The following is a 57,671-nucleotide window of genomic DNA, read 5'->3' as shown; positions in this document are numbered from 1 at the left end:
GGGCCTCAGGAGTCACTGTGAAGCCTGCCGACGACAATCCCGCATCAGTATGTGCCTTCGACCAGCTCGGCGTGGTCGGCCGCATGCTGTTGACCACTGACGGCACGGTGACCACCATGCTCGAAGAGCTCGCGGGTGAACGCGTGAACGCTGTCGCCATGAACCATCGCGGGGCAGCACCGCGACACGTGCTCGACGCCTTGATGGGAGACGGTGCGTGCGGCGCCGTGCTGACCCGGTCCACCCAGCTCGTCAGCGCCACGACCGGAACCGTCCTCGTGTACGCCCGTGCCGTCCTCGCACCGGGTGCCCTGCCCGCCGTGGACCGTGATCTCTACGCCACCAGCGAGCCGATCGGCAGGCTTCTGCGACGCCATCGGGTGGAGACCTTCCGCGAACTGCGCACTGGGCGCCCGCTGTTCGACGGGGAGATTCCGGACCCACTGGACGAATGCGCGAGCGCCGCACCGGAACACGAAGAGCCCAGGCACGTCACCGGAGCCGTCCGCACGTATCGGATCCACGCCGGCGGTCGCCCGGCCATCTTCGTGGGAGAGGTGTTCACCGCGGCGTGTCTCGGTCTTGGCCACGCGCCGGAAGACGCGCTCACCAGGTGATCGCGATGCCTTCCGGTGACAGTGTCCGTCAACCGCAATCCCCCGATCTCTCCAGGCAGGATTCGAGTCAAATGATTCTGTACCGAACCGGATGCCCCCGGTGATCACTCAGATACGCCACCGTCCCGAAGTGGCCTTCTTCGCCTTTCTCACCCGGGTGAAACCCGCTCTGGGGGCCTCTTGGTGGGCGCTGGTCGTGGCGCGGGGAGTTCTGCCCGCCGTGTTCACCGTTCTCACCGGCGTGCTGGTCGGAGCGGTGCAGGATGGACGGTCACTCGTGGTGCCCCTGCTCTCGGCGGGGTCGACGTTCGTGGTGATCCAAATGCTGGCTCCCGTTCACGCACAGGTATGCAGCAACTTGGGTGACCGTCTCTCGGACCGCCTGCACTCGGTGCTGGCTCGCGCCTCGACCAGCCCTCCTGGCCTTGCCCACCTCGAATCACGAGAACTGACCGATCGTCTCGCCTTGGCCAAGGACTTCGACCTCGGAATCTCCGGCCCGCCCATGACGATCGCCATCGGCCTGATATCAGGAGGGGTGGTGGAGGCAGCAGCCGGACTGACGCAGTCCGCCATTCTCCTCGGCTACACCTGGTGGGCAGCCCCGTTGATCGCGGGTGCTTGGCTTTCCACGCACTGGCTGTTGCGCGAGAGCAGTTCCTGGGACCGGGACCAGCCCGAGGTGCTCGCCGCGCAACGCGGCGCCGATTACGCCTATCGCCTTGCCGTGGACGCACCGGCGGCCAAGGAACTGCGGATCTTCGGGCTGAGCGAGTGGACCGTGGCGCGGTTTGCTGCTGAGCGGCGCAAACTGGTCGAACTGCGCTGGCAGGCAACTCGGTTGCGCCGTCGGCCCCTTCGGTGGGCGGTGCTCGTCCTGCTCGTCGCCAACGGCCTGCTGTTCTGGTCGCTGGCCACGCACGCGTCCTCCGGTGGTCTGTCGGTCGGTGAGGCGGCCATGTTCGCGCAGGCCGCGCTCGGAGCCTCGGCGGTGGCCTTCGGCGGGATCAACTGGGCTCTGCCGCCCACCGCCGAATCTGTCGCCATTGCTCTGTCTCTGGATGACTCGATGCGGAAGGTTGGCGAACTGCCCTCGGGCGCAGTGCCGGCTGACGGCCTTCCCGCGCGCCGTATCAGGTTCCGTGACGTCAGTTTCCGGTATCCCGAGGGTCACCAGCAGGTGCTCGACGGGATCGACCTGACCATCGAGTCCGGCACCTCGCTCGCCATCGTCGGTGTGAACGGAGCGGGAAAGACGACCCTGGCGAAGCTCCTGTGTCGCCTCTACGACCCCACCGGCGGGACGATCGAAGTGGACGGCATCGACCTGCGGGAGTTCGACCTGGGGTCCTGGCGTCACCGCGTCACAGCGGTCTTCCAGGAGTTTCTGCGCTATCACTTGCCGCTGCGTGACAACGTCGCGCCGAACGGCGCACCCGACCACGTCATCGAAGCGGCGCTGCACGATGCCGGAGCGGCAGGCCTCGCCTCGCTCGACACCGTTCTCTCAAGTGCCTACGAGGGCGGCACCGATCTGTCCGGTGGGCAGTGGCAGCGCGTGGCCATCGCCCGTGCCGTGGCGGCAGTCCGGACCGGCGCCGGGCTAGTCATTCTCGACGAGCCCACCGCGCAACTGGACGTCCGGGGAGAGGCCGCGGCCTTCCAAAGGATTCTGGAGTCGACTCGTGGGGTGACGACCATCCTGATCTCGCACCGGTTCTCCACCGTCCGTCACGCAGATCGGATCTGTGTGCTCGAACACGGCCGGATCGTCGAGCTCGGAACGCATACGGAGCTCATGGCCGCCGGTGACCGCTACCACGAGCTCTACACACTGCAGGCTTCGCGGTTCTCCGAGGAACCGGACGACGCCGATCCGGACGAGCCCGTCCCGGCGGCACCTCCCGCCGCCCACAGCGCGGGCGCACGCGATGCTGAGGGGGACGTGGCATGAACGGCGAGCAGCTCATGCCGCTGCCCGGCAGCCTGACCTCACTGCAGCGTTCTCTGCGGATGGGCTGGCGCACCAGTCCCGGCCTCATCCTCGTCGCCTTCCTCACGACGCTCGCCGGCGCGATACCGGACGCGTTGTTCGCGTGGGGCCTTGCCGAGTTCGCCGGAGCGGTGATCGACGGCAACCACGGCAAGATCGCCTTCGATTCGGCGTTGCTCGCGGCGATGGCGGCCTGCAACTGGGTTCTTCGGACGGTCGGCAGCCGGATCAACCGGCGTTTCGCCGACCGGGCATCGGTCGACATCGAGTCGCACATAGCCGAGCTGCAGGCGAGCGTTTCGACAATCGAGCACCATGAGCGGCCGGACCAGCTCGACCGGATATCCGTGCTGAGAGAGCACGCTCCGGCCCTGAGCGACTTGTATCAACAGCTGTTCAATCTGCTCGGGGCAATCGTCCGGCTGGTCGTCACGCTCGGGCTGCTGCTCTCGGTGAACGCGTTCCTCGTCGTGCTCGGGCTGTTCGCCGTTCCGGCGGTGCTGGTCTCGGGTCGGCGTGCCACCGCGGAGAAGCGTGTGGAGGAAGCCGGGACGCCTCATGTCCGACTGGCCAGGCACCTGTTCCTGCTGGCCACGTCGGCGGTCAGCGGGAAGGAACTGCGCGTCGCGGAAACCGGCGTACGTGTGGGCGACCTGCGGCACGAGGCCTGGTGGCGGTATTACCGCCCGCTGGCTCGGGCGCGCTGGATCAGCGCGCTGTGGCAGGCCGCCGCCCAGGCATGCTTCGGCGCTGCCTTCGTCGGGGCCGTGGCCTACGTGGCGACGCACGGCAACAATCGAGCGGGGGCCGTACTTCTCGTCCTCACAGCAAGCAGTCGGCTGTCCGCCTATCTGGGGCAGACCATCGGCCAGATGCACTTCTTCCGCACGATCTGGCTCGACTGCTCGCGCAAGTTGGCCTGGCTTGAGGACTACGCCGAGGCACGCACCACGGACGTGAACGGGCCTGCACCTCTGCGTCTGCACGAGGGCATTCGTCTCGACGCGCTGAGTTTCCGCTACCCCGGGACCGAGGAGCTCGTCCTCGACGACGTCAGCCTCCTGCTTCCCGCCGGGGCCGTCGTAGCGGTGGTGGGTGAGAACGGCTCGGGGAAGTCCACACTGGTGAAACTGCTGTGCGGGCTGTACAGGCCGACCTCCGGCCGCGTCACACTCGATGACCGTGACCTGGCCGGCATCCATGCCTCCTCCTGGCGGCGCCGGGTGACGGGAGCCTTCCAGGACTTCTTCTCGTTCGAGTTCCGGGTGAGCCGTTCGGTCGGCATCGGCGACCTGTCGCGCTCGGACGACGAGGAAGCCGTCCAGACGGCCCTGGCGAAGGCCGGAGCCGCTGAGTTCACGCAAAAGCTGTCCGACGGCGTCGAGACCCAGTTGGGGGCCGCTTGGCCCGACGGAGCCGATCTCTCACACGGGCAATGGCAGCGCATTGCACTGGCCCGGGGGTTCATGCGGGTGAGCCCTCTGCTGACCGTGCTGGACGAACCGACCTCTGCGGTGGACGCCGAAACGGAGCACGCGCTTTTCATCCGCTACGCCGACCTCGCGCGGGCGGGCGCCGAGACGGGCACGGGCGGGGTCACGCTTCTAGTGTCGCATCGCTTCTCAACCGTCCGGATGGCTGACCTGATCATCGTGCTGCACGACGCACGTGCCGTGGAATACGGCACGCACCACCAGTTGATGGGCCTCGGTGGGCACTACGCGCAGCTCTACAAGATCCAGGCCGATGCGTACCGGGCGGGCTTCACGGAGCCCGTTGAGGCGACTTCGGACGGTCCGGACGAGGTTGTCCATTCACCGACCAATGGCTGAGCGGACCGCTATGGCCTTTCGAAGCGGAGGAGCAACATGTCGCAACTCACGGGGACCACGGCCTTGGTGACCGGGGGCGCGCGCGGCATCGGCCGCGGGATAGTCGAGCGCCTCGCCGCAGACGGAGCCTTTGTCGTCTTCGGCTATCTGAATCGCGAGGATGCCGCAGCCGAGACAGTCGCCCGGGTCCGACAGCGAAACGGTCGTGCGCTGGCCGTGCGGGCCGACCTGACCCGGCCGGTCGAGATTGAGCACTTGTTCGTCGAGGCGGAGAAAGCCGGATCGGGCCTGAACCACTTCGTCAACAACGCGGGCACCATGCTCCGCTCGAAGATCGCAGAGACGACGGAGGAGCAGTTCGACGCGATCATGTCCCTCAACGTCAAAGCCGCCTTCTTCGCGCATCAGCAGGCAGCCCGCAGGCTCCTGGACGGCGGGCGGATCGTGAACATCTCTTCCACTGCCACGGTGCTGGCCCAGCCGAACCAAGCCGCCTACTCCATGAGCAAGGCAGCGCTGGATCAGCTGACCCGGGTCGCGGCCAAGGAACTCGCCGGACGCGGCATCACGGTCAACACGGTGGCCCCCGGTGCGGTCGAGACGGACGAACTGCGCGCGGACATTCAGCCGGCGGCGCTGGAACGCTGGCGGCGGGCCAGCGCGTTCGGCCGGCTGGGACAGCCTGATGACATCGCAGACGTAGTGGGTTTCCTGTTGTCCGAGGACGCGCGCTGGATCACCGGCCAGAACATTCGCGCGGCAGGGGGGGCCGCCTGACAGAGGCTCCCCCTCCTCGCTTGCCTCTGGTCCCTCTCCACGCTTTACCGGGAGTGACCCACCAACGACCTTAAGGATCCCGATGGTGCCACCAGACCCGCTGAGTTCCTCTGACGGCCCTTCACCTGATGTCATACGGTACGTCCGCGGCGTCGTAGCGATGGTGACCGGCCAGGAGGCGAGTGCCCTTCCCGACGCGCTGGATCAGCTGGGACTGGACTCACTGAGCCGGATGAACGTCACCGTTCAATTCGAACAGGATCTCGGTCCCGTACATCCCACCCTGTTGTTCGAGCACCGGACCATCACCGAGGTGGCGGAAGCCCTCGTCAACCTGCACCCCACCACCCTCGCCCACCGGCTGGGCCCGTCCTCCGTACCGCCGGAGCCCGCGCCGCCGGATCGCAGGCAGCATTCCGTTTCGGATACGGCGGCCGGGTTCTGCGCGGCCACCGGGTCGTCGACGGAGTACTCGGACGAGGACATCGCAGTGATCGGCGTCGATGGCCGGTACCCAGGTTCGCCGGACATGGACGCCTTCTGGGAGACGCTGCGCTCAGGAGCGGATCGAGTCACCGAAATCCCGTCGGATCGATGGGACTGGCGCCGGTATCACGATCCACGTCGAGGACAGGCTCAGAAGAGCTACGGGAGATGGGGCGGGTTTCTGGACGATGTCGCCGGATTCGACGCGCACTTCTTCAACATCCTGCCCAGCGATGCCGAAGAGATGGATCCCCAGGAGCGCATTCTCCTGGAGACCGTGTGGAACCTGCTGGAGGAAACGGGATACCTGGGCCCGTCCCGTCACGAGAGGTCGACCGGCGTATTCATGGGGAGCATGTACGACACCTACGGCCGCATGGGCGCGACCGGGTGGGCCAGGGGGCGACTCGTCGGACCCGATGCGCAGCCCTGGCTGCTCGCCAACCGGATCTCCTACCAGTTTGACTTCCAGGGGCCGAGCTACGCGGTCAATTCCGCGTGTTCCTCCTCCCTCACCGCGGTCCATCTCGCGTGCGAGAGCCTCCGTCGCGGAGAGGCCCGCATGGCCATCGCGGGCGGGGCGAACCTGATCCTGCATCCGTCACACGTGGTCGGCCTGGCAGCGATGAACATGCTCGCCGCCGATGGACGCTGCAAGGTCTTCGATGCGCGCGCGGACGGCTTCGTTCCCGGCGAGGGCGTGGGCGTGGTGCTGCTCAAAACGCTGCGGTCGGCCGTGGCCGACCAGGATCGGATCTGGGGAGTGATCAGAGCAAGTGCCGTGAACACGGCGGGACGCACGTCCGGCTTCACCGTGCCGAATCCCGCGGCACAGGCCGATGTACTGGCCGAAGCAGTGCGACGGGCAGGCGTCTCGCCGGACACCATCAGCTACATCGAGGCGCATGGAACGGGTACGGAGCTGGGCGACCCCATCGAAATGGCGGGTATCAACGCCGCGTTCAACGACGCGGTATCGGGCGCCGCCGGGAGCACCAGTCCGGCGCGCTGCGCCGTAGGGTCCGTCAAGGCGAACATCGGTCACCTCGAAGGAGCATCCGGAATCGCCGGACTGACCAAAGTTCTGCTGCAGCTGCAGCACGGCCAGATCGCTCCCTGCGTCAACCTGGACGAGATCAACCCGAAGATCGACACGGGATCCGGGCGCTTCTTCTTCCCTCTTGAACTCACGGACTGGACTCCCCGGCCCGGTGTACCCCGGCGTGCGGGGGTCAGCGCGTTCGGAGCGGGCGGATCCAACGTGCATCTGATCGTCGAGGAGTACCCGGGCGGGCGGACCGCCCCGTCGCAGGAGGACGCGGAGAGCCATGGGGTCGAGGTGTTCCTGCTGTCAGCGAAGACCGAGCCTCAACTTCGCGCCTTGGCGGAGCTGACTGCCGAACTGCTGGAGTCGGGACCGGCACCGTCGTTGCGCTCGCTCGCCCATACCTCCCAGACCCGTCGCAAGGAGATGCCTACGCGGCTCGCCGTGCCGGCCCGGAGCGTGGAAGACCTGGCCGTCGCGCTCCGCGCCTTCGTCAGCGGGAGCACCTCGCCGGAGATCCACCACGGCGTCGTGGGACCGGACGGTGCGGACGGGCTCGCGTTGGCGGGAGAGGAGGGCGCCGCGTTCCTGGAGGCTCTCTGTGTGAACAGGCGTCTGACGCCCCTGGCCCGGCTGTGGGTTCAAGGCGCCGGCATCGACTGGTCACGGCTCTGGCCCGGGCCGACGCCCGTCCCCGTACGACTTCCGCCCTACCCTTTCACCCGGAAACGCTATTGGGTGCCGGCCGAGGATCAGCTCGCCCCGGCCACACCTGCGCCGACCGAACCACGACGGCCCCGGGGAACCGATCCGGAAGCCACGTCGGCAGCCAGCCATCCCGCTCCCGCCTCACCGCTGCCCCCGGATGCTTCCTCCTTGCACCACGCCATCAAGCGTGAACTGCGCCTCATCGCATCGGCCTACCTCTTGGTTGACGAGTCCGAGGTGGACACGGAAGCCGAGTTGATGGACCTCGGGTTCGATTCGATCTCCCTGGTGAGTTTGATCGGGCAGGTGTGCGACACCTACGGGGTGGACCTCGACGCCTTCATCGTCTTCGACCATCCATCACTCGGGGCGCTGGCTCGCCATTTGGAGGCCGAGCACCACGCGGCGACAGCCACACATCACAGAGGAAGCACATCGTGACGGTCCCAGAAACAGCCCCGACCACCAAGTCGCTCCCGGTCATGCTGCTCTGCGGCGGCCTGGGGCTGAGACAGCGCACCAATACGGACGACACGCCCAAGCCGTTGCGGGCGCTCCCGGACGGCAGAGCCCTGCTGCTCCACGTGCTCGACTACTACCAGGCCTCCGGTCGCGACGAGTTCGTTCTCTGCGTCGGTTACGGGGCAGACGCCATTCGGCAGGTCCTACTGGCCGATTACGGCGTACGCCCGCAGGACGTCGAGACGGGAGCGAATTGGCACCGGTTCACCACGGACCGCGCCCGGATCACTCTGGTCGACAGCGGGCCGCATGCGGAGAAGTCCAAGCGCATGCTCGATGCCCGGCCACACATCGGTGGCAGGCCCTTCTTCCTGGGATACGCGGACGTGCTCTCCGACTTCGACCTGGGCGCCCTTGTCACTCTGTACGAGGGGACGGACGCGACCGTCGTACTCGCTGCCACCCGGGTCCGATCGCGCTACGGAGAACTGACCGCCGGCGCGGACGACTTGGTGACCTCCTTCGCGGAGAAACCATTGCGCCCCGAACTGGTGTCGGCCGGCTACTTCCTGTGCGCGCCCGAACTCCTGGCGGAACTGGCCGACTCGGAGGTGCCGCCCGAGTTCGAAGACGATGTCCTGCCGAAGCTGGTGGCGCGAAGCCGCGTTCGGGCCGTGGTTCATCAGGGCCTGTGGCTGCCCTTTGACACATACAAGGATTTCACCGAGGCGGAGAGCCTCATAGCCAGGGAGGGACGCCCATGGCTGACCGCGGTCTGAGCCAGTACTGGGAAGGCCGACGAGTCATGATCACCGGCTACAGCGGGTTCATCGGCTCCTGGCTGGCGCTGACGCTGCGCCGGTTCGGCGCCGAAGTCGACGGGCTGGCCCTCAACGCGGACGCGGCCACCAAGCAGCGCCACGACTGGCTCACTGCGCACGGCGTCACGGGTCACGTCGGCAACATCGTGGACTACGACGCCGTATCCCAGGCCCTGGCCGGTGCCCCCTATGACGCAGTCTTCCACCTGGCCGCCCAACCCCTGGTGCGCGCCGGGCTGGAGGACCCGCACGGGACTCTCACCACCAATGTCACCGGATCCATCAACATTCTCGAAGCGGCTCGTCAACACCGGCCGGCAGTCCTCGTCCACGTCACGTCGGACAAGTGCTATCGCAACCACGGATGGCCCTGGCCGTACCGGGAGACCGATGAGATCGGCGGCGGCTGCCCTTACAGCGTCTCCAAGGCCGCGGCGGAGATCATCTTCGAAGGCTACGCAGACCTCTTCGAAGAAGCCGGCCCACGTGCCGCCACCGTGCGCTTCGGGAATGTCATCGGCGGTGGTGATCACGCCGACCGTCGGCTTGTACCGGACACCCTCGCAGCACTGACCGCCAATGCGCCCATCGAGCTGCGCAACGCTGCGGCGGTGCGCCCCTGGCAGCACGTCCTCGATGTGGTGCACGGCATGCTGCTCCTCGCCCAGGCGCTTTCCACGGGTGCCGTGGCGCCCGCCAGAGTGCTCAACTTCGCTCCTCCCGGTGACGGCGCGACCTCGCGAGAGCTGGCATCAGCGCTCGCCACGCACTGGGCGGCAACCGACCAGAGCGATGCGGTATCGGTGGCCGCCCTTGTACGGGCCCAGCCCGATCCCGGCTTCGCCGAAGAGGAGGTGCTTCGTCTGGACGGCCGCAGAGCAGCCTCCGAACTCAGCTGGCGTCATCGCCTCGGACTCAATGAGGCCGCGGCGGAAATCGTCGCATGGCATCGCATGCTCCTGGACGGGCTGTCCGCCGACGCGGCCACAACGACACAGATCGCCCGGTACTTCGACCTTGAGCACCAGGTCTCATCCAACCTCGCCGAGGAATGTCAGACATGAACGGCACACGCAGCATTTTCATACTGTCGCGGGAGTACCCGCCCAGCACGGTGGGCGGCACCAGCACGGTCGCCCGTAACCTGGCCATCGGCATGACCGCCAACGAATGGCGCGTGCATGTCGTGACGGCCCACGTCGGTTCCGAAGACGTCCGGGAGCACATCGACGGGATCTCCGTCCTCAGAGTCGGGACCGGTCTCGTCTACAACCAGGGGACCGGGCTCCGCGATCAGAGTCTGCGTGCTCATCGAAAGATTCACGCTGCTGCCGAACGTCTGGCCCAAGAGGTGGGTGTTCCCGACCTTCTGGCGATCCCCGACATCTTCTGCTATCCAGAGGCAGCCAGGCTCGCGCAGAAATATTCGCTGCCCCTGATGAATGTTCTGCTTCAGGACTTCCGGGCGATCACACCCTATGACCGCGGCAGCCACCAGGTGACCAACGGCGTCACCGCCGACCGTGAGCACCTGCTCCGCATCGAGGAGAAGGCACTGCGCGGCAGTGACCACACGGTCTTCATCAGCGAGGCCCTGCGTGACGCCATCGGATCCTATTACCCGGACCTCAGGGCCCCGAGCCAAGTGGTGCACTTGGGTATCGACAGCTCCGAAATCGCCGCGGTCGAAGACGACCTGGGGCGGATCGATCGGCGCACACGTCTGCAAGCGGTTGTCGGGCCTGGGGTTCCCCTCCTGGTGGCCTGCGGCCGATTGGTGCCGGTGAAGGGTTTCTCCGTACTGCTGGAGGCCCTGGCCCGTCTGGGGCCGGTGCAGCGACCCCACGCGTCGCCGGCACAGCCGCATCTGGCATTGATCGGCGTCGGCCCCGAAGAAGCGCACTTGCGACGTCGGGCCGCGAAACTCGGGCTGGAGCGACACGTCACGTTCCTCGGCGACATCCCCCGTCACGAAGCCCTTGGCTGGATGTCGGTCGCGGATGTGGCGGTTGTTCCAAGTCTGTGGGAATCGTTCTGCTACGTGTGCGCCGAGATGATGGCTCTCGGTCGGCCTGTCGTGGCCAGTCATGTTGATTCCCTGCGCGAACTCATACCTGACGACTCATTCGGCTACCGGGTGCCGGTAGTCGGCCCATCCGGAAGTCGACATATAGGTCCGGATGCCCTGGCGGGGTGCCTCCGCGCGGCCCTCGAGCATCCAGTGGAGGCGACCGCACGCGGGATGCGAGCCCGAGATCGGATCATGGAGAACTTCACGAACGAGCGCTTCGGGCAGAGGATCTCCACTATCGGAATCCAACTGATCGAAGCTCGTGCAGGCAGAATCCCGTCGGACTCCTGACGCTCCACGCAGCGCAGTCGCGCGGAGCGATCCTCTGCGCGCCGCGCCACCAGTTTCGAGATATTTTCAACTCCGACAATATTTCCCGACTTGCGCGCATTCCTCTATTTTCAGATGAGCGGAGAGCACGAGTGACCAAGAGTAACGTCTACCTCGCCCAAGTCAACAACAACTTCGGCGACATGGCATTCCTGCCGTATTCGGTTGGCATGCTTCAGGCCTACTGCATGACGCAGCCCGACATAACCGAGGCATTCAACTTCATGCCATTCGTATTCCTGCGCGAGAATGTGCAGAGGGTAGCCCGGCAGATGGACCATCCGGACGTGATCGGCCTATCCTGTTACATATGGAACTGGGAGTACAACCGGGAGCTCGCCCGTGCGGTCCGCGAAATGTATCCGGATTGCCTCATCGTGATGGGGGGCCCGCAGGTCCCGGTGAACTCAACAAGCTTTTTCCAGGAGAACCCGACAGTGGACATCCTGGTGCATCACGAGGGCGAGCAGGCCTTCGCAGAAATCTTGCGGGCACGGATGACCGATGGAAACTACTTCGACATTTCCGGGTTGAGCGTTCGGGGCGAGGACAGGAAATCCATACAGACAGCCGAGCGTGGACGAGTCGTCGACCTCGATGGGCTGCCATCCCCCTATCTCAACGGAATTTTTGATTATCTTCTGACCCTTCCCTACCGATGGAGCGTCAGCCAGGAAACGAATCGGGGATGCCCATACTCGTGCGCCTTCTGCGACTGGGGATCTGCAGTATTCACGAAGTTGCGACAATTTTCCACCGAGCGACTCCTCGCCGAGATCGAGTGGTTCGGTCGAGCCGAAATCGACACCATCTACAACTGTGACGCCAACTTTGGGATCTTGGGGAGGGATTCTGAACTGGCTACGAATCTGGCAAGCGCGCGGAAACAGTACGGCTACCCTGCACAGTTTCGAACGGCGTACGCCAAGAAGAGCAACGAAACCGTCTTCACCATCGCCAGCACTCTGCATGACGCAGGGCTTGAGCGGGGCGTTACGCTCAGCATGCAGAGCATGAGTGACAACACGCTGTTGGCCATCAACCGACGCAATATCAAACAGGACAATCTCGGAGAATTGATCCGCCGCTACCGCGAGCACCAAATTCCCACTTACACTGAGATCATCCTGGGCCTGCCGGGTGAGACGGCGCAGAGTTTCCGAAGCGGCGTGGGCAGGCTTCTCGAACTGGGACAGCACGAGGCCCTGCTCATCTATCTGTGCGAGGTACTGCCGAACTCTGAACTGGGCAACGCCGGCTACCGGGAATCCCACGGCGTTCGCAGCGTTCACATGCCACTCCTCCTGGCCTATGTCACTCCCAACGAAGACGATGTGACCGAGTTCGTCGATGTAGTCGTCGAAACGGCGGCCATGTCCGTGGACGAGTGGCGGGACTCACTCGTATTTTCCTGGTTCGTTCAATGCTTTCACTGCCTGAACGTGACGCAGAGCATTGCCGTATTTCTGAACGCGTATCGCGGTCTTCCCTACGAAGTCTTCTACGAAGAATTGATCCGGTTTGCCTCGACAGGAGATTCAACAATACTTCGGGATATCCGACGGGAGGCCCAAGAGATAGCTCGTGGCGGCGTCAACGGCCAAGCAATGGGGCGGATCGCGCCGGACTTCGGCGACATCGTGTGGAATCCAGAGGAGGCATTCTTTCTGCGCCTGATCCGCTCGAAGACCGTTGTCTACTCGGAGATCGAAAACTTCCTCGCGCAACTCAACGCCAACCACGGCCTGGATCTGTCTGAAGAGTTGCAGAGTGACCTCATCACGTTTCAGCTGGCCAGTCTCGTCGCACCTTCCGAGTCGGCGGACGTCGTCGTAAATCTAGGCCACCGGCTGACGGACTTCTTCGCTCACGCGTACCGTGGTGAGACTCCGTCACTCAAAAGCGAAAACCATGACATGGTCCTCACGTCGGGCCGCGAATACTCCGGGCTGGAGAACTACGCTCTGGACGCAGTTCGTTACGGTCGCAAGAACAACGGGCTTCGCCGCTCAACCAAGGCCTAGCGGTGAGGCAGGCACCGGCGTGCGCGGTACAACAACTGAACAAACGACCTGCCCCGAGACCCCTCGTGGTCCAGCATCATTCTGAGCAAAATCAAGCGGCCACTCGGGCTGTCATGCCAACGGGAATTCCCTGGCCACGGTGGAAAGCAAGCGGAAAGTTCATCTCGTACGTGGAGTTAAGCCGCCAGAGTACATTGCGCGGCGAATGCGACAGAGGCCAATCCTCGACTCTCAGTATCCCCCACTGCTGAAGGTTATGCAGAAAGAAGGGATCTGCGGCAATCCAACTGGAATCGATCTCCACTTCAAACCAGACGTGCAGGATGGGATACGGCACCCCGATGAATATTCCCGATGCCGGCCGAGCAACAAAGCCTGCTTCCGTGGCAAGGCGGACGAGGTGACGGCTGGCCGACCTGCAATCCGCCAGTTTCGTCTCGCGGAGAAATCCAGGGTCTCCGGCCAGATTCTCCGTAAGCTTGTGAAATCGGAGCTCCTGGGCGCACCCGACGACAGGGTCGAAAGCTGCTCCGAAATCGTAGGATCGATCGGACAGGTGCGCCTCAAGGAGTATCTTTCCATCCTTGGGCGCCCCCTTCGTCGTGAGCGCATGATCTGCCATCCGGGAGCTCAGCTTGAAGTCGCAGGAGCCTTCGTGACCTGGCTCCGGGCACTTGCAATCCATACCGACCTCACGAATATTCGTCGCGAAGTGTCGGGAGCTCCTCAAGGATCTGCTCCACAGGCGCATACCCGCCCACTGCGAAGAGGGGAGACGCAGATCGAGTCCAATGTTCTGCAAGTCAAGTGCGTCGAAGAGGAGATCGGGACCAGTGCCGATACAGGGAAGCCCGACATCCAGCAGATTTTCCATGGTTTCTGCATCGATGCCGTACAAGCGTGTTGCTTCATCGATTCCAGTGGAAAAGGAACGGTGCTCGTCGGGCACGAGAAGCACCTTGTCCACTACAGAACCGACATGACGCTGGAACATGTGTCACCTCGACGCACGCGATATCGATCGGAGTGTCAATACTCCCAGGTCGGCAACGCGGACACAAGTCTCTCCCTTCTTCCTCCTCGAACAATGTGACCGGCATCCACGTGGCTGCGGGGGCGGCCTGCCCGTCAGCCGCAAAAAGAGCCGTCACCGGTCGACGATTCGGCACAGAACTCTCTAAAGTCGCAGCCAGGCAGCGCGTAATCACCGGGCACGGCCGCACATGCCCCGATCACATGCAGGGAAAAATCATATAGGTTTCGCACGGTTCGCGAACCGATGCGTCGTTTTCTCAGTGCGGATGCGATTTCCGCGGAATGGAGTGCCGGGACATGTCACACCAGGGTGATCGAGATCGCGTACCGGTCCAATTCGTCGGAAGACGTTCCATGAGCGGCCCGCTCACCTGGGCCCAACAGGGCACCTTCGACGAGATCAGCCGATATCTTCCGGGTAATCAACCGTGGATGTTCATCCTCCGGAGAATCCCAATTCCCAGCAATCCGTCGCGCGATGAAGTGCTTGCACTGATCGGTAAGTGGATCGGTCGGCACGAGGCTCTGCACACGCGTATCCACGCGGACGAGGATGGCAATACAACCCAGGAAGTAGCCCAGTCAGGGACACTCGAAGTGGAGGTGGTGAATCATCCGGGAAAAGCCTCGGCGGAAGTGGCTGAATCAGAAGTCCAGCAATTGCGTAACACCTTTGTCCACAGCGCGACCGATCTGCCAGTGCGGGTAACTGTTGTATCGATCGACAACGCACCGACAGACGTCATCGCATGCATCTCGCATGTGCTGGTGGATAACGCCGGTGCGAACGTAGCCGGCGCAGACCTCGCTGCAATGCTCGCCTCTCATGCGGATAACGGAGAGATGCCGGATCCGCTTCCTGCGCGAGAGCCCATGGACCAGGCGCTGCACGAGAGAACCACTGCCGGTCAACGGATCAATGCAAACTCGCTCGCGCACGTGAGCACGCACCTTTCGGCCGGAATGCGAGGTGTGCCGATGGAAACTCCCCATGAGTCCCCGCGTTATCGGGCCGCATTTCTGCGTTCCGACGCCATCGCCCGTTCGGCCCGAATTCTCGGACGACGCTATTCGACATCATCATCGGTTGTCTTCCTGGCTGCGATGGCCGCGCTGCTGAACGCCGTCACGGGATCGAAGCAACACACCGTCGGCCTGGTATGTCACAACCGTTTCCATCCAGAGCTCCGATCGACCGTCGGGAATCTCGCGCAGCGCGCCGTCACCACCCTGGACGCAGACTTCGAAACCATGTCTCACGTCATCGCAGCGACCAGCAAAGTCGTGCTGCGTCCTTACGCTCGTGCCCAGTACGACACGCGGCAGGTCGCCGAACTGCTCAACAACCACGACCCGAGTCTCGGTATCCCCTACCGCTTCAACGACACCTGGAGTGGTTCGGTCGAACACGACGAGCCCGACTCGGCGCGGGAGACGGATGGCGAGTCCTGCACGACCTTCGCACGGACGACCTTCCGGTGGAGTGAGTGTTATGACAAGGACGACCTTGACATGGTCATGTACCTCAACGTGGAGGGACGACCGGAGTCAGTCCAGCTGAGAGTGCTGGTCGACACCTACCGGATCCCTGACGAGGCTGTTGAACCGTTTCTCCGGGGGTTCGAACGCCTGATGACCAAACTGGTGCGATGCGAAGTCCCGCTGTCCGGCGTCGCGGGGTTGATGACGTCGAGAACGCAGTCAACCAGTCGCTGAGCCGTGCGCGGGCCCGGGTTCCATACGTCATCACTTCAACGAGTTTGCGGCGTCCGGTCTGTCGCAGTGCCACGGGGGAGCCATGGCGTTCCGGCGACAGGCCACTTTCTGATCGGCCACGGGCCGCGCCCGCAGCACCATGGCCCGCCCGTCGCCGCCTCCCGCGTACGGACGGAGCGCGCCGACCGGCAGGCTCCGGCGCGGGACGGCCCGGCCTGCCCGACCTGGCCCTATCGGTCACTCCCCCGGCCCTGGGTCACTCGGCCCGGCTCCCGTCACGACCTGACCCTCGGTCTCGACGGCCGAGGTCCGGGCAGAGGCAGAGGCGGTTCACCGGCCGGCACCTCACGCTCGCCGACGCCCTACTCGGTCACATCACCTGAGCTGTGCCAGCAGGGCAATCCGGCGGCGCGATCGAGGTGATCTCCGCCAACCAGGTCGACAGTGCCTGGGCGCGGTCTCCTCGCCTCCGACGTCCGCTACCGCTTCGTCATCGACACCGCCACTCTCGCCTGATCCACGGACCCGGACCCGCCGCGAAGCGCTGTGCCATCGGCTCAGCGCTTCGCGGTTTTCCGCGCCGTACGGCTCAGGCCTGCCGGGTGGACCGGGATAGGCTCGGGGCACCGTACCCCTCCTCCGAGAAGGCAGGCGCACCATGGCGGTGGACGCTCTCGACACCCGTATCCTGCGGCTCCTCATCGAGCAGCCGCGTACCAGCGCGCGGGAGCACGCCCGCATCCTGGGCGTGGCCCGGGGCACGCTCCAGGCCCGGATGGACCGGCTGGAGCGGGACGGCGTGATCACCGGTACCGGCCCCGTCCTCTCCCCCGCCGCGCTGGGCCATCCCGTGCTCGCCTTCGTCCACCTGGAGGTGACCCAGGGGCACCTGGACGAGGTGGGGGACGCGCTGGCGGAGGTTCCGGAGATCATCGAGGCGTTCTCGACCACCGGCGGCGGAGATCTGCTGACCCGGGTCGTGGCGCGCGACAACGGACATCTGGAAGACGTGATCCAGCGGCTCATCCAGCTGCCCGGCGTGGTGCGGACGCGGACCGAGGTGGCGCTGCGCGAGCGGGTGCCGCACCGGGTGCTGCCGCTGGTGGAGGCGCTGGGCCGGACGGCCGCGGTACGCGGTTGAGCGTCCGCCCAGGCGTGCGCGGCCCCGGACCGCCCGGCGGCGCGGCTGCCGTTGGGCCGCCCGCGCGCGGCGAACGTACGCCGCGCGCCGGTGACTTGCCGCCGGACATGCCAGCAGGGTGTCGTGTCCGGGACGCCGGGCCGTCGCCCCGGTGCCCGGAGAGGTACCGGAACTGACCGGCCGTAACATCGGGTCCACCGGACAGATATCCTGATCATCGCCGCGAGCCCCGCCCCGTCCCGCTCCTCGTGAGCACGACCCGTGCGTCGCCCCGGCTGACGCAACGGGCCACAATTCGAGATAGGTGTACAGGTGCTGGTAGCTGATCGGTACCGGTTGGTGTCCCCCATCGGTCGTGGTGGCATGGGCGAGGTGTGGCGGGCGACGGACGAGGTCCTCGGCCGCGCCGTCGCCGTCAAGCTGCTGCTGGGGGACCGGGCCGACTCCTCTTCCACCGCACGTTTCCGGCTGGAGGCGCAGACGGCCGCCCGGCTGAGCCACCCTCACCTGGTGGCGGTCTTCGACTTCGGTACCTGGGAGGACCGCCTCTATCTCGTGATGGAGCTGGTCGAGGGGCGCAGTCTCGGCGACCTGCTTTCGGCACAGGAGAGCGTCCACCCCGAGCAGGTGGCGCGGATCGCGGGCGACGCCGCGGCCGGGCTCGCCGCCGCCCATCGGCAGGGTGTGGTGCACCGCGACATCAAGCCGGGCAACCTCATGCTGGACGCCGAAGGATCCGTGAAGATCGGCGACTTCGGGATAGCCCAGTTCGTCGACGACCCGTCGACGGCCCTCACGACGGCCGGCCAGATCGTGGGGACGAGCCTGTATCTGGCACCGGAGCGGGCGCTCGGCCGGACGGCGGGCGCCGACTCCGACATGTACTCGCTGGGCTGCGTCATCTACCACCTGCTGCTGGGCCGCCCGCCGTTCCGCTCGGACACCGCCGCGGCCACGCTGTACCAGCATGTCGACACTCCGCCCGTGCCGCTGCGGGACCAGGGCGTCGACATCTCGCCGGCCTTCGACGCGTACCTGCTGAGCCTGCTCGCCAAGAAGCCCGAGGAGCGGCCGACCGCACAGGAGGCGGCCGACTGGTTCCGTACGGCGGCGTGGCGCGGGAGCCACGAGCCGCCGAGGGCCGCAGGCGGATCGCGTTCCGCCGCGTCGGCGGTCGCCGCCACCGACGCGGGCGGTCCGGGGCACCGGACCGGGGCGTCCGGGGGACGGCGACGGGCCGCGCCGCCGGTGACCCGGGCGGCACCCCGGACGGGGACCCGCTCGGGCAGCCGGGCGGCGGGCCGGGGTGCGGCGAGATCCGGCGGTCGCAGGCTCGCAGCGAGCGAGGCCATCCGGCGGCGCCCCCGGGTGGCCAGCGCGGTGGCCGGCTCGATCGCGTTCGTGGTGGCCGTCTATCTGGGCACGGTGATCTTCGCGCCCGACTCCGGTTCCGCCGTGCCCCCGGGGCCCGGCGCCTCGCAGGGCGTCACCCCGCAGGGCGAAGGCTCCCCCGCCCCCACCGCGTCCGACGCCCGTCGTGGCGGGCAGCAGGACTCCGGCGGCGAGGACGGGCAGGGCGACGGAGACGGGCAGGACGGCAGGGACGGGGACGACGACTGAGCGTCGTCCCCGTTCCGCACCGCTGCGCGTGGACTACCAGCGGTCGTGCACGCTCGCGCGGATGCGGCGGTCGTAGAGGTCGCGCACGGCGTCCAGGGTCGGCTGCGGCAGCGGGGCGAGCGCGGCTGCGGCGGCGTTGGCGCGGGCCTGGTCCACGGAGCGCGCTCCGGGGATGACGGTGGTGACGCCGGGCTGCTGGATGATCCAGCGCAGCGCGGTCTGGGCGGGGGTGGCACCCTCGGGGGCGAAGCCGGAGAACTCGGCGGCGGCCTCGATCCCCGTCGTGTAGTCGATGCCCGAGAAGGTCTCGCCCTGGTCGAACGCCTCGCCGTGGCGGTTGAACGTCCGGTGGTCCTCGGGGGCGAAGACGGTGTCGGCCGTGTACCGGCCGGAGAGCAGGCCGGAGGCGAGCGGAACCCGGGCGACGATGCCCACACCGGCGGCGAGGGCGGCCGGCAGGACCTTCTCCAGCGGCTTCAGCCGGAACGGGTTCAGGATGATCTGCACGCTCGCCACGCCGGGGCGGGCGATGGCGGTGAGCGCCTCCTCGCAGGTCTCGACGCTGACCCCGTAGGCGGCGATCCGCTGCTCGGCGACGAGGGTGTCGAGCGCGTCGAAGACGGCGTCGGTCGCGTAGACGCTGGTGGGCGGGCAGTGGAGCTGGACCAGGTCCAGGGTGTCGACGCCCAGATTGGCGCGCGACCGGTCGTTCCAGGCGCGGAAGTTGTCCAGTACGTAGTTCTCCGGGACCTGGGCCTCGCGGCGCCCCATCTTGGTGGCGACGAAGACGCCGGCGTCGGGCCGGTCCTTGAGATAGCGGCCGATGAGCTGTTCGCTGCGGCCGTCGCCGTAGACGTCCGCGGTGTCGAAGAAGGTGACGCCCGATTCGACGGCCGCGTCGAGCACGCCGAAGGCCTCCTTCTCGCCCACCTCGCCCCAGTCCGCTCCGAGCTGCCATGTTCCCTGTCCGACGACCGATACGTCACGGCCGGTCCTGCCGAGAGTGCGCTGTTCCATGGAGATCATGTTATTGCGCCGCCCCGCACGCCCGGTCCGGCACCGGGGTTACCGCCCGCCATGCGGCCGTGCGGGCGGGGCCGCACAGTGGAGGGAGGAGCGGAACGGCCCGCCTCGGGGACGACGGAGGGAGCCCGGCATGCAGGACGAATCCGTACCCCCGCTGCCACGCTTCGTCGTGCAGATCCACGCGGCACGGCGCATGCACTTCGACTTCCGGCTGGAGGTGGACGGCGTACTGCGCTCCTGGGCGGTCCCGCAGGGCCCCTCGGACAACCCCAGTGACCGGCGGCTGGCGGTCCCCACCGAGGACCACGCGCTGGAGTACCGCGAGTTCGAAGGGGTGATCCCGCCGGGAGAGTACGGCAGCGGGACCGTCATCGTCTGGGACCAGGGCACCTACGTACCGCTCGGCCACGACGAGCACGGGGTCCGGGTGCCGTTCGCGGAGTCCCTGGAGCGCGGCCACGCCACGTTCCGGCTCGTCGGCGAGAAACTGCGGGGCGAGTTCGCGCTGATCAGGTTCCGTACGGGCGAGGAGCCGGGCGGGCACGGCCAGGAGGCGTGGCTGCTGATCAAGGCCAAGGACGAGCAGGCGGTACGGGACCGTCCGGGCACCCCCGACCCGTACCACGCGCGCTCCGCCCGGACCGGGCGCACCCTGCACCAGGTCTCGGCCGCCGAGGACCGCCGGGACTCCGCCCGGGGATGACGCGGCCGGGTCCGCCCCGGCCGCCGATACCCCGGCCGCCGGTCCGGGGCCGTCCGGGCCGGGGCGTCGGCGGACCGGTCGGCGCGCTTCTCCTCATCGCCCGGCCGGCAGCCGTCGGCCCGGTACGTCTCACAGCGGCCACACCCGCGGCACCACCGTCAGCGCCACCACCAGGAACCACAGGACGACGGGCAGGCCGAAGCGCCAGTAGTCGCCGAAGCGGTAGCCCCCGGGTTCGTACACCATGAGGTTGGCCGCCGTGGCCACCGGTGTCAGCATCGCGGCGGCGGCGGCCACCGCGACCACCATCAGGACGGGAAGGACGGAGACCCCCACGTCACGGGCGGCGACGGTCGCGATCGGGATGACGATCAGCGCGGTGGCGGTGTTGCTGACGAACTGTCCGAGCACGACCGTGACGAGGAAGAGACCGGTCAGCAGGGCGTACTGGCTGCTGCCCGCGAGGTCCACGATGAGGCGGGCGACGGAGTCGGCGGCGCCCGACTTCATGATCGCGGTGGAGAGCGGGAACATCGCCCCGACCATCACCACGGTCGGCCAGGAGACGCCCCCGTACGCCTCGTGCACCGAGACGACCTTGAGGAGGATCATCGCCACGGCGGCGATCAGGGCGGCGACGGCCGGGGAGACCAGCCCGGAGGCGAGCAGCACCACCATCGCGGTCATCACGGCGAGAGCCCGCCGTCCGGCGGGTCCCACGGGGGTGTTCTGGCGTCGGACGGCCGCCGGGGAGTCGACCAGCAGCAGATCGTCGGAGTAGACCGACGCGGTACCGCTGAGCGCGGGCCAGGACCCGTGCAGCAGAAGGGTGTCGCCCGCGCGCAGCGTGACGGTGCCGGGGTCCGCGTTCTGTCCGTCCCGGTGCACGGCGAGCACCACGATGTCCCGGGCCTCCGTCAGCAGGCCGGGGAAGACCCGCGCGCCGACCAGTGACGAGCGCGGGGAGATCAGCACCTCCGCCAGCCCCACCTCCCGGTTGACGAGCGCACCGGCCCGCTGCTCGCCCAGCCGTGCCCGCAGCGGGACCAGACCGTGGAGCTCCGCGAAGGCGTTCAGCTCCTCGGGCGTTCCCCGCACCACGACCTGGTCCCCGGGGGCGAGCTCGTCGGTTCTGCGCAGCTCGTGGTCGTCCGAGTCCCCGCGCAGCGCCCCGAGCACGACGAGCCCGCCGTCCCCGGATTCGAGCGAGGGGTACGTCGAGCCGACGCACGGTGCCCCCGGGGGCACCGCGAGACCGCCGAGGTTGTCGCCGAGTCCGTAGTGCGCGACGAGGGTGAGGGTGTGGTTGCTCAGGTCCGGCGGCAGTGCGGCCGGGCTGCGGGAGGGCAGCAGCCGGTCGCCGAGGAAGACGGCCGCCGCGACCGTCCCCGCGACCAGTGGGACGCCCACCCAGAGGAAGGAGAAGAAGCCGAAGCCCCGGCCGGTCACCTCCTTCGCCGCGTCGGAGACCAGCACGTTGATCGGGGTGCCGGTCAGTACCAGCATCGACCCGGCGTGCGCGGCGAACGCCAGCGGCATCACCAGTTTGGACGGTGGCATGCCCACCCGGACCGCCAGCATCACCACCACCGGCAGCAGCGCGGCGACCGCCCCGTTCATCGTGATGAGCGCCGACAGCGCGGCGACGGAGACCAGGGTCAGCGCGACGAGCCGCCAGCGGCTCTTCCCGGTGCGGGCCGCGAGGATCTGGCCCGCCCTGGCCGTCACCCCGGTCACTTCGAGGCCCGCGCTGACCACGAACAGCGCCGCCACGAAACCCACCACCGGATCTCCGAAGCCGGAGAAGACCTGGGCGGGCGTCAGCACCCCGATGCCCAGGAGGGCCAGCGCGGAGCCGAGGGCGACCGCCTCGACGGGCAGGCGGTTGAGCGAGAACAGCACGATCACGGCCGCCAGTACCAGCAGCACCAGGGAGGAATCACTCATCGGCGAATGAACCAGTTGAAATCGGTCACCAGGCGAACGTACTGCACAAGGTTCCCCCCTCGCACCGACCGGCGGCACACGATCCGGTGCGCGCGGCGCGGGCGGGCGTCCGGGGCGCGGGGCGGGGGCCGGGTGACGTCCGGCCGATTCGAGGCCGGTCCCGGCGCCCGGCACGGCCCGTGACGCCCCGACCGGCCGGGCACCACTCCGCCGCCCACTCCGGCGAAGGGCGAAGCAGCCCGTCTGAGAGCGGCGTTCGGGGGTACTGGAGGTCGTGTCCCGCCCGGCTGCGGCGGGATTCCGCGGACGCGGCCCCCGACGGCCGCCCCCTTCCGAGAGGAACCCTTCCATGCTCGCCATCGTCGCAGCGGTCCTGTTCTTCATCTCCTTCCTGATCAACGCCGCGGACATCACCACGAACGATGTCTTCTCGTCCGGCAACGTCATGCTGCTCGGCCTGCTCGCCCTCGCCCTGCACGTGGCGGGGATAGGCGCCGGCTGGTCCGCCCGCCGGCGTTGAGGGGCACCCGGCCGGCCCGGGCGCTCCGGCACCTTGGCGACCCCGCGCCCCGGTCGGCGCGGGGTCCGGTGGGCCGACCGGCACCTCACTTCGGGACCAGTCCAGTGGCACCGCGCCGTCACGGGAGTGGAGGGGGGCCGGGCGGGGGCAGGCGTAGGCCGTGTCCGGCCATTCCCACGATCAGGAGCGACATGTCCCCCAAAACCCCCACCCCCCGGTACACCGTCCCCGGCCTCTCCACCAAGGAGGGGGCCGCGGTGATCGACGCGCTGAAGCTGCGTCTGCACGCGCTCAACGACCTGGCCCTCACCCTCAAGCACATCCACTGGAACGTGGTGGGCCCGCACTTCATCGCGGTCCACGAGATGCTCGACCCGCAGACCGTCGCCGTACGCGAGATGGCGGACTCGGCGGCCGAGCGCATCTCGGCCCTCGGCGGTGAGCCGCAGGGCACACCGGGCGTCCTCGTGGCCGAGCGCACCTGGGACGACTACAGCATCGGCCGGGCCGACGCGATCGCCCACCTCCGCGCCCTGGACCTCGTCTACACCGGCGTCATCGAGAGCCACCGGAAGGCGGTGGAACGGGTGGGTGCCGTCGACCCGGTCACCGAGGACCTCCTGATCGAGCATCTGCGCGGGCTGGAGCAGTTCCAGTGGTTCGTCCGCGCCCACCTGGAGACCAGCTCCGGCGCCCTCAGCACCGGCGGCGCGTCCACCGAGAAGCAGGCGGCCCGCGGCACCGCCGCGACCAAGCGCGCCTCGGCGCGCAAGACGGCGAACGCCAAGCGCACCACGAAGTAGGCCGAACAGCACGACACGGGCCGGACTCCCGCCCGGCCGGGGCACGCACCCGGCCGGGCACGGGCGCGTCGGTCCCGGCCGTCCCGCCGCTCCAGCCGCTCCCGCCCCCGGGGTGCGACCGGCGGCCACGGCGAACGATCAACCCCCGGCTCTCCCTCCGCCCGCCGGGCCGCCCCGTCCGGGCCGCCCGGTCGGGGCCGGCGCCCGGTCACGACGGCGCCGTGAACGCGGACGGGGCCCGCCTCCGTAAGGGAGGCGGGCCCCGCACCGGGCGGAACCGGTCAGTTGTCGTTCAGGTACTGGGCCCAGAGGAAGCCCGCCTCGACCGCGGCGGACTCGCGCTCCTCCGAGGCGTACGTGATTCCGTACGGGCCACCGAGGTTGAGGAACTGAGCGTTCTCGCGAGAGGCCTCGGCCTGGAAGTAGCCCGCGGCGACCTCGACGGACTCGCCGCCCTTGTCGTTGTCGTGAGCTGCGGCGGGACCTGCGGCCATCAGCCCGGCAGCGGCGACGGTGGCCACCGTGATCGCGATACGGCGAAGCATGTGTACTCCCTTTGTGGGTCGTAACGAGTGGTGCTTTCACCGCATAATCACCCTTTTCGAACACGCCCGAAAGCCGTGGGGGAGGGTATGCACCTGAACGGATGGCGGCCTTGATCCACATGCGCGCACACCGCCCCTGATCGGCCCATCACCTCCCGGTTCGCCTGCTCCGCAAGGAAGTTGAAGGGCCGACCACCCACATGCATCAAGCACATTGCATGTATTATGCATAGTGCCGCATCGCACCACTCCGTCGCTCCCCCCACCCCCGCGAGGAGTCCCGCCATGGACGACCCCGGTCCTCGCGACGATCGCGGGTCCGCCCTGCCGCCGGGTTCCGCCCGGGGGGGCGCGTCGGCGCCGGAGCGCGGAGAGGACGCCCTGCGGAGCCCGGCAGAAGGCGCGGGGGGCCGACGAGAGACCCGTCGGCCCTCCCCTCCCACCGGTCCGGGCGGCAGCCGCCCGGACCAGCGGCGACGCGCGTAATCCGCCCACCGGAGTCGTACCGGCGCCCGGTGGAAGCAGCTCGGCACCGGCCGGGGCGCGGCGTCCTGCCGACAACCGTCCGAACAACGCAAGGAGAACGCATGCCCTCCCCCCACTCCCCCGCGACGCCCTCGTCCGGCCCCTCCTCCAGCCCCTCCGACGCGAGGCCGCCCGAGCCCGGCCCCGACCTCGGCCGGACCCGGGCGCGTTACCGGGCCGAACGTGAACGGCGGATCAGGCCCGACGGCGCGCGGCAGTACCGGCCGGCCACCGGGAGCTTCGGCTATTACCAGGAAGACCCCTACGCGCAGGGGGACTTCGTACGGCAGCCGCTCCACGACACCGTCGACGTGGCGATCGTCGGCGGCGGCTTCGGCGGGCTCCTCGCGGGCGCGCGCCTCCGCCAGGCGGGCATCGGGTCGATCCGGGTGATCGAACGCGGCGCGGACTTCGGCGGCACCTGGTACTGGAACCGCTACCCGGGGATCCACTGCGACATCGAGTCGTACATCTACCTGCCGCTGCTGGAGGAAGTCGGCTACGTCCCTCGCTGGAGGTACGCGCCGGGCGAGGAGATCCGGCAGCACGCACGGGCGATCGGCCGGACCTTCGACCTCTACCGCGACGCCCTCTTCCGGACGGGCGTGACCGGACTGCGCTGGCTGGAGGACGAGTCCGCGTGGCTCGTCGGCACCGATCGCGGAGACCAGGTGCTCGCCCGTTACGTGGTCACCGCCCAAGGCACGTTGAGCGAGGCGAAACTCCCCGGCATCCCCGGGATCGAGAAGTTCGCCGGGCACACGTTCCACACCAGCCGGTGGGACTACGCCTACACCGGCGGCAGCGCGGACGGCGGTCTGAGCAAACTCGCGGACAAGCGCGTCGCCCTCGTCGGCACGGGCGCCACCGCCATCCAGTGCGTACCCCATCTCGGCGCGGACGCGCAGCACTTGTACGTGTTCCAGCGCACCCCCTCCTCCGTCGACGTCCGCGGCAACCGCCCCACCGACCCGGCGTGGGCCGCCGCACTGGAGCCCGGCTGGCAGCGCCGCCGCCGGGAGAACTTCCTCACGCTCGTCACCGGCGGCCAGGTGGACGAGGACCTGGTGGACGACGGCTGGACCAGCACCGCGCGCCTGCAGCAGAAGCTGATCCCGAGCGACGGCTATCAGGACCTGTCGGCCGAGGAACGCGAACAGGCCTACGAGCTGGCCGACTTCCGGAAGATGGACGAGATCCGCGCGCGCGTGGAGGCGGTGGTGGACGACCCGCGGACCGCCGAACTGCTCAAGCCGTGGTACCGCTACATGTGCAAGCGCCCCACCTTCAGCGACCACTACCTGCAGACGTTCAACCGCCCCGACGTCACCCTGGTCGACACCGCGGACAGCCACGGTGTGGAGGAGATCACCGAGAACGCCGTCGTGGCCGGCGGGACCGCCTACGAGGTCGACTGCGTCATCTTCTCCACCGGGTTCCAGGTCGGCGCCTCCGGCGTCCTCACGGGCAGCCTGCCCGTCACCGGCCGGGGCGGGATCACCCTGAAGGAGGCCTGGCAGCAGGGTCCCAGGACTCTGCACGGGTTCTACAGCCACGGCTTCCCGAACCTCTTCCAGCTGGGCCCGCTGCAGAACGCCAGTTCCGTCAACTTCACGCATGTGCTGGACGAGCAGGCGAGCCACGTGGCCGAGGTCGTCGCCGCCGCGCGTGACCGCCGGGCCGCGCACGTGGAGCCCACGGCGGAGGCGGAGAGCGCCTGGGTCGCCACCATCCGGGAGAAGGCGGCGGATCTGCACGCCTTCCAGGCGGAGTGCACCCCGGGCTATTACAACAACGAGGGCGACCCGAGGAAGCGCGGGCAGTCGTTCGGAGACGGGCCGGTCGCGTTCCACGCGCTGCTGCGGGAGTGGCGCGAGGGCGGCGGGCTGGACGAGGTGCTGGCCGGGGCCGGGCAGGACCGGGCGTGAGGCGGCAGCGCACCGGCACCGGTGCCGAGCCGGCCCTGGCGGGGTCGGGGACGCCCGGGGAACACCGGCGGCGCACGGCCGGGCCGGAGCCGTCCGAGCGGCGCCGACAGCGGGCCGAGCGCCTCAACGACCCCAATCCGCTGCGTGGTTCGAACGGTGTCGCGTTCGGTCCGGACGGGCGGCTGTACGTCGCCCAGTACCTGATGGGCACGATCAGCGCGGTGGACCTCGCGAGCGGCGACATCGACGTGGTGACACCCAAGGACTGCCCGGTGCGGTCCCCCGACGACCTCGCCTTCGGGGCCGACGGATCGATGTACGTCGCCGATCTGGTCCCCGGCGTCGTCTGGCGCCGCAGCCCGCTCGGCGCGTACTCCGTCGTCTCGGACCAGGTGGTGCTCCCCAACGGCATCACCTGCGTCGGCGACCGCCTCTTCGTCAACGAGATGAGGATGGGCGGCCGGCTGGTCGAGCTCTTCGGGGACGGCCGGGAACCGGTGGTCCTGGCGGAGGGCCTGGCCATGGGCAACGCGATGCAGACCGGTCCGGACGGCTGCCTCTACTACCCGCACATGATGACCGGCGAGGTCTGGCGGGTTCCGCCCGACGGAGGCGTGCCGGAGAGGGTCGCGCGGGACGTGCACGAGCCGGTCGCGGTCCGCTTCGACCGGGGCGGCGTCCTGCACGTCCTCTCCCGGGGCGTGGCCGGTTTCGTCACCCGTATCGACCTCCACGGGACGGGGTCCCGCTCGGTCGTCACCTCCGGCCTGGTGGGGCTCGACAACGCGGCGTTCGACGCGGAGAACCGCATGTTCGTCTCCAGCTACGCCGGTGGCGGTGTCAGCGAACTGCACCCGGACGGCCGGACCCGCGACGTCGTCAGGCGGGGGCTGGTGGGCCCGTACGGGGTGACGGGCCTGGGGAGCACGGTCTTCACGGCGGACCACTACCGGCTGAGCGCGCCCGAGGGCCCGCCGCGGCAGGGCGCCGAACCGCGTACGGCCGCCGACGCCTCGTCGGTGCTGCGCACGTTCGCCCACGGCATCGCGTCCGACGGAACCCTGCTGCACACCACCTCGCAGTACGGGGAGGTCGCCACCTACGACCCCGCGACCGGTACCACCCGGGTCCGGGCCACCGGTCTCGCCCGGCCGCTGGGGATCGCCGCACACCCGGACGGCCCGCTGTACGTCGTCGAGGCGGACCGCGGCCGGATTCTCACGATCGACGAGAACGACGCCGTGGGCGTGCTGGCCGAAGGACTCCCCGGGCCGGTCGACGTGGCCCTGGACGCGGACGGCACCTGCTACGTGAGCGACGAGGCGTCGGGAGCCGTCCTCCGCGTCGACGAGGACGGCCCGCACGTCCTCGCGGACGGCCTCGACCGGCCCCAGGGGCTGGTGGTCCTCGGGGGCGAGGTCTTCACGGTCGAGACGGGTGCGCGACGGCTGGTCGCCGTCTCGCTCGCGACCGGGGAGACCCGGACGGACGCCGAGGACCTGCCGGTCGTCGCGTCCCTGGACGCCCCGGGGGCGCCCCGGGCGCTCTTCTCCCACGGAATGCCCGGGATGCCGAGGTCGTTCGCCGGACTCGCCACGGGGCCCCGGGGCACCCTGCTGGTGTCGGCCAACGGGGAAGGGACCGTGTGGCGCCTCACTCCCGCGGGACCTGAGCGGGAGACCGACGCGGCGCCGTGAGAAGAGGGGAGAGCGCCCGCGGGACGTCTCCCCGGGCGCTCTCCCGTCCCGGCCGTCGTCACAAAAAGGCGTTCCCGGGCGGTGCCACGGGGGGAGAATCGCCGTGCGACCCCGCCGACCGCCCTGCGCGGCGCACCGATCAGCAGACGCGATCGATCCCGATCAGTATTCGGCATTGGACGCAGCGTGCCCTCTTCCTGCATGCTCAGTGCCATGTTCAGGCCTGAGATGGTGAGGGAGTCCAGCCGGTACCCGGCCGACGCCTCCACCTGCCACCACGGACTCAGCGAGTGCCTGACGCCCCGTCTGACCCAGTGCCGAGTCGTGGACTTCGGAAAGGTCTGGTCGACCAGCTGTCGCTGAGCCGACGCGCGGGTCCCGCCGGACTCCGGTGAACACCCCTTTCTCGCACGGCCGCGCGCCCTCGCGCGCCCATTCCCCGCCACCCCCTTCGGCCCCCCATGGCCGCCGCACGCCCGGATCCTTCGCGGTCCGGCGGTGGCGCGCGGCCCGGAGCACCGTCATGCCCTTGCCCGCCGCGCCGCCCCACGCGGCCGGACAACCGCCCGACTCAAGACCAAGGACACACCCATGGCCTGCGAACTCCCCTTCTCCGCCGCACTGGAGGGCCGATGAGCTCCGCCACCGAGAGCCGGCCGGTACCCGCCGATCTCGGCCGGCTCGACGAGGTGACCGCCTCGCTCGCGGCCACCGCCGCCGACTACGACCGCACCGGGGCCTTTCCCCACGAGCCGATCCGACTGCTGCATGAGGCAGGGCTGTTGACCGCCGGAGTGGACGCCCGTTACGGCGGCTCCGGGGCGACCTTCACCGAGGTCGCGAAGATCCTGCTGGCGGTGGGACGCGGCGATCCGTCGACGGCGCTCATCGCCGGCATGACGATCGTCCCCCATCTGCTCCAGACCCGGAGCCCGTGGCCCGAGGAGCTCTACGCCCGGGTGCTGGCGGAGTCCGCCGAACGTCCGACGCTGCTCAACCACGCCCGCGCGGAACCGGATCTGGGATCGTCCACCCACGGCCTACCGGCGACCGTCGCGCGGCGGACGGCGAACGGCTGGTCGATCAGCGGTCGCAAGCGGTTCGTCACCGGCGCGGAGGGCCTCAGCTACTTCCTGGTCTGGGCGGTCACCGACGAACCCTCGCCCCGCGTGGGCAACTTCGTCGTCCCCGGCGACACACCCGGCATCGACATCGTGCCCACCTGGTTCCAGCTGGGGATGCGCGCGACGGGCAGCCACGAGGTGGAGTTCCGGGACGTCGAGATCCCCGCGGAGTACGTGCACGAGCTGGAGCGCCCCGGTACCCCGCCGGCCCCCGGCACGCTGCCCGGCAGCATCACGATGCTGCTCTCGTCCTCCCTCTACCTGGGGGTGGCGCGGGCCGCGCAGAGCTTCACCACCACCTGGGGCCACGAGCGCGTGCCCTCCGGGCTCGGCCGTCCGCTGGCCACGACGGACCGCTTCCGCCAGGCCGCCGGCGAGATCGAGACCCTGCTCTCCACCGCCGAGCAGCTGATCTTCGCGACGGCCGACCGGGTGGACCGGGGTCTGCCGGTGTCGGGCGCCGACGCGCTGGCCTCGAAGGTGCTGGTCGTGCGCCATGTCACCACCGCGGTCCAGACCGCGGTGCGCCTGCTCGGCAACCCCGGGCTCGCCCAGGGCAACCCGCTGGAGCGGCACTTCCGTGACATCCAGTCCGTCGGCGTGCACGCGCCCGGCGAGGACGCCTCCCTGCAGATCGTCGGCGCCTCCGCCCTCGCGGCGGGAGCTCCGCGTGCCTGAGCCGACGCGTCCCCCGTCTCCCGCATCCTCCGCCTCCTCCGGCCCCCACGGGGGCGTCCACTCCTGGAGTTCCGCCATGCGCACCACCCTGTCCGGACTGGGCCGCACCCTCGCGGTGGGGGTGAGCGGCCTCCTTCTCCTCTCCGCCTGCTCGTCCGGCGGTGGCACCACCGCCGGGGCGGCGGGCTCGGGGAAGCCGGTGGCGGGCGGGACGCTCACCACCGCCGTCGACACCGAGCCCGTCTCCTGGGACATCCACGCCAGCACCCAGGACGTGACCGCGGAGATCGCGCGCGGCGTGTTCGACTCGCTGGTCTCGCAGGACTCCGACGGGAAGTTCCACCCGTGGCTGGCCACCGAGTGGGAGGTGTCGGACGACTTCAAGAGCTACACCTTCCACCTGCGCGACGACGTCACCTTCACCGACGGATCGAAGTTCGACGCCTCGGTCGTCAAGGCCAACTTCGACCACATCGTGGCCAAGGAGACCAAGTCGCTGTACGCGGCGAACCTGCTCGGCCCCTACACGGGCACCGAGGTCGTCGATCCGCAGACGGTGAAGGTCAACTTCTCCAAGGCGTTCGCCCCCTTCCTGCAGGCGGCCAGCACCACGTATCTGGGCTTCTACTCGCCCGAGGCGCTCAAGGCCGGCGCCGGCAAGCTCGCCGCGGGCGGCCCCGCGGACGTGGGCAGCGGCCCCTTCGTCTTCAGCGCCTACACCAAGGGCCAGTCGGCGACGCTCACCCGCAACCCGGACTACGCCTGGGCCCCGGGGACGGCGGCCCACACGGGCGCCGCCTACCTGGACAAGGTGGTCGTCCGCTTCCTGCCCACCGCCTCGGTGCGCGCCGGTGCGCTGACGAGTGGTCAGGTGCAGGTGGCGAAGGCCATCCCGCCGCAGAACGTCACCGCGCTCAAGTCGACCCCCGGCTTCCGGCTCATCTCCCGGGCCAACCCGGGCGGCAACTACAACCTCTGGCTCAACGGTTCGCTGGCCCCGCTGGACGACGTCCGCGTGCGCAAGGCGATCCAGCGCGGCATCGACGTCGAGCAGGACGTGAAGACCGTGACCTTCGGCCAGTACCCCCGGGCCTGGAGCCCCATCAGCCCGACCACACCGGATTACGACAAGTCCCTCGAAGGGAGCTGGCCCTACGACCCGAAGCTGTCGGCCCGGCTGCTCGACGAAGCGGGCTGGACCGGCAGGGACGCGCAGGGGTACCGCACCAAGGCGGGAAAGCGGCTCACCGTCCAGTGGCCGCAGCTGTCCATCCAGGCGACCCGCGAGGGGCGTGACGTGCTCGGGCAGGCCGTGCAGGCGGACCTGAAGAAGATCGGCGTCGAGGTGAAGCGCCCGAACCTGGACATCGGTACGTACAACACCAAGGTCTACGGCGGCCAGGCGAACATCATCGACCTCAGCTGGCCCCGGTTCGACCCGGACGTGCTGTGGCTCTTCTTCAACTCCGCCAGCGCGCCCGCCAAGGGCGGCATCAACGCCACCTTCCTCACCGACCCGTCCTTCGACACGTGGACGGACCAGGGCCGCTCCACGCTGGACGAGAAGATCCGCGCCGACGTCTACCCGAAGGTGCAGCGGCGGGGCATCGATCTCGCGGTCGTCGTCCCCCTGTACACGCAGGTCTCCCTCGTCGGTCAGTCCGAGCGGGTGAAGGGGCTCACCTTCAACGCGAGCAACTGGCTGACGTACTACGACGCCTGGCTGGCAGCGAAGTGACGGCGTCGGCGACGGCCCTGGCCGGCAAGATCGCCAGGCTGCTGGGCTCGGCGGTGGCCGTACTGCTGGGTGCGGCGACCCTGGCGTTCCTCACCCTCCAGCTCATCCCCGGCGACCCCGTCTCCGTCCTGCTCGGCCCCTCCAACGCCGGTTCCCCCGAGGTGCGGGCGGAGATCGCCCGGGAGTACGGATTCGACCGGCCCGTCGCCGACCAGTACCTGCACTACCTGGGCCGGCTCCTCCAGGGCGATCTGGGGCAGTCGTACCAACTCCAGCGCTCGGTCTGGTCACTGATGAGTGATCAGCTGGGGCCGACCGTGCAACTCGCTTTGGCGGCACTGGTCTTGGCCGTCGTCCTCGCGGTGGTCTCCGCGGTGGCGACGGCCGGGCGCCGCCCCGCCTTCCGCGCGGTCGCCTCGGTCTGGGAGCTGATCTCGGCGTCCACCCCGTCCTACTGGGTCGGGATCGTGCTGCTGACGGTGTTCTCCTTCCGGTTCCACGTCTTCCCGGTGGCCGGGGCGGAGGGCTTCGCCTCGCTGGTGCTCCCGGCCGTCACCCTGGCGCTCCCCCTCACCGGGGTGCTGGCACAGGTGCTGCGCGAGGGGCTCGAAGCCGCCCTGGAGCAGCCGTTCGTGGTCACCGCCCGCTCGCGCGGGGTGGGCCGGACGGCGGTACGGCTCCGGCACGCCCTGCGGCACTGCGCGGTGCCCCTGCTCACCCTGACGGGGTGGCTCACCGGGTCCCTGATCGGGGGCGCGGTGCTGGTGGAGACGGTCTTCGGACGGCCCGGGATCGGCTCGCTCGTCCTCCAGGCGGTGAGCGCCAAGGACATGCCGGTGGTGATCGGTGTGGTGCTGCTCTCGGCCTTCGTCTTCGTCGTGATCTCCACCGTGGTGGAGCTGCTCCATCCCGTCATCGACCCGCGGCTCAGGAGCACCTGACCCATGGCACGTACCCTCGTCCCCGAACCCGTCACCGGCGGTCCTGCCGCCGCCGTGTCCGCGCCGCCGCGGGCACGGCGGCGGGCCGGAGCGTTCACGTCCGTCCCGCCGACCGTGGTGGTGGCGGGCGCCCTGCTGCTGCTCGTCGTGCTGGTCGCGGTGGCTCCCGGCCTGTTCACCGACGTCCCGCCCGCCGCGATCCATCCGCTGGACGCGCTGAAGGGGCCGAGTTCCGCACACTGGCTCGGCACCGACCAGCTGGGCCGGGACCTGTTCTCGCGCATCCTCCACGGTGCCCGGCCGTCCCTGCTGCTGGGCTTCGGCTCGACGGTCGTCGCGGTCGCCGGAGGGGCCGTCGTCGGCCTCGCGGCGGCGCTGGGCGGCCGGGCGGCCGACGGCGTCCTGATGCGGCTGGCCGACATCCTGCTGGCGCTGCCCGGACTCCTCCTGGCACTCCTGGTGGTGACCGTGCTGGGCACCGGCACGGTCAACGTCATGCTCGCCATCGGCATCGCCTTCGTCCCCGGCTACGCCCGGCTCGTCCGCGCGGAGGCCCTGGTGGTGCGCCGCTCCGGCTACGTCGAGTCCGCGGTCGCCCTCGGTCTGCCGCGCCACCGGATCGTGCTGCTCCACGTCCTGCCGAACGCCCTGGCTCCGCTGCTGACCCTGGCGACGGTGGGGTTCGGCACCGCGCTGATCTCCGCCTCCGGGCTCAGCTTCCTCGGTCTCGGTCCCGCCGCGCCCTCGCCCGAATGGGGGGCGCTGCTCTCCGCGGGACGCGACTTCCTCCAGACGGCCTGGTGGATCGGTGTGTTCCCCGGCGCGGCCGTCACGACGACGGTGATCGCCGTCAACGTGGTCGGCCGCCACGCCCAGCAGCGCTTCACCCGGAGGTCCGACCGATGAACCCCACCGTGTCCCCGCTGCTGACCGTCGAAGGGCTGGACGTCACCTTCCGCCGCCATGGGGAGGTCCGCGCCGTGCGGAACGTCTCCTTCTCGCTGGACCGGGGCGAATGCCTCGCCGTGGTCGGGGAGTCGGGTTCGGGCAAGAGCGTGACCGCCCGCACCCTGCTCGGGCTGACCGGGAACCACGCCGCGGTCTCCGCCCGCAGGCTCTCGTTCGACGGCACCGACCTCTCGGCCCTCTCCGAGCGGCAGTGGCGTGCCGTGCGGGGGCGCCGCATCGGCCTGGTGCTCCAGGACGCGCTGGTCTCGCTCGACCCGCTGCGCACGGTGGGCGCCGAGATCCGCGAGACGCTGCGCGAGCACTCCCTCGCCGCCGGTCCCCAGGCGCGGGAGCGGACGCTCGCGCTGCTGTCCGAGGCGGGCATCCCCGATCCGGAGCGGCGGGCGGCGGAGTATCCGCACCAGCTGTCCGGCGGGCTGCGCCAGCGCGCGCTGATCGCCTCCGCGCTCTCCGGGGCCCCGGAGCTGCTGGTGGCGGACGAGCCGACGACGGCGCTGGACGTGACGGTCCAGGCCCAGGTGCTGGAGCTGCTGGGCCGGCTGGTCGGCGAGGGCACGGCGCTCCTGCTGATCAGCCACGACCTGTCGGTGGTGGCCAGGCTCGCGGACCGGGTCGCGGTGATGTACGGCGGTCTGGTCGTCGAGCGGGGGCGCGCCGCCGACGTGCTGGAGGAGCCCCGGCACCCGTACACCCGGGCCCTGCTGGCGGCCGTGCCGACGATCGGTTCGAAGGGGCGCGCGCTCTCCGTGGCCGCCGCGCGCCGGCCCGCCGCCGGTCCGGACGGCTGCCCGTACGCGGCGCGCTGCCCGCTGGCCGACGAGCGGTGCCGTACGGAACTCCCGGCGGCGGACGCCGGGGCGGAGGGGCACCTGACGCTCTGCTGGCACCCCGGTGGGGCGCTCCCGCCCGCTGCCCCGGAGGCCTCCCGGCCCCGGGCAGAAGCGAGGGCCGCGTCTGCGGTCCCGCTGCCCCGGGACGCGGCGGCTCGGGGCGCGGGTCCGGCGCTGCTGGAGGTGGCGGGCGTCTCCAAGAGTTTCCGGGCGCCGGGCGGGGGGTCCTGGACGGCGGTGCGCGACGTGTCGTTCCGCGTCGGTGCCGGCGAGACCCTCGGGCTCGTCGGCGAGTCCGGCTCCGGCAAGACGACGACGGCGCGCATCGTGCTGGGGCTGGTGGAGCCGGACGAGGGCTCCGTACGGTTCGAGGGGGAGGCGTGGAGCGGCGTGCCCGAGCGGGCCCGGCGCGACCGGCGCCGCCGTCTCCAGGTGGTCCATCAGGACCCGCTCGGCTCCTTCGACCCCCGGCACACGGTGCGCCGGATCGTCGCCGAAGCGGCGGCCAGGGCCGGGATTCCACGCGGTCGGGCCCGGGCGGCTCGGGTCGCCGAACTCCTGGACCAGGTCGGCCTGTCGGCGGCGCTCGCCGACCGGCGACCGCTGCAGCTCTCCGGCGGTCAGCGCCAACGGGTCGCCATCGCACGGGCGTTGGCCACCGAGCCGCGGCTGATCGTCTGCGACGAGCCGGTCTCGGCGCTCGACGTGTCGATCCAGGCGCAGGTGCTCGACCTGCTGGCCGAACTCCAGCGGGAGTTGGGAATGGCGTTGCTCTTCATCTCGCACGATCTCGGTGTCGTCCACCACGTGAGCGACCGGGTGATCGTGATGAAGGACGGAGAGCTGGTCGAGTCGGGGCGCGTGGAGCAGATCTTCGACCGGCCCGCCCATCCGTACACCCGCGAGCTGCTCGCCGCGCTGCCCCGGCCCGACCGGGACCGGGCACCCGGGCACGACCAGGAAGGGGTACGCGCGTGACGACCGGGATCGACGCCGACCTCTGGATCCGGCGCTTCCACCCCTCCCCCGGGGCCGCCGCCCGTCTGGTGTGCTTCCCGCACGCCGGCGGGTCGGCGGGCTTCTGGTACGCGCTCTCCGCACTGCTCCACCCCCGGGTGGAGGTGCTGGCCGTGCAGTACCCGGGGCGCCAGGAGCGCCGGGCGGAGCCGCCGGCCGAGGACATCGGGAGCCTGGCCGACGCCCTCGCCGGGGTCCTCGTGCCTTGGTGGGGCGAGCCGCCCGCGTTCCTCGGGCACAGCATGGGCGCGGTGGTGGCGTACGAGACGGCCCGCAGGCTCTCCGCGGCCACCGGGGCGGGGCCCGCCGCGCTCTTCGCCTCGGGGCGCCGCGCCCCGTCCACCCACCGCGAGGAGACGCTCCATCTCGCCGACGACGGCGCGTTGCTGGCGGAGATCGTGCGGCAGGGCGGCACTCCGGCCGCCCTGCTGGAGGAGCCGGAGCTGGTGGAGATGATCCTGCCCGCGCTGCGTGGCGACTACCGGGCGATCGAGCGGTACCGGTACCGGCCCGGCACCGTGCTGGACACCCCGGTCACCGTGCTGACCGGCAGCGAGGACCCCAAGGTGACGGCGGAGGAGGCGCGGGCCTGGCAGGACCACACCATCGGCGCCACCGAGGTGCTGACCTTCGCCGGAGGCCATTTCTTCCCCCTCCTGCACCAGGACCGGATCGCGGCGCTGATCCAGGAACGCCTGCTGCCGGGTGCCGCACCGCCGCGGCCCCGGCCCTGACGTCCTCGCCGGTCCCCGCCCGAGAGCAGATGTCCGAAACGCGCGACGCGGCTGCGTCGTCGAGATGTGGAGCTGATTGTGGTTTTTGTCGAGCGTGAGAACCAGGTGGCGCGACTTCGAGAGCTGCTGGCCGACTGTCTCGGCGGGAGAGGGAGCGTCGTCGCCGTGAGCGGCCCGGTGGCCGCCGGAAAGACGGAACTGCTCCACGTCTTCGGCGAGATCGCCGCTCGTGCGGGCGCGGTGGTGCTGCACGCGTCGGCCAGGTGCTCGGAGCAGGACGTGCCGCTGGGCGTCGTCGGACAGCTCTTCGGGCGGGAGCACTTCGCACCCGCGGAGCGGGACCGGGCGCTGCACCTGCCCCGGGGATGCGGCGGGGCGGCGTCCTGCGACGCGGACCTGCTGTCCCCGGGCCCGACGCCGACGCGTGTCGGCCAGATCCACTGGGAGTTGATCCGCGCGCTGTCGGAGCGCGCCCCGGTGGTGGTGGCGGTCGACGATCTGCACTTCGCCGACCCCGCGTCGCTGAACTCCCTGATCCACATGGGCGGTCTGCTCCGCGCCTCCCGGGTGCTGATCGTGGTGACCGAGTCCGATCCGCCGACCGACGGAGACGCGACGGAGCGCGCGTGGCGCACCCCGCTGCTCCGGCAACGGCACTTCACCCGCCTACGGGTCCGTCCGCTCTCCGTCGGGGCCACCGGGCGGATGCTCGCCGCGCTGCCGGGAGGCGTCCTCGCCCCCGGTGCCGCGGCCGACGCCTGGCACCGGCTCAGTGGCGGGAACCCGCTGCTGCTGCGCGCGCTCGCGGAGGACTGGTACGAACGGCCCGGCAGCCCGGTGTCCGCGCCAGAACCCCGTGCGGGAGCGGAGTTCGGCCGGGCGGTGGACGCGTGCGTCCGCAGGGCGGGGCGCCGGTTCTGTGACGCGGCCCGCGCGCTCGCCGCACTGGACGCCTCCGGCTCGCACCACCGCCTGGCGCGGCTGCTGGGCCTGCCGCAGCCCGAGGTGGACGAGACGCTTGCCGCGATGGACGCCATCGGCGTCCTGGACGAGGGCCGCTTCCGGCATCCCGCCGCGGGCGGCGCCGTACTGGCCGGCATGGGGGCCGCCGACCGTGCGGCGCTGCACCGGGACGCGGCCCGGCTGCTGCACGGGGCGGGGGATCCCGCGTCCGTCGTCGCCGTCCATCTGCTGGCGGCCGGCCGCGCCGACGAGCCCTTCGCCTTCCCGGTGCTGCTGGAAGCGGCCCGCGAGGCCCTGCGCCGGGACGACACGGGGTTCGCGGAGGCGTGCCTCGACAGGGCGGCGGAGGTCTGCGCGGACGAGGAGCAGCGGGTGACGGTCACCGTGCAGCGGAGCCTCGTCGACTCCCGGAGCGACCCGGACACGGCCTGCCGGAGGCTGCGACCGCTGGTGGACGCGCTGCGGGAGGGCCGTCTGACGGGGTGCCAGACCGTCTCGCTGCTCGGGCGGCTGCTGCGGAACGGCAGTGGGGAGGAGATCGCTCTGGCGCTGCGGCGGCTCGAACGGTTCTCGGACACGCTGGACGCGGATTCCGCGGCCGAGTACCTCGCCGCGCGGGAGTGGCTGCGCGCCTCCCACCCGGCGCTGCTGCGGGAGACCGACCTCCGGTTCCGTGCCGCGCGGCCGGCCGCCCGGAACGTCCGGAGCGCGCGTACCGGGAGGTCCGAGGCAGCCCGGGCGTCGGACGGCGCGCCGAAGCGGATGGCTGCCGTGCTGAACGCGCTGCTGCGTTCGGGACCGGACCAGGACGGCGTGCGGAGCGCCGAACTCGCCCTCCAGTCGACCGCGTTGGACGACGAGGGGTTCGACACGCTCCATCTCGCGCTGTCCGTGCTGGTCTACGCGGACCGCTCGGACCTGGCGGTGGGCTGGTGCGACGCGCTGCTGCGCGAGTCCGCCGAACGGGACGCCCCCGCGTGGCAGGCGCAGTTCGCGGCGGTGCGGGCGGAGATCGCCGTCCGCCAAGGCGACGCCCGGCTCGCGGAGCGCACCGCTCGTCAGGCGATATCCCTCGTGTCGGCCGGGAGTTGGGGCGTACTGATCGGCTCTCCGCTCTCCAGCCTGCTGCTCTCAGCCACCGCGACGGGCACCGTGCCGGAGACCGGGGTCCCGCGCACGTGGAACCTGCCCGAGCAGTTGTTCCAGACGCGGTTCGGTGTCCAGTACCTCCACGCGCGCGGCCGGCAGCGGCTCTCGCTCGATCTGCTGCACGCCGCGCTGGACGATCTGACGCGGTGCGGACGGCTGTTGCGGGAGTGGGACATCGACCAGCCCGCGTTCGTACCGTGGCGGAGCGACGCGGTGACGGTGCTGCTGCGGCTCGGCAGGACCGACGAGGCACGCCGTCTGGCGTCCGAGCAGCTGACCCTGGTGTCGCCCGCGCAGCCCCGGGCCCGGGGAACGGCGCTGCGGACGGCCGCCTCCGTGGCGGACCCGAGGCGGCGCGCGGTGCTCCTGCGGGAGGCGGTGGACCTGCTGGGCGTGGCCGGTGACCGGCTGGAACTGGCGCGCGCCCTCGCCGATCTGAGCGCGGTCCACACCCGGGCGGGGCAGAGCGGCAGGGCCAGGATGGTCGCCCGGCAGGCCCGGGAGATCGCGGAGGCGCAGGGCTTCGCCCCGCTGTCGCGCCGGCTCGCCGCGGAGGAGTCCCGGGCGGTGAAGGACGACCGGGACACCGGGGTCACTCTGCTCAGCGGTTCGGAGTCGCAGGTGGCGGCGCTCGCGGTGGCCGGACACTCGAACCGGGAGATAGCCGAGAAGCTGTTCATCACCGTCAGCACGGTGGAGCAGCATCTGACGCACGCCTACCGCAAGCTCCGGGTCAAGGGCCGGGCCGACCTTCCGAGTTCACTGCGGGAGCACGGCCGGTCCGGGCAGCCCGCCGGGGACCGGGCGCGTGAGCACACGCGCCCGGCCGGGGGTCAGGGCGCGGCGGGGGGCACCGGCAGTCCGAGCAGCCCGCGCAGCGTGTCCGCCTCGTAGGCGGTCCGGAACGCGCCCCGGGCCTGGAGTTCGGGCACCAGTTCCCGGGTGATGGCGTGGAGGTCGTGGGGCAGGGCGCCGGGACGCAGGCGGTACCCGGACAGCCCTGCCTCCTGCCATTCCAGCAGCAGGTCGGCGACCTCCGCGGGGGTCCCGGTGATGATCTCGGCGTCGGAGGCGTAGGTGCTGCCGTGCGCCTCGTCCAGGCGGGCCAGGCGCTCGGCCGCACGGCCGGGGACGCTGTCGAGGAAGACCACGAACTCCCCGAAGACGTGCACCTTCTGGTCCGCGCGCCCGGCCGCCGCCTGCTCGGCCCGGATCTCCTCGACGGTCGCCCGCGCCTCCTCGGCGCTGTGCGGGGTCACCGAGACGACATCGGCCGAGCGTGCCCCGTAGCGGTACGGCAGGGTGATGTGGGCGACGGTGAAGACGACCGGGTGCCCCTGCGGGGCGCGGGGGGCGAGCGACGGCGAGTCGATGGTGATCCAGTCGCCGGCCGCGCCGCCGAGGGGCTCGATCTCGGTGAAGCTGCCGTGCGGGTCCGGGTCGGCGGGGGCGAAGCGGCCGGGCGCGGCGACGTCCCGCAGCGCCTTCTCGTCGTCCACGCCGTCCCAGAGGGCGCGTACGACGCGTACCAGGTCGGCGGCGCGTTCGAAGAGTTCGGCCATCGGCGTCTGCACCTCGGGGGTGAAGATGTCGGCGATCACGATCGGCCGCGCCGGGGTGACCGGGGTGCGCCAGCCGGCCCGGCCGTCGCTGAGGTGGTCGAGGGTGGCGATCGCCTTCGCGACGTTCGTCGGCTGGGCGTGGTCGGTCACGATGCTCGGTATCAGCCCGATGCGCTCGGTACGGGCGGCCAGCGCCGAGGCGACGAGGACGGCGTCGAGGCGGTGGTTGACGTGTCCGGCGGGGCGCTTCGGCGGGTCCTCGACGGTGACGAAGTCCAGCAGTCCGCGTTCAGCCTCCTGGGCGAGGGCGGTCCAGTGCGCCAGGCCGAAGAGGTTCCCGGCCGGGGCGTCGGGCCCGGCGCCGGACGCCGGGTGCCAGCCGACGTTGTCCAGGGCCACGGCGAGGTGCAGCGGCTGCGGTGCGGTCATCGTGTTCTTCTCTCTCGTGTCTTCCGGGGTGCGGATGCGGTGGTGCGGTGGAGCGGTGGTGCGGTGCGATGGAGCTGTGGAGCCGCGCGGGGCCGTCGCGGGCCGTCGCGGGCCGTCGCGGGCCGTCGCGGGCCGGGGCAGCGCGGGGAGGCCGGTGAGAGCCGTCGGTCCGGTCGCGGCGCGCGGGTTCAGTCCCGCGGGCTCAGCCACGTCTCGACGGCGGTCGCGGTGGTCGCCGAGTGCTCCTCCAGTACGGAGAAGTGGTCGCCCGGCACGTCGGTGGTGTCGTGCGGCAACCGCCAGAAGGCGCGGGTGTCCCGGGCCGGGTCGTCCGGTGTGCCGGGGAGGGGGGCCTCGGCGCGGAGCAGCAGGGTGGGGGTGGTGACCGCCCGGGGCTGCCAGCTGCCGAAGGTGGTGAGGTAACCGCCCATCGTGGTGATGCCGTTGTCGGTGAGCCCGAGACCGAAGGCGTCGAACCGGTCGACCATCGCGTTGATCATGGCAGGCATCCACCACTCCATTCCGGGCAGGGCCGCGGTGTCCATCGGGTAGGTGTCCACCATGGCCAGGCCGGCCGGCGGGGTGCCGCGCCGTTCGAGTTCGGTGGTCACCGCGTGGGCGACGCAGCCGCCCAGCGACCGCCCCAGCACGGCGAACGGCCGGTCACCCACGAGGCGTTGGACGGCGTCGGCCTGCATCGCCACGAAGGTCTCCGCCGAGTCGGGCAGGGCGCTGCCCTCGGGGTAACCGGGCGCGGGGACGGCGAGGACGTCTCGTACGCCGTGCAGCGCCCGGCCGAACCGGGCGTACTCGTGCGGCCCGGAGAGGGCGGTGAGGGCGGGAAAGCAGACCAGCGCCGTCCGTCGGTCGCCCTGCGCGAGCACCACCGGTTCGGCCGCGTGCCGGGCGCGGTCCGCCACGCCGAAGGTGGCTCTCAACCGGGAGGCCGCGACCGCCACTTCGGTGGCCGCCTTGATCTCCTGGGCGGCGCAGAGCCGCAGATAGAGCGTGGTGAGGGGCCCGTCGGCCGGTGCGGCGGGCTGTTTCCGCGCCCGCAGCAGCTCGCCCAAGTGCCGGGCGAGCGACGACGGTTCGGGGTAGCGGATGGTGAGGGCCCCGCCGAGAGCCAGGCCCGTGCGGGCCGCGAGCCGGGTGCGCAGTTCGACGGCGGAGAGGGAGTCCAGGCCCACTTCGACGAAGGCCCGGTCGGCGGCGACCGCGTCGGGGGACGTGTGCCCGAGCACGGCGGACACCTCCGCCGTGACGAGGGCGAGCAGCGCGGCGTCGAGCGCGGGCCCGGACAGCTCCGCGTGCCGGTCGGCCCAGCTCGTCCCGCTCTCGGGCTGCTCGGGCTCGACGGTCGGGGGTGCGGTGGCCGTCCGGCCGGTCACGGTGGCGTCGAGCCAGTGGCGGCGACGCTGGAAGGGGTAGGTGGGCAGGTCCACCGTGCGGGTCCGCTCCCCCTCGAGGACGGCCCGCCAGTCGACGGGTACCCCGTGGGCGTGGAGGCGGGCCAGCCCCGTCAGGAGCGTCGCCGCCCCGGGCCGGCCGCCCCGGGCCAGCGGCACCAGCACGGCGTCCTGCGCTGCGTCCTGCGCCGCCAGGATCTCGGCGGTCAGCCCGGTGAGGACGGCGTCCGGTCCGATCTCGACGAACCGGGTCACCCCCGAGGCGCGCAACTCCCGCACCACGTCCAGAAAGCGGACCGGCCGCCGGACGTGCTCGGTCCAGTGGTCGGCGGTGCCCAGCTCCCCCGCCCCGGCGGGGGCGCCGGTCAGGTCGGAGACCACGGGGATGCCGGGCTCCTCGTACCGCAGCGCCTTGGCCGTTCGGTGGAACTCGTCGAGCATCGGGTCCATGCGGGGCGAGTGGAAGGCGTGGCTCACCCGGAGCCGGGACGTTCTGCGGCCACGCTCCTCGAAGCCGGCCGCCACGGCGAGGACGGGTTCCTCGTCGCCGGAGACGACCACCGAGCGGGGGCCGTTGACCGCGGCGACCGCGACCGCCTCCCCCAGTCCGGCGAGCGCCTCGGCGACTTCCTCCTCGGTCGCCTCGACCGCCGCCATCGCCCCACCGGGCGGCAGCGCCTGCATCAGCCTGCCGCGCGCCGCGACCAGGGCGGCGGCGTCCTCAAGGGAGAGCACCCCGGCCACCTGCGCGGCGGCGATCCCGCCGATCGAGTGCCCCGCGACGACGTCGGGCCGCACCCCCCAGCCGTCCAGCAGCCGGAAGAGCGCGATCTCCACGGCGAAGAGGGCGGGCTGCGCGTACTCCGTGCGGTCGAGCAGGTCGCCGTGGGCGGCAAAGAGCACGACCTCGCGCACCGGGTGGGCGAGGTGGCCCGCGCAGTGGCGGTCGAGCGCGGCGGCCACCTCGTCGAAGGCGCGGGCGTAGGCGGGGAAGCGCTCGTGCAGCTCCCGCCCCATGGCGGCCCGCTGGCTGCCCTGTCCGGTGAAGAGGAAGGCGGTGCGTCCGGTGCGCGCCGCGCGGGGAAGGTCTTCCCCGGCGTCGACGACGGCGGCCGGGGAATGCCCGTCCGCCAGTGCCCGCAGCCCGGCGAGGAGTTCGTCCCGGCCCTCGGCGACCACCGTGGCGCGGTGCGGGTGGGTGGTCCGGGCGGTGGCCAGCGACCAGGACACGTCGCGCGGGTCGAGGCCGGGGCGGGAGTCCAGCAGCTTTGCCAGCCGGGCCGCCTGGTCCCGCAGCGCCGCCGCCGACCGGGCGGAGAGCAGCCAGGGGAGCGCGCCGGTGGTACGGGGTTCGGGGGTGTCCGTGCCCGTCCCGTCCTCGTCCGGGCCGGGTGCGGCCGGGGCCTCCTCGACGATCACGTGGGCGTTGGTGCCGCTCACGCCGAAGGCGGAGACCCCGGCGCGGCGGGGGCGTCCGGTCCCGGGCCAGGGCCGGGCCTCGTCCAGCAGCCGTACTCCGCCGCCCGCCCACTCCACGTGCGGGGTGGGGGTTTTGGCGTGCAGGGACTGCGGGAGGACTCCGTGCCGGATGGACTGCACCGCCTTGATCAGGCCGGCCACTCCCGCCGCGGCGGCGGTGTGGCCCATGTTGGACTTGAGCGAGCCGAGCCAGAGCGGGGCGTCCTCGGGCCGTCCGGTGCCGTAGACCTCCTGGAGCGCCTGGGCCTCGATCGGGTCGCCGAGGGTGGTGCCGGTGCCGTGCCCCTCCACCAGGTCGACGTCGTGCGGGGCGAGACCGGCGGTGGCCAGCGCCTGCCGGATCACCCGCTGCTGGGCCGGACCGTTCGGCGCGGTCAGCCCGTTCGACGCGCCGTCCTGGTTCACCGCGGAACCGCGCACCACCGCGAGCACCGGGTGCCCCAGCCGACGCGCGTCCGACAACCGCTCCACCAGCAGCAGCCCGACCCCCTCCGCCCAGCCGGTGCCGTCCGCCGAGGCGGCGTACGCACGGCACCGGCCGTCCGGCGAGAGCCCGCGCTGGCGGGAGAACTCCACGAACCCGGCCGGGGTGGACATCACGGTCACCCCGCCCGCGAGCGCCAGGTCGCACTCCCCCGAGCGCAGCGCCTGCACGGCCAGGTGGAGCGCCACCAGCGAGGAGGAGCACGCGGTGTCCACCGTCACGGCCGGGCCCTCGAACCCGTACGTGTACGAGATGCGTCCCGACGCCACACTGGCGAGGTTGCCGATGCCGAGGTACCCCTCCAGTTCGGCCGGTACCTCGGTGAGCCGGTGGTGGTAGTCCTGCGCGGTCAGGCCGACGAAGACGCCGGTGCGGCTGCCGCGCAGGGAGTCCGGGGCGATCCCGGCCCGCTCGAACGCCTCCCAGGACGACTCCAGCAGCAGCCGCTGCTGCGGGTCGGTCGCCAGCGCCTCGCGCGGTGACATCCCGAAGAACTCGGCGTCGAACTCGGCCGCGTCGTGCAGGAATCCGCCGTGCCGGGCGTAGCTGGTGCCGGGGTGGGCGGGATCGGGGTCGTAGAGCGCTTCGAGGTCCCAGCCCCGGTCGGTGGGCCACGGGGTGATGGCGTCGCCGCCGGTGGCCACCAGGTCCCACAGGGCGTCCGGCGAGTCCACCCCGCCCGGGAGCCGGCAGCTCATGCCGACGACGGCGATCGGCTCCCGGAGGCCGGACTCGACCTCGCGCAGGCGCTTGTTCGCCTCCCGGTTCTCGGCGAGCGCGCGCTTGAGGTAACTGCGCAGCTTCTCCTCATCGGCCACGACCGGCCACCTCCTCCATGGTTCCTACGTGTGCGTTGATGTGACGTTGCGTCAGAACATGCCGACGGTGGCTGGTCATCGCGCCTCGTTGTCCATCAGCTCGAAGAGCTCCTCGTCGGTTGCCCCGTCCAGGTCGATCTCCTCGCCCTCCTCCCGGTGGGGCTCGGCCCCGCCGGTGTCCCACCGGGCCACCAATGCCCGCAGGCGTGAGAGGAGTTCGGCGGCGTCCGGGGCGAGCGGGTCCGCGCCGGGCACGGCCCGCTCCAGCAGGGCGAGGGCGTCGGTCGCCGAACCTTGGCCCCCGGCCGGTGAGTCGGGGAGCAGACCGGCGAGGTGCGCGGCGACGGCGGCGGGTGTCGGGTGGTCGAAGACCAGGGTCGCCGGCAGCCTTACGCCGACGGCGGCGGCCAGCCGGTTGCGCAGGTCGACGGCGGTCAGCGACTCCAGGCCGAGCCCCTTGAAGGCGTGGTCCGCGCCGATCTCCCCGGCGTCCTCGTGCCCCAGCACCTCGGCGGTCTGGCGCACCACCAGGTCGAGCAGGGCCTCGGCGCGGGCGGCGGGCGCCAGGGCGGCGAACCGTGCCCCCGGGCCCGCCTGTTCACGGTCCTGGTCCTGGCCGTGGCCGTGGCCGGGCCCCGGAGCCCCGTCCGGGGCTCCGGCCCGCGGGGCGGTCCCGGCGAGCGGACCGGAGGCGGCCGTACCGGCGTCCAGCCAGTAGCGCCGGCGCTGGAAGGCGTACGTGGGCAGCTCGATCCGCTCCCCACGCTCCGACGGTTCCGGCGCCTCCGGCCTCTTTGGCAGCAGGCCGTGGAACGCCGGGGACCAGTCCACCTCCACGCCTCGGGCGTGGACGACCGCGGCCGAGGCGAGGAACCTGTCGAGTCCGCCGTGGTCCCGCCGCAGCGTCTCGGTCACCGCGACGTCCGCGGCCTCCGCCGCGTCCACGGCGTCCTGGATGCTGCCGGTGAGCACCGGATGCGGGCTGACCTCGATGAAGACGGTGTACCGCTCGGCGATCAGCTCCTCCACGACGGGGGCGAATCGCACCGTCCGGCGGATGTTGCGGTACCAGTACTCCGCGTCGAGCTCCCCGGGGCCGGCGAGGGCGGCGGTGACCGTGGACCAGAGCGGCACCTCGCCCGCGCGGGGCGTGACGAACGCGAGCCGTCCGAGGAGTTCGTCCTTCACCTCGTCGATCACCGGGGAGTGCCCGGCGACCGTGGCCGCCCTGATCCGGCGGGCCCGCTCGCCCCGCGCCTCGCACGCGGCGATCAGTTCGTCCAGGGCGGATTCGTCCCCGGCGACCACGGCGGCCGAGGGGCCGTTGACGGTCGCCACCGAGAGCCGTCCCGGCCAGGCCGCGATCCGGCGCTCGACCTCGGCCGGCGGCAGCGCCAGGGAGGCCATGCCGCCCTTCCCGACGAGCCCGGCCAGGATCAGGCTGCGCTCGACGACGATCCGCGCGGCGTCCTCCAGCGAGAGGATGCCCGCCACGCAGGCGGCGGCGACCTCGCCCTGGCTGTGCCCGACCACCGCGTCCGGCCGCACGCCGTACGCCTCCCACTGGGCCGCGAGCGCCACCAGCACGGCCCACAGGGCCGGTTGGGCCACGTCCACCCGGTCCAGGGCGGGGGCGCCGGGGGTCTCCCGCAGGACGTCGGTGAGCGACCAGTCGACCAGGGGTTCCAGCGCGCGGGCGCACTCCTCGACGCGCGCGGCGAAGGCCGGCGCGGTGTCGAGCAGCCCCCGGGCCATCCCGGCCCACTGCGAGCCGTGGCCGGGGAAGACGAAGACCGTGCGGACGCCCTCGGTCACCGTTCCCCGGACGAGGTTCCCGGCGGGTTCGCCCCGGACGAGCGCGCCCAGGCCGTCCGTGAGGCCGTCCCGGTCGGCGGCGACCACGACCGCCCGGTGGTCGAAGTGCGAGCGGTCGGTGAGGAGCGCGTGGGCGGTACCGGCGGCGGCCGGGGCCCGGTCCGGGCGGTCCAGAGCCGCGAGGAGGCGCGCGGCCTGGTCGGACACGGCCTGCGGGGTCCGGCCGGAGAGCACCCAGGGCAGCGGGGAGGCGGCCTCGGCCGGGACGGGCTCCCGGTCCGAGAGGTCCGCCGGGGACGCGGGCGTGACGGGAACGCTGGGCGCGGCGGGCGTGACGGGGACGCTGGGCGCGGTGGGCTGTTCGAGGATGACGTGCGCGTTGGTGCCGCTCACGCCGAAGGAGGAGACGCCCGCGCGCAGGGGACGGCCGTCCGCCGCCCAGGGCCGCTCCTCGGTGAGGAGGCGTACCCCGCCCGAGGCCCAGTCCACGTCGGGGGAGGGCGCGTCGACGTGCAGCGTCCTCGGCAGAACGCCGTGCCGCATGGCCTGCACCATCTTGATGACCCCGGCGACCCCGGCGGCGGCCTGGGTGTGGCCGATGTTGGACTTGAGCGAGCCGAGCCAGAGCGGCCGGTCCTCGGGCCGTCCGGTGCCGTACGCGGCGACCAGCGCCTGGGCCTCGATCGGGTCGCCGAGGGTGGTGCCGGTGCCGTGCCCCTCGACCGCGTCGACGTCGTGCGGGGCGAGGCCTGCGGTGGCCAGCGCCTGCCGGATCACCCGCTGCTGGGCCGGGCCGTTGGGCGCGGTCAGCCCGTTCGAGGCGCCGTCCTGGTTCACCGCGGAGCCGCGCACCACCGCGAGCACCGGGTGCCCCAGCCGACGCGCGTCCGACAACCGCTCCACCAGCAGCAGCCCGACCCCCTCCGCCCAGCTCGTGCCGTCCGCCGAGGCGGCGTACGCCTTGACGCGGCCGTCCTTGGCGAACGCCCGGTGCCGGGAGGTGGCGACCATGCCGGACGGTGAGGCCATCACGGCGACCCCGCCCGCGAGCGCCAGGTCGCACTCCCCCGAGCGCAGCGCCTGCGCCGCGAGGTGGAGCGCCACCAAAGAGGAGGAGCACGCGGTGTCCACCGTCACGGCCGGACCCTCGAACCCGTACGTGTAGGAGACGCGCCCCGACGCCACACTGGCGGCGCTGCCGTTGTGCAGGTAGCCCTCCAACTCGGCGGGGAGTTCGCGCAGTCGGGAGGCGTAGTCGTTGTACATCACGCCGACGAAGACGCCGGTACGGCTGCCGCGCAGGGAGTCCGGGGCGATCCCGGCCCGCTCGAAGGCCTCCCAGGACGACTCCAGCAGCAGCCGCTGCTGCGGGTCGGTCGCCAGCGCCTCACGGGGCGAGATACCGAAGAAGCCGGCGTCGAACTCGGCCGCGTCGTGCAGGAATCCGCCGTGCTGGGTGTATGTGCGGCCCGGTTCGTCGGGGTCCTCGTCGAAGAGATTCTCGTTGTCCCAGCCCCGGTCGGTGGGCCACGGGGTGATGGCGTCGCCGCCTTGGGAGACGAGGTCCCACAGGTCGTCGGGCGAGGCCACCCCGCCCGGGAGCCGGCAGCTCATGCCGACGATGACGACCGGGTCGTACGTGTCCGGGGCGGGGGCGGCCACGGGGGCGGGGGCCACCGGCCCGGGGCTCGCGCCGAGCAGTTCGGTGAGGAGGAAGCGCGCCAGGGCCTGCGGGGTCGGGTGGTCGAAGACGAGCGTGGGCGACAGCCGCAGCCCGCTCGCCGCGCCCAGCCGGTTGCGGAGGTCCACGGCGGTCAGCGAGTCGAACCCGAGGTCCTTGAACGCCCGGCCCGACGCGATGGTGTCCCGGTCGGCGCGGCCGAGGACGGTCGCCGCCTCCGCGCGGACCAGGCCGGAGAGGAGTTCCTCGCGTTCGGCCGCGCCGAGCGGGAGCAGCCGCGCCGCGAGGGTGGTGCCTCCCGTACCGGTGGATGCCTGCTGGGCGGCCGGCCTGCGGGTCCGTACGACGTCGCGGAGGACCGGCGGGATCTGCCCTGGGTCGGCGCCGTGCCGCAGGGCGAGGGGGACGAGGAGCGGGTGCTCCGTCGTTCCGGCCGCGTCGAGGAGCGCGAGCCCTTCGGGGGTGGTGAGGGCGCGGGTGCCGTGGCGGGCGTTGCGCTGGTGGGCCATGTCGTCGAGATGGCCGGTCAGCTCGCTGCTCTCCTCCCACAGCCCCCAGGCCAGGGAGGTGCCGACCAGGCCGTGGGCGCGGCGGTAGGCCACCAGCGCGTCGAGGAAGGTGTTGGCCGCCGCGTAGTTGCCCTGGCCGGGGACGCCGAGGACGCCCGCCGCCGAGGAGAAGACCACGAAGGCGGAGAGCGGGGCGTCCCGGGTGAGCGCGTGCAGGTTCCACGCCGCGTCCGCCTTGGGGCGCAGCACGGTGTCCACCCGGTCGGGGGTGAGCGAGGACACGACGCCGTCGTCCAGGGTCCCGGCCGCGTGCACGATGCCGGTGAGCGGGTGGACCGCCGGGATGCCGTCCAGCACGGTCCGCAGGGCGTCCCGGTCGGCCGTGTCGGCGGCGGCGACGGTCACCTCGGCGCCCAAGGCGGTGAGTTCGGCCGCGAACTCCGGGGCGCCCGGGGTGCCGAGGCCGCGCCGGCCGGTCAGCAGCAGGTGTCGTACACCGTGTTCGGTGACGAGGTGGCGGGCCACGAGCCTGCCGAGGAGTCCCAGGCCGCCGGTCACCAGGACCGTGCCCTCGGGCGGCCCGAAGCGCCACGTGCCGCGGGCCGGTTCCGAAGGCGCGTCGGTGCCGGCGCCGGAGGAGCCGGGCCGGGCGGCGACGAGCCGGGGGGCGTACGCGGTGCCGCCGCGGAGCGCGAGTTGCGTCTCGCCCGCCGCGACGGCCGTCGCGGTCGCCGCGCGGAGGCCGGGGGACGTGCCCTGTCCGGCGGGTCCGGCCGGCTCGGTGTCGACGAGCAGGAAGCGGCCCGGGTGTTCGGACTGGGCCGAGCGCAGCAGGCCCCAGACGCCCGCCGTGGCGAGGTCCGGCGACTCGCCGTCGACGGAGACGGCGCCGGTGGTCACCACGGCCAGCGGGACGGCGTCCAGTTCGGGGTGGGAGAGCCAGTCCTGGACAAGGGCGAGCACCCGCTCCAGGCTCGCGCGGGCGTGCTCCGGCGGGGGCGTACCGTCCTCCGGCCGTCCTTCGGCGGGGACCTCGTACAGGACCGGCCCGGCCGGGGCCCGGCCCGCGCGGACCGCTGCGGCGGCCTCGGCGGGGTCTCGGAACCGGACCGGGGCGTCCGGGTCCGGGTGGCGCGGCTCGGCCCCCTCGGGCAGGAGGAGCGCGAGCGGCCCGGGTCCGGAGGCGGCGGGCGGCAGCGGGGTCCAGGCGAGCCGGTACAGCGGTGCGACGGCCCCGGGGGCGGAGGCGAGCCGGGCCGCCGCGACCGGGCGGTACACCAGGGAGTCGAGGGAGACGACGGGCGCGCCCGCCGGATCGGTGGCGTGCAGGGAGAGCCCGCCGTCGGCGGCCGGCACGAGCCGAACCCGCAGGGCGGTGGCGCCCGAGGCGTGCAGCCGTACCCCGTTCCAGGCGAACGGCAGCAGCACCTCGTCCGGTCCGGCCTGCGCCGGGGTGCCGAGGGAGGCCGCGTGGAAGGAGGCGTCGAGCAGGGCCGGATGCAGCCCGAACTCCCCTGCCGACGACTCCTCCTCACCGTCGAGCGCGACCTCGGCGAAGATCTCCTCGCCGCGTCGCCAGGCCGCGCGCAGCCCCTGGAACCGGGGCCCGTAGGCGACACCGGATTCCGCGAGCCGGTCGTAGAGGCCGTCCAGCGGGAGCGCGGTGGCACCCGGCGGGGGCCAGCTGCCGGTGGCGTCCTGCGGCCGGGCGGGGCGGGAGGTGCGCGACAGCTGCCCGGTGGCGTGCCGGGTCCAGCCTTCGCCGTCCGCCGCGTCCTGCGGGCGCGAGTGGACGGTCACGGCGCGGCGGCCGTCCTGGGCGGGCGCCGCGACGGCGACCTGGATCTGGAGGGCGTCGTCGGCCGGCAGCACGAGGGGCGCCTCGACGACGAGTTCGTCGACCGTGTCGCGGCCGGCTTCGTCGGCGGCCCGTACGGCCAGTTCCACCAGGGCGGTGCCGGGGACGAGGACCCGGCCGAGCACTGCGTGGTCGGCGAGCCAGGGGTGGGTCCGGAGGGAGAGCCGCCCGGTCAGGAGCAGCCCGTCCCCCTCGGCCGGGCGGAGCGACGCGCCGAGCAGCGGGTGTCCGGCGGCGCGCAGGCCGAGTCCGGGGGCGTCGGCGGACCGGGCGGTCGTGCTCTCCAGCCAGAACCGCTGCCGCTGGAAGGGGTAGGTGGGCAGGCCGGCGAGGTCGGAGAGGTCCGGGCGCGGCCCGGCGAGTACGGGGCTCCAGTCGACGGCGACCCCGTGGACCTGCGTTTCGGCCAGCGAGGTGAGGAAGCGGGCCGTGCCGCCCTCGCCCCGGCGCAGCGAGCCGGTGACGACGGCGTCCGCGTCGGCCGCCTCGGCCGTCTCCTGCACGGCGGAGGTCAGCACGGGGTGCGGGCTGGCCTCCACGAACACGTCGTGGCCCTCGGCGAGCAGCTTCCGGGTGGCGGGTTCGAAGAGGACGGTCTGCCGGAGGTTGGTGTACCAGTACTCCGCGTCCATCACGGTGGTGTCGAGCCAGTCGCCGGTGACCGTGGAGAGGAGGGGGACGGTCGCGGCGCGCGGGGCGACCGGTGCGAGGGTGGTCAGCAGTTCCTCGCGGACCGTCTCGACCTGCGCCGAGTGGGAGGCGTAGTCGACCGGGACCCTGCGGGTGCGTACGCCGTCGCGCTCACCGGCCGCGATGAACTCTTCGAGGGCGGCGGGTTCGCCCGCGACCACCACGGCGGAGGGGCCGTTGACCGTCGCGACCGAGATGCGCCCGCCCCAGGGGGCGATCGCGGCCTCGGCCTCGGGCCGGGGCAGCGCCACGGAGACCATGCCGCCGCCGCCCGAGAGCGCGCCGATGGCCCGGCTGCGCAGGGCGACCACCCGGGCCGCGTCGTCCAGGGTCAGGGCCCCGGCGACGTACGCGGCGGCGATCTCGCCCTGGCTGTGCCCGATCACGGCGTCGGGGCGTACCCCGTACGACGTCCAGAGCTCGGCCAGGGAGACCATGACGGCCCAGAGCGCGGGCTGCACGACGTCCACCCGGTCGTGGCCGGGGGCGCCCTCCACCTCGCGCAGCACGTCGGTCAGGGACCAGTCGGTCCAGGGCTCCAGCGCACGGGCGCAGGCCTCGATGCTGTCGGCGAACACGGGTGAACTGTCCAGGAGTTCGCGGGCCATGCCGGTCCACTGGGAGCCCTGGCCGGGGAAGACGAACACGGTGCGCCGCTCGCCCCCGGCGGTCCCCCGCACGAGTCCGGGCGCGGACTGTCCCGAGGCGAGCGCGTCGAGTCCGGCGAGCAACTCCTCGTCCCCGGAGCCGACGACGACCGCACGCTCTTCGAACGCGGTGCGCCCCGCGTCGAGTTCACGGGCGACGGCGGCCGTGTCCGGTCCGGTACGGAGGTACGCGGCGAGCTCGGCGGCGCGGGCGGCGAGGGCGGCCGGGGTGCGCGCGGAGAGCAGCAGGGGTACGGCGGCGGGGTGTTCGGGTCCGCGTGCGGGTCCGGGCTCCGGCTCGCCTCCGGGTGCCGCTCCGGGCTGGGGTTCGGCTTCGGGTTCGGGTTCGGGTTCGGGGGCCTGTTCCAGGATGATGTGGGTGTTGGTGCCGCTCATGCCGAAGGCGGAGACGCCCGCGCGGCGCGGTTCCCCGGTCTCGGGCCAGGGCCGGTGTTCGGCGAGGAGGGCCACGGCGCCCGACGCCCAGTCGACGTGCGGGGACGGCTCGTCCAGGTGCAGCGTCTTCGGAAGGACCCCGTGCCGCATGGCCTGCACCATCTTGATGACGCCGGCCACCCCGGCCGCCGCCTGGGTGTGGGCGATGTTCGACTTCACGGAACCGAGCCAGAGAGGGGCCTCGTCGGTGTGCTCCTGGCCGTAGGTGGCGAGCAGCGCCTGCGCTTCGATGGGATCGCCGAGGGTGGTGCCGGTGCCGTGCGCCTCGACGGCGTCGACCTGCCCGGCGGTCAGCCGCGCGTCGGCGAGCGCCTGCCGGATGACCCGCTGCTGGGCGGGGCCGTTGGGTGCGGTCAGCCCGTGCGAGGCGCCGTCCTGGTTGGCGGCCGTGCCCCGGACGACGGCGAGCACCCGGTGGCCGTGGCGGCGCGCGTCGGAGAGCCGCTCGACGAGCAGCAGCCCCGCGCCCTCGGACCAGCCGGTCCCGTCGGCGGCACCGGCGAAGGCCTTGCAGCGGCCGTCCGCGGCGAGACCGTGCTGGCGGGAGAACTCCACGAAGGTGGAGGGGGTGGTCATGACGGTGACCCCGCCGGCCAGCGCGAGGTCGCACTCGCCGGAGCGCAGCGACCGTACGGCCAGGTGGAGGGCGACCGAGGAGGAGGAGCAGGCCGTGTCGACGGTGACGGCGGGGCCTTCGAACCCGAAGGTGTAGGAGATGCGGCCGGAGGCGACGCTCGCCGCGTTGCCGACGACGATGTAGCCCTCCAGGTCCTCGGGGACGGCTCCGGCCGGGGGCGCGTAGTCGTTGCCGTTGCTGCCCACGAAGACGCCGGTGCTGCTTCCGCGCAGGGCGTCGGGCCGGATTCCGGCCCGCTCGAACGTCTCCCAGGCCGTCTCCAGCAGCAGCCGGTGCTGGGGGTCGGTGGCCAGGGCCTCGCGCGGCGAGATGCCGAAGAAGTCGGTGTCGAAGTCGCCGGGGGACGCGAGGAACGCGCCGCGCCGGGTGGAGGAGGTGCCGGGCCGGTCCGGGTCCGCGTCGAAGAGGGCCTCGGTGTCCCAGCCCCGGTTGTCGGGGAAGTCGCCCACCACGTCCCCGCCTTCGGAGACCAGCCGCCACAGGTCCTCCGGGGAGTCGATCCCGCCGGGGAAGTGGCAGGCCATGCCCACGATGGCGACGGGTTCCTGGCCGCCCTCCTCGGCGTCGCGCAACTTCTTGCGGGTCTCGTGGAGTTCGGCGGTGACCCGCTCCAGGAGATACCGCATCCGGCTGTCGTTCATCAATCCACCCTTCGTGCAAAGGGCCCGGTGCTGGGAAGGCCGGGCGGATCAGGCAGGGGGCCGAGCGCCCGGGTCCGGGCGGTCGGTGGGGCGGGAGGCCGGGCCATCGGGTTCCCGCGAGGGCCGTCGGCCGGTCACGCGTTACGAGATGCCGAGTTCCTTGCCGATGAAATCCATCAGTTCGTCGTCGGTGGCGGACGAGAGACCGGCGGCCACGTCCTGGTCGCCGCCCTCGGCCGGGCGGGGCTTTCGGCGGTCGTCCGCCGCCAGCGCGGCCAGCCGGGTCGCCGCTCCCTCGCGTTCGGGTCCGCCCGGTGGCAGGGCGGCGATAATGGCCTCCAACCGGTCGAGCTGGGCGGTCAGTTCGTGCGCCGCGTCCTCCCCCGCCCGGTCCTTCGGGACGAGCCGTTCGTACAGCAGCCCGGCGAGCGCGTACGGGGTGGGGTGGTCGAACACCGCGGTGGTCGGCAGGTTCAGCCCGGTGCGCTGATTGAGGCGGTTGCGCAGTTCCACCGTGGTGAGGGAGTCGAAGCCCTGCTCCTTGAACCCGCGGTGCGTCTCGACCGAGTTGGCCGGCCGTCCGCCCTGGACCTCGCCGACCTGGGTCGTCACGAAGCGGAGCAGCAGCCTGCGACGCTCCTGTTCGCTCCCGGCCCCGGCCAACTCCGCCAGGATCGAGCCCTTTTCGGGCTCCTCGGGCGGAGCGGTCCCGGTGTCGGGCGATCCGGTCGTCAGCTCCGCCAGGAGCGGGTGGGAGCGGGCGGCGGCGAGGATCCGCCAGTCGGCACGGCAGACCACCAGGTGGGTCTCGTCCCGGTCCAGGGCCTGTTCCAGTACGGAGAGGGCGAGCCCGGGCTCCATGGGCAGCAGCCCGCCGCGCGCGTTGCGGTGGGCGCCCTCGTCGCCCGCGATGCCGTCGCCCGCCCACTGGCCCCAGGAGATCGAGGTGGCGGGGAGCCCGGCGGCGCGGCGGGTATGGGCGAGGGCGTCGAGGTAGGCGTTGCCCGGGGCGTAGTTGCCCTGGCCGGGGGTGCCCGCGATCCCGGTGACGGAGGAGAAGAGCACGAAGGCCGTGAGGGGGCGGTCGCGGGTGAGTTCGTCCAGGTGGTGCGCGCCGAGCACCTTGACCCGCAGCACCCGGTCGGCCTGCTCGGGGGTGAGGGCGTCGAGCAGGGCGTCGTCGAGGACGGCGGCGGTGTGCACCACGGCCGTGAGCGGCTGCTCGGCGGGCACCGCGGCCAGTACCCCGGCGAGCGCGTCGCGGTCGGCGACGTCGCAGGCCGCGAAGGTCACCTCGGCGCCCAGTTCGGCGAGTTCGGCGCGCAGGGCGTCCGCGCCGGGCGCGTCGCCGCCTCTCCTGCTGACCAGCAGCAGATGGCCGGCGCCCTTGCGGGCCAGCCAGGCGGCGGTGTGCCGGGCGAGCGCCCCGGTGCCTCCGGTGACGAGGACCGTGCCGCCGGAGGTCCAGCCGCCCGTACGGCCCGCCGGGGCCGGTTCCAGCGGTGCGGGGACGAGGCGGCGGGCGAGCAGCCCCTCGGGCCGCACGGCGAGTTCGGCCTCCCGGTGGTCTCCGGCGAGGGCGGTGAGGACCCGGCGGGCGGCGCGGGCGTCCACGCGCTCGGGCAGGTCGACGACACCGCCCCACCGGGGGCTCTCCACGGCGGCGATCCCCGCGAGCCCCCAGACGAGCGCGCCGGTCGGGCCGCCCGCCCGGTCGCCCGTGCCGGTGGTCACCGCTCCCCGGGTCAGGGCCCAGAGCGGCGCCCCGGTCACGGCGCCGCTCTCCAGGGCCTGGAGGAGCGTGGTGGTGGCGGCCAGGCCGTACGGAAGGGCCGGCAGCCGCGGGTCCGTGTCGTGGTCGAGCGAGAGCAGGGAGAGCACTCCGGTCACCGGCTGGGCCGGGGCGCGGTCGGCCGCTTCCGCGAGCAGGGCGGCGAGGGTGTCGCGGTCCGCCCGCGCGTCCGCCACCCGTACCAGGTCGACGCGCGCACCGCTGCCGGTGAGGGCCCTCTCCAGCAGCGGCGCCCACGCGTCGTACGGGCGGTCGCCGCCGGTGGGCCGGGCCGGTACGAGGAGCAGCCAGCGGGCGGGTCCGGCCGGGGCCGTCGGCCGGTCCGCCACCGGCTGCCAGCGCACCCGGTACCGCAGGCTGTCGGCTTCGGCGGCCCGTCCGCGCTCGCTCCGCCAGTGGGCGAGCCGGGGCAGGACGGCACCGAGCGCCTCGCGGTGTCCCGGTTCGAGGAGGCCGAGCGTGTCGGCGAGGGCGTCGAGGTCCTGGCGTTCCACGGGCTCCCAGAACCGGTCGTCCCCGGCGGGCACGGCAAAAGGGGCGCGGAGGCGGGGTGCGTCGGCCCAGTGGCGGCTGCGCTGGAACGGGTAGGTGGGCAGCTCCACCCTGCTCGGCCCGGCAAGGCCGAGGAGGGCGCTCCAGTCGACCGCGGTGCCCCGGGCGTGCGCGGTGCCGAGCGCGGTCAGCAGGGACTTTGGCTCGGGGCGTCCCCGGCGCAGCAGGGAGGCGAGGGCGGGCGGCGGTGTGCCCTCGGGACGGCCGCCGATCAGGGCCTCCTGGGTCAGCGCCGTGAGGACGGCGTCGGGGCCCAGCTCCAGGAAGGTGGTGACCCCGTCGTGCTCCAGGCGGCGGGCGACGTCGAGGAAGCGCACCGCGCCCCGGGCGTGCGCCGCCCAGTATCCGGGCGTGAGCGGGCGTTCAGGGGTGAAGTGTTCGCCGTCGAGCGCACTCAACAGCGGTATGCGCGGCGGGAGATGGGTGAGTCCTTCCGCGACCTCGCCGAGTCCGCCGGTCATCGGGTCCATGAGCGGGGAATGGAAGGCGTGGCTGGTGCGCAGTCGGCTGGTGCGGCGCCCACGGGCGCGGAAGCGTTCGGCGATCGCGAGGACCGCCGCCTCCTCGCCCGACATCACGGTGGCGGACGGGCCGTTGACGGCCGCGATGCCCACGGCACCTTGACGCCCTTCGTGCTCTTCGCCGTCCCTCGTGCCGAGTTCGGCCAGCACCTCGGCCTCGTCCGCCTCCACGGCGACCATGGCCCCGCCCTCGGGGAGCGCCTGCATCAGGCGGGCGCGGGCGGCGACGAGCGCGGCGGCGTCTTCGAGGGCGAGGACCCCGGCGACGTGGGCGGCGGCCAACTCGCCGACGGAGTGCCCGGCCACCACGTCGGGGCGTACGCCCCAGGACTCCAGCAGCCGGAAGAGCGCCACCTCCAGGGCGAACAGCGCGGGCTGGGTGTACAGGGTGCGGTCCAGTTCGCCGCCGGTGCCGGCGGGCGTCCCGTCGGCGTCCGGGCCTCCGAAGACGACATCGCGCAGCGGGACCGACGCGTACCCGGCCAAGTGGGCGTCGAGCGCCGCGCAGTTGGCGTCGAAGGAGGCGGCGAAGACGGGGTGGGCCGCGTACAGCTCCCGTCCCATGCCGACCCGCTGACTGCCCTGTCCGGTGAAGAGGAAGGCGGTGCGGCCGGGGGCCGCGGCGTGGCCGCGTACGGCGCTCTCGGCCGTCTCCCCCCGGCCGAGGGCGCGTACGGCGTCGAGCAACGCGGCAAGATCCCCGCCCACCAGCACCGCGCGGTGGTCGAAGGACGGCTTCCTGGACAGCGCGTACGCGACCTCGGTGGGGTCGGCCGGCGCGGATCCGCCCTCCGCCGCGGAGTCCTCGTCCCACCGTGCGGCCAGTCGGGCGGCCTGGTCCCGGAGTGCCTGCGGGGTGCGGGCGGACAGGACCCAGGGGACGGGGCGGCCGGGAGCGGTGGGGGTGCGGGCGGGCTCCGGCGGGGCGGCGGGCGCCTCTTCGAGGATGAGGTGGGCGTTGGTACCGCTGATGCCGAACGCGGAGACGGCGGCGCGGCGCGGGCGGTCGACGGCGGGCCACGGGGTTTCGCGGGTGAGGAGTTCGACGGATCCCCGGCTCCAGTCGACGTGCGGAGTGGGGCGGTCGACGTGCAGCGTCCCGGGCAGCAGACCGTGACCGAGGGCCTGGGTCATCTTGATGACCGCCGCGACGCCCGCCGCCGCCTGGGTGTGACC

At 71.8% G+C, this 57,671-nt stretch carries 33 protein-coding genes and 1 pseudogene (2 of these 34 cut by a window edge); 26 read left to right on the top strand and 8 right to left on the bottom strand.

All coding sequences use genetic code 11. The features are described from left to right. The 10 genes from ACFWEE_RS12885 to ACFWEE_RS12840 all read left to right on the top strand — a co-directional run. Positions 1-21 carry the end of a class I adenylate-forming enzyme family protein gene (locus tag ACFWEE_RS12885; protein ID WP_386888638.1) on the top strand. It extends 1,401 nt beyond the left edge of the window, so the window shows 21 of its 1,422 coding nt (coding positions 1,402-1,422); its start codon lies beyond the left edge, outside the window; its stop codon occupies positions 19-21. Continuing rightward, entirely contained in the window at positions 18-617 is a 600-nt protein-coding gene (locus ACFWEE_RS12880; protein ID WP_386888637.1) for a chorismate--pyruvate lyase family protein, read from the top strand. The genes ACFWEE_RS12885 and ACFWEE_RS12880 overlap by 4 nt, the downstream gene beginning before the upstream one ends. Positions 618-747: 130 nt before the next feature. Beyond that, the gene (locus tag ACFWEE_RS12875; RefSeq protein WP_386888636.1) at positions 748-2,571 is read left to right on the top strand and encodes an ABC transporter ATP-binding protein; all 1,824 of its coding nucleotides are present in this window, start codon (positions 748-750) and stop codon (positions 2,569-2,571) included. Continuing rightward, positions 2,568-4,442, top strand: coding sequence for an ATP-binding cassette domain-containing protein (locus tag ACFWEE_RS12870; RefSeq protein WP_386888635.1), 1,875 nt, complete (start codon positions 2,568-2,570; stop codon positions 4,440-4,442). The genes ACFWEE_RS12875 and ACFWEE_RS12870 overlap by 4 nt, the downstream gene beginning before the upstream one ends. Positions 4,443-4,478: 36 nt before the next feature. Beyond that, on the top strand, positions 4,479-5,219 hold the full coding sequence (locus tag ACFWEE_RS12865) for an SDR family oxidoreductase (RefSeq protein WP_386888634.1): 741 nt from the start codon (positions 4,479-4,481) through the stop codon (positions 5,217-5,219). A gap of 82 nt (positions 5,220-5,301) precedes the next feature. Continuing rightward, positions 5,302-7,899: a beta-ketoacyl synthase N-terminal-like domain-containing protein gene (locus tag ACFWEE_RS12860; protein ID WP_386888633.1), complete on the top strand. Its 2,598-nt coding sequence runs from the start codon at positions 5,302-5,304 to the stop codon at positions 7,897-7,899. After that, a complete protein-coding gene (locus ACFWEE_RS12855; RefSeq protein WP_386888632.1) occupies positions 7,896-8,699 on the top strand; it encodes an NDP-sugar synthase in 804 nt (267 codons plus the stop codon). Before ACFWEE_RS12860 ends, ACFWEE_RS12855 begins: the two co-directional genes overlap by 4 nt. Then, positions 8,681-9,805, top strand: a complete 1,125-nt coding sequence (gene rfbG / locus ACFWEE_RS12850) for a CDP-glucose 4,6-dehydratase (protein WP_386888631.1) — start codon at positions 8,681-8,683, stop codon at positions 9,803-9,805. The genes ACFWEE_RS12855 and rfbG overlap by 19 nt, the downstream gene beginning before the upstream one ends. Next, positions 9,802-11,103 (top strand): glycosyltransferase family 4 protein, encoded by a 1,302-nt coding sequence (locus tag ACFWEE_RS12845; protein ID WP_386888630.1) that lies wholly within the window; start codon positions 9,802-9,804, stop codon positions 11,101-11,103. Before rfbG ends, ACFWEE_RS12845 begins: the two co-directional genes overlap by 4 nt. A gap of 131 nt (positions 11,104-11,234) precedes the next feature. Then, positions 11,235-13,166, top strand: coding sequence for a B12-binding domain-containing radical SAM protein (locus tag ACFWEE_RS12840; RefSeq protein WP_386888629.1), 1,932 nt, complete (start codon positions 11,235-11,237; stop codon positions 13,164-13,166). 91 nt (positions 13,167-13,257) lie between these two features. Here ACFWEE_RS12840 and ACFWEE_RS12835 read toward each other — a convergent pair whose 3' ends face one another. Then, entirely contained in the window at positions 13,258-14,160 is a 903-nt protein-coding gene (locus ACFWEE_RS12835) for a transglutaminase domain-containing protein (protein WP_386888628.1), read from the bottom strand. A 395-nt stretch (positions 14,161-14,555) separates the two neighbouring features. On the opposite strand from ACFWEE_RS12835, the gene ACFWEE_RS12830 reads away from it, so the two are divergent. The 3 genes from ACFWEE_RS12830 to ACFWEE_RS12820 all read left to right on the top strand — a co-directional run bounded on the left by ACFWEE_RS12830 (position 14,556) and on the right by ACFWEE_RS12820 (position 18,678). Next, positions 14,556-15,917 carry a condensation domain-containing protein gene (locus tag ACFWEE_RS12830; RefSeq protein WP_386888627.1) on the top strand — a complete coding sequence of 454 codons (1,362 nt, stop codon included), beginning with the start codon at positions 14,556-14,558 and terminating at the stop codon, positions 15,915-15,917. Positions 15,918-16,575: 658 nt separating this feature from the next. Next, positions 16,576-17,058 carry an Lrp/AsnC family transcriptional regulator gene (locus tag ACFWEE_RS12825; protein ID WP_386888626.1) on the top strand — a complete coding sequence of 161 codons (483 nt, stop codon included), beginning with the start codon at positions 16,576-16,578 and terminating at the stop codon, positions 17,056-17,058. A gap of 363 nt (positions 17,059-17,421) precedes the next feature. Continuing rightward, complete coding sequence (locus ACFWEE_RS12820) at positions 17,422-18,678, top strand: protein kinase (RefSeq protein WP_386888686.1); 1,257 nt, start codon at positions 17,422-17,424, stop codon at positions 18,676-18,678. A 33-nt stretch (positions 18,679-18,711) separates the two neighbouring features. Here the strand turns inward: ACFWEE_RS12820 and ACFWEE_RS12815 are convergent, their stop codons facing one another. After that, positions 18,712-19,704 (bottom strand): aldo/keto reductase, encoded by a 993-nt coding sequence (locus ACFWEE_RS12815; protein WP_386888625.1) that lies wholly within the window; start codon positions 19,702-19,704, stop codon positions 18,712-18,714. Between the two features lie 130 nt (positions 19,705-19,834). On the opposite strand from ACFWEE_RS12815, the gene ACFWEE_RS12810 reads away from it, so the two are divergent. After that, positions 19,835-20,407 (top strand): DNA polymerase ligase N-terminal domain-containing protein, encoded by a 573-nt coding sequence (locus ACFWEE_RS12810; RefSeq protein ID WP_386888624.1) that lies wholly within the window; start codon positions 19,835-19,837, stop codon positions 20,405-20,407. Between the two features lie 129 nt (positions 20,408-20,536). Here ACFWEE_RS12810 and ACFWEE_RS12805 read toward each other — a convergent pair whose 3' ends face one another. Beyond that, positions 20,537-22,354 (bottom strand): SLC13 family permease, encoded by a 1,818-nt coding sequence (locus ACFWEE_RS12805; RefSeq protein WP_386888623.1) that lies wholly within the window; start codon positions 22,352-22,354, stop codon positions 20,537-20,539. Positions 22,355-22,703: 349 nt separating this feature from the next. Between ACFWEE_RS12805 and ACFWEE_RS12800 the strand changes: the two genes are divergently transcribed. Both ACFWEE_RS12800 and ACFWEE_RS12795 read left to right on the top strand, forming a co-directional pair. Further along, a complete protein-coding gene (locus ACFWEE_RS12800) occupies positions 22,704-22,874 on the top strand; it encodes a hypothetical protein (RefSeq protein WP_327174161.1) in 171 nt (56 codons plus the stop codon). A 191-nt stretch (positions 22,875-23,065) separates the two neighbouring features. Beyond that, positions 23,066-23,677 carry a Dps family protein gene (locus ACFWEE_RS12795; protein WP_386888622.1) on the top strand — a complete coding sequence of 204 codons (612 nt, stop codon included), beginning with the start codon at positions 23,066-23,068 and terminating at the stop codon, positions 23,675-23,677. Between the two features lie 281 nt (positions 23,678-23,958). On the opposite strand, the gene ACFWEE_RS12790 is transcribed toward ACFWEE_RS12795, so the two are convergent. Further along, positions 23,959-24,222, bottom strand: a complete 264-nt coding sequence (locus ACFWEE_RS12790; protein WP_386888621.1) for a hypothetical protein — start codon at positions 24,220-24,222, stop codon at positions 23,959-23,961. A 587-nt stretch (positions 24,223-24,809) separates the two neighbouring features. Between ACFWEE_RS12790 and ACFWEE_RS12785 the strand changes: the two genes are divergently transcribed. From ACFWEE_RS12785 to ACFWEE_RS12740, 10 genes are all read left to right on the top strand, one after another. Then, entirely contained in the window at positions 24,810-26,675 is a 1,866-nt protein-coding gene (locus tag ACFWEE_RS12785; protein WP_386888620.1) for a flavin-containing monooxygenase, read from the top strand. Next, positions 26,672-28,372 (top strand): PQQ-binding-like beta-propeller repeat protein, encoded by a 1,701-nt coding sequence (locus tag ACFWEE_RS12780; RefSeq protein ID WP_386888619.1) that lies wholly within the window; start codon positions 26,672-26,674, stop codon positions 28,370-28,372. Before ACFWEE_RS12785 ends, ACFWEE_RS12780 begins: the two co-directional genes overlap by 4 nt. A 213-nt stretch (positions 28,373-28,585) precedes the next feature. Then, the gene (locus tag ACFWEE_RS12775) at positions 28,586-28,735 is read left to right on the top strand and encodes a hypothetical protein (RefSeq protein WP_386888618.1); all 150 of its coding nucleotides are present in this window, start codon (positions 28,586-28,588) and stop codon (positions 28,733-28,735) included. Positions 28,736-29,004: 269 nt separating this feature from the next. Further along, positions 29,005-30,174, top strand: a complete 1,170-nt coding sequence (locus ACFWEE_RS12770) for an acyl-CoA dehydrogenase family protein (RefSeq protein WP_386888617.1) — start codon at positions 29,005-29,007, stop codon at positions 30,172-30,174. 76 nt (positions 30,175-30,250) lie between these two features. Then, on the top strand, positions 30,251-31,912 hold the full coding sequence (locus tag ACFWEE_RS12765) for an ABC transporter substrate-binding protein (RefSeq protein ID WP_386888616.1): 1,662 nt from the start codon (positions 30,251-30,253) through the stop codon (positions 31,910-31,912). Continuing rightward, positions 31,909-32,853, top strand: a complete 945-nt coding sequence (locus ACFWEE_RS12760) for an ABC transporter permease (RefSeq protein WP_386888615.1) — start codon at positions 31,909-31,911, stop codon at positions 32,851-32,853. Before ACFWEE_RS12765 ends, ACFWEE_RS12760 begins: the two co-directional genes overlap by 4 nt. A gap of 3 nt (positions 32,854-32,856) precedes the next feature. Continuing rightward, positions 32,857-33,759, top strand: a complete 903-nt coding sequence (locus ACFWEE_RS12755) for an ABC transporter permease (RefSeq protein WP_386888614.1) — start codon at positions 32,857-32,859, stop codon at positions 33,757-33,759. After that, positions 33,756-35,630, top strand: coding sequence for a dipeptide ABC transporter ATP-binding protein (locus tag ACFWEE_RS12750; protein ID WP_386888613.1), 1,875 nt, complete (start codon positions 33,756-33,758; stop codon positions 35,628-35,630). The genes ACFWEE_RS12755 and ACFWEE_RS12750 overlap by 4 nt, the downstream gene beginning before the upstream one ends. Beyond that, positions 35,627-36,403 carry a thioesterase II family protein gene (locus ACFWEE_RS12745; RefSeq protein WP_386888612.1) on the top strand — a complete coding sequence of 259 codons (777 nt, stop codon included), beginning with the start codon at positions 35,627-35,629 and terminating at the stop codon, positions 36,401-36,403. The genes ACFWEE_RS12750 and ACFWEE_RS12745 overlap by 4 nt, the downstream gene beginning before the upstream one ends. A 78-nt stretch (positions 36,404-36,481) precedes the next feature. After that, positions 36,482-39,409, top strand: coding sequence for an ATP-binding protein (locus ACFWEE_RS12740; RefSeq protein WP_386888611.1), 2,928 nt, complete (start codon positions 36,482-36,484; stop codon positions 39,407-39,409). On the opposite strand, the gene ACFWEE_RS12735 is transcribed toward ACFWEE_RS12740, so the two are convergent. From ACFWEE_RS12735 to ACFWEE_RS12720, 4 genes and pseudogenes are all read right to left on the bottom strand, one after another. After that, positions 39,349-40,506 carry an LLM class flavin-dependent oxidoreductase gene (locus ACFWEE_RS12735; protein ID WP_386888610.1) on the bottom strand — a complete coding sequence of 386 codons (1,158 nt, stop codon included), beginning with the start codon at positions 40,504-40,506 and terminating at the stop codon, positions 39,349-39,351. The genes ACFWEE_RS12740 and ACFWEE_RS12735 overlap by 61 nt on opposite strands. Positions 40,507-40,694: 188 nt before the next feature. Beyond that, a pseudogene (locus ACFWEE_RS12730) lies at positions 40,695-44,657 on the bottom strand (type I polyketide synthase); the annotation flags it as partial. A 114-nt stretch (positions 44,658-44,771) separates the two neighbouring features. Then, positions 44,772-53,630 carry a type I polyketide synthase gene (locus ACFWEE_RS12725; RefSeq protein ID WP_386888609.1) on the bottom strand — a complete coding sequence of 2,953 codons (8,859 nt, stop codon included), beginning with the start codon at positions 53,628-53,630 and terminating at the stop codon, positions 44,772-44,774. 141 nt (positions 53,631-53,771) lie between these two features. Beyond that, positions 53,772-57,671 carry the final stretch of a type I polyketide synthase gene (locus ACFWEE_RS12720; RefSeq protein ID WP_386888685.1) on the bottom strand. 4,422 nt of this gene lie beyond the right edge of the window, so 3,900 of the gene's 8,322 nt are visible here — the last part of the coding sequence; its start codon lies beyond the right edge, outside the window; it ends in the stop codon at positions 53,772-53,774.

The organism is Streptomyces sp. NPDC060184 (assembly GCF_042728795.1).
Classification (GTDB): domain Bacteria; phylum Actinomycetota; class Actinomycetes; order Streptomycetales; family Streptomycetaceae; genus Streptomyces.
The sequence above is the reverse complement of the archived record's forward strand: the minus strand, read 5'-3'. Positions and strand labels throughout refer to the sequence as shown.

What these genes read in the sequence shown, in the direction of transcription:
- ACFWEE_RS12870 (WP_386888635.1), top strand. Translation starts at nt 2,568, where the DNA reads ATGAACGGCGAGCAGCTCATGCCGCTGCCCGGCAGCCTGACCTCACTG.
- ACFWEE_RS12865 (WP_386888634.1), top strand. Translation starts at nt 4,479, where the DNA reads ATGTCGCAACTCACGGGGACCACGGCCTTGGTGACCGGGGGCGCGCGC.
- ACFWEE_RS12860 (WP_386888633.1), top strand. Translation starts at nt 5,302, where the DNA reads ATGGTGCCACCAGACCCGCTGAGTTCCTCTGACGGCCCTTCACCTGAT.
- rfbG (WP_386888631.1), top strand. Translation starts at nt 8,681, where the DNA reads ATGGCTGACCGCGGTCTGAGCCAGTACTGGGAAGGCCGACGAGTCATG.
- ACFWEE_RS12845 (WP_386888630.1), top strand. Translation starts at nt 9,802, where the DNA reads ATGAACGGCACACGCAGCATTTTCATACTGTCGCGGGAGTACCCGCCC.
- ACFWEE_RS12835 (WP_386888628.1), bottom strand. Translation starts at nt 14,160, where the DNA reads ATGTTCCAGCGTCATGTCGGTTCTGTAGTGGACAAGGTGCTTCTCGTG.
- ACFWEE_RS12830 (WP_386888627.1), top strand. Translation starts at nt 14,556, where the DNA reads ATGAGCGGCCCGCTCACCTGGGCCCAACAGGGCACCTTCGACGAGATC.
- ACFWEE_RS12825 (WP_386888626.1), top strand. Translation starts at nt 16,576, where the DNA reads ATGGCGGTGGACGCTCTCGACACCCGTATCCTGCGGCTCCTCATCGAG.
- ACFWEE_RS12820 (WP_386888686.1), top strand. Translation starts at nt 17,422, where the DNA reads ATGGGCGAGGTGTGGCGGGCGACGGACGAGGTCCTCGGCCGCGCCGTC.
- ACFWEE_RS12815 (WP_386888625.1), bottom strand. Translation starts at nt 19,704, where the DNA reads ATGATCTCCATGGAACAGCGCACTCTCGGCAGGACCGGCCGTGACGTA.
- ACFWEE_RS12810 (WP_386888624.1), top strand. Translation starts at nt 19,835, where the DNA reads ATGCAGGACGAATCCGTACCCCCGCTGCCACGCTTCGTCGTGCAGATC.
- ACFWEE_RS12805 (WP_386888623.1), bottom strand. Translation starts at nt 22,354, where the DNA reads ATGAGTGATTCCTCCCTGGTGCTGCTGGTACTGGCGGCCGTGATCGTG.
- ACFWEE_RS12800 (WP_327174161.1), top strand. Translation starts at nt 22,704, where the DNA reads ATGCTCGCCATCGTCGCAGCGGTCCTGTTCTTCATCTCCTTCCTGATC.
- ACFWEE_RS12795 (WP_386888622.1), top strand. Translation starts at nt 23,066, where the DNA reads ATGTCCCCCAAAACCCCCACCCCCCGGTACACCGTCCCCGGCCTCTCC.
- ACFWEE_RS12790 (WP_386888621.1), bottom strand. Translation starts at nt 24,222, where the DNA reads ATGCTTCGCCGTATCGCGATCACGGTGGCCACCGTCGCCGCTGCCGGG.
- ACFWEE_RS12785 (WP_386888620.1), top strand. Translation starts at nt 24,810, where the DNA reads ATGCCCTCCCCCCACTCCCCCGCGACGCCCTCGTCCGGCCCCTCCTCC.
- ACFWEE_RS12775 (WP_386888618.1), top strand. Translation starts at nt 28,586, where the DNA reads ATGTTCAGGCCTGAGATGGTGAGGGAGTCCAGCCGGTACCCGGCCGAC.
- ACFWEE_RS12770 (WP_386888617.1), top strand. Translation starts at nt 29,005, where the DNA reads ATGAGCTCCGCCACCGAGAGCCGGCCGGTACCCGCCGATCTCGGCCGG.
- ACFWEE_RS12765 (WP_386888616.1), top strand. Translation starts at nt 30,251, where the DNA reads ATGCGCACCACCCTGTCCGGACTGGGCCGCACCCTCGCGGTGGGGGTG.
- ACFWEE_RS12755 (WP_386888614.1), top strand. Translation starts at nt 32,857, where the DNA reads ATGGCACGTACCCTCGTCCCCGAACCCGTCACCGGCGGTCCTGCCGCC.
- ACFWEE_RS12750 (WP_386888613.1), top strand. Translation starts at nt 33,756, where the DNA reads ATGAACCCCACCGTGTCCCCGCTGCTGACCGTCGAAGGGCTGGACGTC.
- ACFWEE_RS12735 (WP_386888610.1), bottom strand. Translation starts at nt 40,506, where the DNA reads ATGACCGCACCGCAGCCGCTGCACCTCGCCGTGGCCCTGGACAACGTC.
- ACFWEE_RS12725 (WP_386888609.1), bottom strand. Translation starts at nt 53,630, where the DNA reads ATGAACGACAGCCGGATGCGGTATCTCCTGGAGCGGGTCACCGCCGAA.